We start from the raw sequence: 57,671 nt of genomic DNA, 5'->3' as shown, positions 1-57,671 counted from the left end.
AGGTGCCATTGTCGGTGTCGGATTTGCAACGGGTGAACTATCTTCGCGTGTTCCGGCAAAGCGGGCGTTACTATGTCAATCTTCACCAACCATTTCAGCAGGCGTTGGGGGGCTGGTTCAGTTATTACGCGAGTGACACATTCCTGCCCGAAGAAAGCGTGTTGGGGGAATTGATTGCGATTGACCCCGATGCAAACCGCATTTTGTGGCGCCGGGAAGTTCCGCAACGGTCGATTCTGGAATTACCGTTCTTCCGTTTGCCGTTCTTGGTGATGATTAGCCGGGTCCGCGATCGCCAATCGAATCGTCGTCAGGCGTTGCTGGTCGAGATTCTTGATCGAGAGACCGGTCAAACTTTGGCCATCGCCGACAATATCTTGCCCGACCGCATTGTCCATGCGGAGTACGATCCCGAATCTCGGCAGGTGATTCTGCAAGGATTGAGGACTCAAGTGACGATTGATTTCTCCGATAATCGTCTGTTCAAAGAGGGGGTCCCTCTATAATTTCTGAGAGTCTCCCATTGGTGTGGAGAACATCCATCGCGTGTTGTCAATCGATTTCGGAATGCAAGCCCGAAAAATCGAAGAATTGGGGATTCTGGAAACCCAATGGATTGTGGCAAGTCACTGCTTTTCGTGATTGTCCGCGCGAGTTAAAATTCGGGATCACTGTTGATCCGTTTCCGATTATCAAAACAGCATGGCCGAAACTTCTCTCGAATTTCAAAGTCACGATCATATCCGTGCCCTCTTTGGTCCGCAGGACCGGTTTCTGAAACGTATTCGCGATGCGACTGGCGTTGATATCGTCGTTCATGGCGAAGAGATCCGCATTAGCGGATCGGACGAAGAAGTGAAACGCGCGTTGGAAATTGTGACGGTGCTGCATGCCTATGTGGAGCAGCGTGGACGGTTGCCGGAATCGGAAGTCGATCGCGTTCTCGGTGTGAAACCGGCGACGCCGTCCGAAAGTGCTTCGTCTGATACCGTGATCAATGTGTTCGAAAAAGCGAAACAGATTCGCCCTCGAACTCCCGGACAAGCGGAATACACGCGAACGGTCGAAGAGAACGACCTCACTTTTTGCATTGGTCCGGCGGGGTGTGGGAAAACATACCTCGCGGTGGCGTTGGCGATTAATGCGTTGCGGACGGAGTCCGTCCGGAAAATTGTGTTGGTCCGTCCGGCAGTGGAAGCTGGCGAGAAACTTGGATTTCTCCCGGGCGATTTGCTGGCGAAGGTCAATCCGTATTTGCGTCCGTTGCTCGATGCGTTGCACGATATTCTCGATTTCGAGCAAGTCAAACGCTACATGGAACACGATGTTGTGGAAATTGTGCCGTTGGCGTTCATGCGGGGGCGGACTTTGAATGAGACGTTCATCATTTTGGACGAGGGCCAAAACACGACTGTCACACAAATGAAAATGTTTCTCACGCGAATGGGGGAAGGCTCGAAGATTGTGGTGACGGGGGACATTACGCAACTGGACTTGCCATCCAATGTCAAATCGGGAATGACCGATGCAGTTCATCGCTTGGGGGGGATCAACGGCGTGGGAGTTGTTCGGCTCGGCGGACGCGATATTGTGCGGCATCGCCTGGTTCGGGACATCGTCAATGCTTACGACGAGGGAAAACACGACTCTCGTCAGTCCGCCTCGTTTTCCAAGTCCAAGACACAAAATCCTTGATTGCGGCCGATCGGGCAAATTCACTTCGGTGTGATGTTTGTTCGATCGGTTGAAAGCCGGTTCTTATGCCGCTGTTTGGTCCGAAAAAAACAACTCGCACCTCGCGTGCCGCCACCTTGCGTCCGTCTTCGGGGGTAGGGCGTTGGTTCGGTATGCCGGTTCGAAACCGGGAAACGCTTTGGCAACTCGGTTTGCTCGTTTTGGCGATCCTGTTGTTCTTGCCGGCGGTTGAGGCGTGGCGAACTCCGTTTCCATATCGGTTAGGCGATCGGGTTTCGCATGGCTTGCTGGCCAAAATCGATTTTCGTCGACTCGATATTTATCGAACGTACGTCGCGCGGGACAATGCCGAGTCCAATGTGTTGCCGATCTTTTACCACGACTCCGATGTGCTTGATGCATTGGTGTTGCGGTTGCGGTCGGACCTCTCGGAGTTGGCGAATGCCACCAGTGTCGAGGAATTATCACCGCAATGCCGAGCTGCATTCGGTTTGACGGCACTCGACGCGCCGCAAGCCGGCATGGATATGCACACCGAGTTTTCGACATTGAAAGCGTTGGTCGCTTCCGAAGATGGGGTCGAGGGTAATCGGATCGACACGCTGCTCAAGGAGTTCGAGCAGTTCATCCAGCCGATCCAACGAACCGGTTTGGCCGATCCAGAAGTGTTCGATACTTATCAAATTCCGCCCGAAAGCATGATCGCGGTTGTGCGTGACGACGTCCCGAAATCGCAAGTCGTCGTCTTTCCCAACAACGTGCAATTGGACGAAGTGCTTGGGAAAACCGGTCAGTTGGGTAAGACGTGGCAAAGTTTTCCGGAGCTGAACCGGCTTGAGAGATTTCTTACCCGTTGGCTGACGGCCCGAAACCCAATCACGTTGGAGTACAACGACGAAGCCACCCAGCTCGCCCGACGTGCTGCACGCGAAGCAGCCGATCCGGTCTACGATGAATACCATCGTGGCGATGTACTGGTGGAACCCGGTGGCGTGATCGATCTTGATCGCTTGGAAGTATTGCGGGCCGAGTTCGACGCCATGGAAGAACTCGCAACGCCGATGGAACAGTTGGTTCGTGTGGGCACGATCCTTGTGTTGCTCATCGTGTTGGCGGTACTCAATGGCTACTACGTGGTTCGACGGGAATCGCGTTTACTCGCCAAGCCATCGTCCTTGATCTTATTCCTTGCGACGATGTTGATCGCAGTGTTGATCGGACGCTGGCTTTCTTACGATCCTTGGCGAGCCGAAGTGATTCCGTTGGCGGCGGTCGTCATGATTTTTGCGATCGCCTACGGTCAAGTTCTGGCAACATTGACCGCGTTATCGCTGTGCCTCATTTTGACCGTTTCCACGCGTGCGAATCTGCCGCAGTTCATCGTGTTAATGAGCGTGGCCGCCACATGTATCATGCGACTTTCGCAAGTTCCGTCACGGTCGACACTCATCAAGGTGGGGTTGTGGTCCGGGCTGGTCTATTTCCTGGTGAGTTTGGGCGTTGGAGTTGTCAGTCACCAAACCTACATGCATGCTTGGACGGATTGGGAACTGCTCAAGTCCAGCGCACGCGGTGCCGCTTGGTGTGTGGCGGCGGGGTATTTGGTGGCCGGAAGTTTGCCGTTTGTCGAATATCTTTTTGGTGTGGTCACGGACATCAGCTTGCTGGAAATGAGTGACGTTTCACACCCGTTGTTGCAGGAACTCGTCCGGCGGGCACCGGGGACATACAACCATTCGATGACGGTGGCTTCCATCGGTGAAGGAGCGGCCGACGCCATCGGCGCGAACGGATTGCTGGTCCGGGTCGGTGCGTATTTTCACGACATCGGTAAGATGCTCAAGCCGCAGTACTTCATCGAGAACACCCGCAAAGGCGAGGAAAACAAACACGACAAGCTCGCCCCCGCGATGAGTGCATTAATCATCATTGGACACGTCAAAGATGGCGTGGACTTGGCCAATCAGCACAACTTGCCACAGCAGTTGATCGATTTTATCGAGCAGCATCACGGCACGACGCTGGTAGAATTTTTCTTCCGGCAAGCCCAAGGGAAAGCCAGCGAGCAACCGGATCATCGAACCGACGCAGACGAATCGATGTTCCGCTACCCCGGTCCGAAACCGCAAACCAAGGAAGCCGGTGTGTTGATGCTGGCCGATGCGGTGGAAAGCGCCAGCCGGACACTCAGCGAACCCACGCCAGCGAGCATCGAAAACCTCGTCAACAAAATCGTGATGAAGAAACTCCTCGATGGTCAATTCGAAGAATCCGATTTAACGCTGACGGAAATTCGAATCGTCGAGGAATCGCTCATCAAGTCGTTGACGGGGATCTATCACGGACGGATCAAGTATCCCGATCAACAGCCACCCGCGAAGAAAACCACCGACGATGCTCCCGCAGTCCGAAAACTCGCGGACGATGCGGCCGAGCCAAAGCGGGACGAGAAACCGTCCGACGAAAAGCCGTCCAAAGAAAAATTGCAAGACGCACCATCCCAAGAAACCTCCTCTGAGCAACGGAAAGATTCCGCGTAATGGTCCCTCAGCACGTGATCGATATTGCGGACTCGCAAGATTGTTTGAAAGTCGATGCGGAGGTGCTCGAAGACATCATCCGCACGGTGTTGGTCGAAGAAGAAGTGACCGGTGCCGAAATCAGTGTGGCGATCGTCGATAATCCGACCATCCACGAGTTGAATCGGCAGTATCTCGAACACGACTACGAAACCGATGTGCTCAGTTTCTTGTTGGAATGCGACCCCGAGCCAAGCCCTGATGAGGAAGTACCCAGAGGGCGTGGCAAACGGATCGAAGGGGAAATCATCGTAAGTGCGGAAATGGCCAAGCAATCCGCGGCAGATTTCTCTTGGAGTCCTTGGGAAGAGTTTGTACTCTATGTCGTCCACGGTTTGCTACACTTGGTCGGCTACGACGACCTGACCGAGAGCGAACGTGACATCATGCAATCTCGGGAACAGCAGATGCTCAGTCTGTGTGGGATGCCTCAAATTATTCGTAAGATCCGGTGATGGGGACAATCGTTGAATCTGGTCACTTCGGTGTGATCCAAACCATTCGAACAACGTCCTCACGGGCGGACAACTCGGCTTCCGGTCTTTCGATTTCTTGGAAGAGGAGACAGAGTTGAACCCTTGGGTTTTGTCAACGGCACTTGTTGTGTTGGCGGCTTTGTTCCTGTTCACGAATCTCGTGGCGTACTGTCTGCGAGATTTTTCCCGCAGCCGGCTCGACGAGTATTGCCGATCGCATGGGCTCCCCAAACGATTCGGTGAAATCCTGCGGGAATACGAAACCGCTTTGCTCGCCGTCGAAATTGTCGGCACGGTGACGGCAACTTTGCTGATCGGCTTGTTCACGCTCGAATACCTGATTCATTTCAGCCGGCCCACGGAACTCTGGACCGTGTTGGCGTTGGCCGCCGAGGCAGTCATCGCGTTTTCGCTGTTGATTTGTTTGACCGTGGTTTTGCCCTGGTCGTTAGCTCGCATCGCCGGGGAGCCGATCTTGGCTCGGTTTTGGCGGGGTGTTCAAGTCATTCGGTATTTGGCCAAACCGTTGATTGGTTTCGCGTTGCGGCTCGACACCATTTCCCACCGCTTGGCAGGTGTTCCGGAACCCAATCACGGAATCGACATGCTCACGGAGGAAATCCGGACCGTGGTCGATGAAGGGCAACGCGAAGGTTTGCTCCATCACGAAGCCCGCACGATGATTCATCGGGTGATGGAATTAAAAGACGAAGACGTTGCCGCCGTGATGACACCGCGAACGGACATGCGGACGGTTCACGTCGATGCCTCTGTTCCCGAAGCGCGGGAAGTGTTCTTGGAACATGGTCACTCGCGGTTGCCGGTGGTTGGTGAAACCATCGACGACATCATCGGCATTCTGTACGCCAAGGATTTGCTGCGGCATGTGAGCAACGGAGAGAACACGGAAATTTCTCTCCGCGATTGGGTGCGTGATCCGATCTACATCCCGGAAACCACGCCGATCGACCGTTTATTAGAGATGATGAAAAAGGAACATATCCACATCGCGATTGTGATCGACGAATACAGCGGCGTTGCGGGATTGGTCACGATGGAGGATATTCTCGAAGAAATCGTCGGCGAGATCACCGATGAATACGACCCGGAAGAAGAAGAGGGGTTCCGGCGAATTTCAGCGGATATCGTGGAAGTCGAAGGGCGGGTTCACATCGACGATCTGAACGAGCATTTCCATTTTGGTCTGCCCGAAGATGGCGATTTCGAGACGATTGGTGGCTTCGCGATGAATCATATGGGGCGTGTCCCCAAGATTCGGGAAGACTTCGTTTGGGGGCAACTCCGCGTGACTGTTCTGGAAGCCGATGAACGTCGCGTGCAGAAACTGAGGATCGAACGGGATCTTTCACTCGCTGCAACAACTGCGGATGAAGCGTAACGAACCAAGTTCACCAGCGTTCGACGGGCCCACCTGGAACGGGCACGTGCATATCGGGCAGGGCGTCTCGTGATCCGGTGTGCGGACCGACTTCGTTGATTTCGCGAAGGGCGTCTTCGAGTTCATCGTTGGTCTTGGCTTGATCGAATCGATGACGAAGTGCGGCACGAACTCGCATAGATTTCAGATACCAATGTGCCATTCGGCGGAACTGGCCGATCGCTATGTCAAAACCGAGTTGCTGTTCCAAGAGACGAAATTGTTTCCGAAGCAGCGACAAACGCTCATCGAATCCGCCGGCGGGTTGGTATTGTCCGTTGCAGGTTTCCCATTCCAAGAGTTGCCGAAAAATCCACGGGTTTGCCAGGGCTCCGCGACCGATCGAAATGCCCGCACAGCCGGTTTCTTGAAACATTTGAATGGCATCGGGAATCGTGCGGATATCGCCGTTGCCGATGACGGGAATCGACTCGACCGCTTCCACAACCTGGCGGATGCCCTTGCGATCGACATTCCCGGAGAATCCTTGGCTTCGAGTGCGACCGTGAATCGCAATAGCGACCACACCGACTTCCTCGAACAAACGGGCAAATCGCGGGGCGGTGATGTGGTTCTCATCCCAGCCGAGTCGCATCTTCACCGTCACGGGAAGCGAGACCGCATCGACCACGCTGGCGACCATGCCAACCGTGCGATCGGTGTTTTGCATCAGACTGGCTCCGGCACCGGTCTTGGTGACATGATCGACAGGGCAGCCCATGTTAATGTCGATCGAATCCACACCACGAGCTTCCAATAATCGGGCGGCATCCGCCATCACTTGCGGATCGTTTCCAAAAATCTGGACGGACAACGGCGAATCGTCGTCGGTGGTTTCGATGAGTTGTTGGCTGAGTCGTCCGCCTTCCACCAAACCACGCGCGTTGACCAGGTCGGTCGTGGCTAATCCCAACCCGCCGAGCGGACGAATCACCCGCCGGAACGGTAAATTCGTGTATCCGGCTAGCGGGGAAAGCAAATATCGCGATCCCAGTTCCAAGGAACCGTATCGCAACGGGGTGTCGAAGTTGAGTGGTGGAGAAAACGGCATGATTAACTCGAAATCAAAAGTGCGTACTCCAATTTAACGACTGGGTTGCTACACTGAAACATCCACACGTTGAACATCACCCAGGAGCTCGAATTCCATGTATCAGGCCGCCGATCCCACGTTACTCAACCTCTGCGACGATGTTCGTCAAAAGACGTTGAAACGATTGGATAACGTCACGGAGGAGCAAGCGAAGTTTGCCCCTGCCGGACTGCAGAACAATATCCTTTGGCACGCCGGTCATGCATATGTGGTGACCGAATGGTTGACCATGGGGGCCATCGGTGCGGAGACAACCTGCCCGGACGGTTGGTTTGAGATGTTCAGTTGGATGAGTAACCCCGCCGACATTCCCGCCGATGCCTGGCCATCTTTGCAGGAAGTCGTCGAGCAGCTCCGGCTGCAACATGGGCGTTTACACGGAGCGATTCAAAACATCCCCGCCGAACGACTCGACCAACCCGCAGCCGACGATGCGACCGTCAGCGTGCGGTTTCGGATCATGCATGGTCTTCACGACGAAGCGTGCCATTCAGGGGAAATCTGGCTGCTGCGAAAAATGCAGGAAGCGTAGTTACACCATCGGTTCGGGTTCACCGGTCGTCTTTTTGCCAGGACGACCTTTGAACAAGCGGAAGCCGAGGTCCGTCAAAACGAGCGCTCGCAGACTGATCAGTAGCACGATCAGCACGCCCAAGGCCAACCACCGATTCCGTTCGTCCTGCAGAAAAACGATTCCCTGACCGATGGCCGGTTCCGGTCCTTGGGGAGTTTCGAGACCGTATTCCTGCGCGAGTTGCTCGATCTGCACGAGGTGAATGATCGGTGTGCCACGTCGGGCGAAGCGGCTCATCACGGAATCAACCGCCAACGCGCGGCTTGACGGATTCGTGTTAAGACCCGGGTGGTAAAGTTTCTTCCCGACCGACCGACCCACGGACACCGTTCCGCCACCCACGTTGATGTAGCACTTGTAATCGTTGCCGCGGGAATGTTGATCGTAAATCTTCATCCGCGTGTCGATGGACTCGAGGAAATCATCCGTGTCGATCGGCTTCAAGTTGTTGCGTTTGATCGCGGTGTCGACGATGGTTTGGCCTTCCGGCGGCAAATTCAAACCGGCATCTTCTCGTCCGCCCACAGAGCACGCGACCGAGCGGAAGTGAATCAGTCCGGCATCGTAGAGCTTGGATTCCATGTCGATCCAAAGTAACTCCGGGAAGTTCGCCCCAAACTGCGATGCGCCCGCACTAGAGATGATCACCGGATTGACCTTGAGTTCTTCCATCGCCGCGTACGCAGCCAGATTCAACGCCGGGAACGAACCGGAACAGCCGACTGCGACCAAATCGCCTTCTTCGACCCCGCATTCCAGCAGCATGTCATACAGAACGGCGGCGAAATTCGGATTGGTCGAAAGCTGCTTGGCTGGGAGGTGTCCGGGCACGGTCGTGATCGGCGTCATTTGAGCACCGATCAGTCCGCTTTCAGACAAATCGACTTCCGAATCAATCGACAACCCGTAGGAAATGCGAGTTTCCTTGATGATTTTGGCACTCTCGATGGCCCGTTCGACCGCTCGAATTTTCTGTTCGTAATGCGGTTGTTTGGTCGGTGTGCGGAAGAATTCGACCGCTCCCATGCCGACGATTGCCAAAATCGCGACCAAAGCCACCACCGCCTGAGAAACCGTTCGCGGACGCCAATAAACACGTTTCATAGGGGCGTGACTCCTGTTCCCAGATCTACGCCGAGCACGATCAGAATGAGTCGAACCGTCACGGAAGCCGTAATGAGAATTGAAAGTGTTTCGACCAGCCCTTGCCGGTCGATCCAAATCGCGAGCAAGCCGGGAATGATGAACCCAATCACCCGCAATTCCGTGGGGCGGAAACCTGCCAACGGCAGACCGGTCGAGGGATCGGTGGTTTGGCTGATATCAATGAGCGATTCCATCGGAATCGTTTGGATGATCGTTCCGACGAGGTAGCCCACGAGAATCATCATCACAGTTCGGCGTTTGCCGAAGATGATTACGACCATCGACATCGCGTAGACGATCCAATAGGTCAGCAATGCCGCGGCGAGTGTGAGTGCGACATCGAGCGGACGGTCAAGGAACATCGCAAAGTAGCCGGGAACAACCATCCCACCGGCGGCGAGTCCGAATAATTCGGAGAACAACAAACTGACGACCAGCCCCACGCCGATCGCCGTCGAAAGCGGATCCATTTCTTTGGCTCTTGAAAGATTCTCGGGATGCGTCGTGACGCACCGCAAGTGGCAGACTGCATTCAGATGCGTCACGACGCATCCTACAGAAGACCCGTTAACTTCGTCTTACGTCTTCAGTTCTTTGCCGAAGGCCGTTTCACCGGTTTCGCTACGGTTACGGAAATAACGCAGGAGTTCCAAACCGGGGCCACCGATGTTCGCCATGCCCATCACCAAAGCCGACTTCCCGGCGATGTCGATGACCCGTTCAAAAACTTCTTCCACGCGAGTTTGTTCCGCGATGATGATTTTTCGTTCGTCCACACCCGCGTTGACGGCGTATCGCGCGAAAATGTACGTTCCCGAGCCGATCAACAAGTAGTGATCGGCTTCCTGCCATTGGGGCAACACTTCCGCCAACTGACGGGACCGGTCGGGGCGGTCGGCTCGGCAATTGAAAATCGCGATGCGTCGTTTAACGTCGGGATAGCGTTCCAGAACCATATTCCAAATGCGTTCGGTCGATTCTGGATCGTTCGCGGCGAATCCATTAACGAAGACGATTCGACGACCAAACCAGTCGAGTTCGGCGACCGTCATCATGCCGGGGTCGCGGTTGACTTGCCACATGCCGGGCAGGGCAACATTCTTCGGAACGCCCAAGTCTTCGCAGACTTTCAAAGCGAGTGCCACGTTCTCGGCGTGTTCAATATACGAGAACCCCGCCAGGTCCAGCGGTGTGATCGCGGCGACGTCTTCCTCGGTTGTCGGAATGAGTTGGCAGTTTCGATCAGCACAGACTTTTTTGAAGATATCAAGATGCCGTCGCTCGGCCGTAAACAGCTTTTGAGTCGCGGGCACCATGCCGGCCAATGCCCACGCCACGTCTTGTTCGCCGGGCCCCATCACATCGAGATGGTCTGCCCGCGCGTTGGTAATGACGGCGTGCGTTGCATTGACCAATCGGGCCTGCGAGAGCCATTGTAAATACGGAATCAACGCCATGCACTCGATGACGAGTGCTTCCGCCTCATGCGCTACCGCAGTTCGCACGATTCGGATCTGTTCGATGACGTTTGTTTTACCGGGACGGAAAACCGGATATTCACTGCCGTCGGGAAGAATCATTCGCGGCAGTGTGCCGGTGGTTTTGGCGCAGGTTCGCAACCCGCCCGCCATGATTCCACCTGCAATGAGACGCGTCACACTCGACTTCCCACGCGTGCCGTTGACGTGCACGCGGGTGCCGATTTGATGAAGCGTTCTTCGATGTCGCCAGGATTCCAGTAAACCAAGACCAGCCATCAAACCGGTTGTCCCGGCGATCACCAACCCACCGTCCATCCACGTGTCCGTCGGTTAAATTCCAACTGCGAATGGCGTCGTGCCGCTTGAAACCCCGCTCTCTGAGCGCAGTGCGGGTATTTTATCGTCGCTGCGTCAATTGGCGAGTGCCGGGTGAACAAATTTTTGGAAATTTTTGTCGCGACGGTTTCCGATCGTCTAGGGCACTTCGGAAATGTCGAAACAGGCCATCTCGGCGGCGTTGCGAACCAGGAGTTTTCCTGGGACCACCACCGGATGCCCCCACGTCTTTCCCTCAATTGCTTGGAATTCCACCAGTACCGGTTGTCTCGATCCATTCGGATCGACGAACGAAACTTCGCCTTCCTCACTAAGCACGATCAGGATGCCATCGGCCAGCAACACCTGACCGTAACCGTATCCGCCACGTTTCCGCCAGAGAATTTTGCCTTTCTCGATATCGAATCCGGTGAGGATCGTCTCGCTGAGTCCGTAAACCGTGTTGCCGTCTTGCACGGCATCGCCAAATTTGAGTTTGAATTGGGGGGAGTCTTCCCAGTCGGTTTTCTTAGCAGACCACTTTCCATTGGACTGGGTGACGCGAAGCAACGCGCTTCCCACGCCGTAACTGGTGCTGATCAGGATTGCACCATCTTCTCGAATGATCGGCATGGCGACGTTGACTTCCGGTTGGTTAGTCCATTCGAACTCCCACAGTCGTTTGCCGGATTCGGCATCGTGACCGGCGAGTCCGTAGGCATCGAAGATGAGAATCTGTTGAACGCCGTCGATTGTGGCGAGCATCGGAGCGCTGTAACTGGCACCTCGGGTTCCATCGGACCACAGTTTCTTTCCGGTTTCGGCGTCATATGCAGTCAGGCTGGTGGCGTCTTCGCCATCGCTACCCGGGTTGACGACGACTTTGCCATCGAACACCAATGGCGAACCGGTCATGCCCCATTCGAGGTTGCCCACCCCCGCATCCTTGAGGATGTTCGTCTGCCAAAACTCCTGGCCGGTCTGCGGATCGAGACAATTGAGAACGCCTGTTGCACCGAGCGTGTATAGTCGATTGTTGTCGAACGTCGGTGTGGCCATCGGTCCGGTTCCCGCACGCGGTTCGGAAAACCGAACGCCTTCGTCTCGATGCACCCACAGTTCGTCACCGGTTTCCAAGTCGTAACAGACGACGCATTCGTCTTCGCCGATTTGCATCTGAGTAAAGATGTGGCCGTCGACAACCGTGAATGACGACCACGCCGGACCGACTTTTCGTCGCCAAAGTTCTTTCGGTGGAGTTCCATCCCATTCGCGTGGGACATTGACCGAATCATAAACGCCATTCCGATCGGTCCCACGGAACTGCGGACAGTCGCCCGGTTGAATGGTGAGTGGTTCGACGTCGGTGGCAGTTTCCCCGTCGGTGTTGTTCTGGGGGGCGTCCGATTTCTTGCGAGACGCGAGGAATTCGTCTTCGGCCGACGGTGCACCCCGGCGAGAAAATCGGGGCCGGAAATCGCCCCAAAACCCTTCGAACTTGTAGTATGTCAGCGCTCCCGCGACCGCCGCTCCCGACGTGGATAATCCCACCAACAACGTGATGATCCGGGTCTTCCATGAGAACGGAGCCAGCACCACCCACCACACGAGTGTCCAAAACACCGCCGTCGGGGGCACGATGTAGAACATCATGATTTGGTTCGTGCGATCGTCCTGAAACAGATTGTGCAACACAAGATGCACAGCCACCGCGACGATCCAAATGGCCGCCAGAATCAGAAAACGCGTGGTCAACGACCAACGGGTGGTCATCGGTGATCGGTCCGTATCTTCACTCATGCTTCCCAGCCTTATACGTGATTTCCGTGAGTCTCCCAAAAAATCTAACGGTTTTGGCGATCAGCGCACAGGGACACGAAGGATTCTTCTGGCGAACTGTTTGGAACGACGAGTGTCATTCTTTTTGAGCTTCGTCGGTCCTGGCCCACAGAATTTTTGGAAAAATAGGTCAAGAAAACCGAAAATGAGATACAGTGACGGGTTGGTCGCGCATTCTTTCTCCGACACGGTTGTCCGGGAGCATTTCGCGAGTGTATTTGAGTCGTCTTTCGAGACTGACAACCTGGTTTTCCCGATCGCACATGCCCACGCATGTGTCGCAGAAACTCGGTCCGTCCCGTGAGACGGTCCGCACGCAACGTGCGTGGATGATGGGCGTCTGGATTTCGGCCGGGGTGCATCTGGCGTTGTTCATCATCCTCACGTTGTGGTGGTTTCAAACCGACTCCGACGCATCATTCGATCTGTTGCCACTGACGGTTCTGCCGTCGCGAGTGGAACCGACGCCCGAATTCGCGCAAGTCGTCATTCCAAGCGAAGCGGAACCAAGCCCAACGACGGATTCGCTCACCGGTGGCGGGGAAACGGGCGGTCCGTCATCGCCGGTGCCGATCGAGTCAGCACCGCAACTCCCGGTCGACAAACCACTGATTGCGACGGAACACCCCGGCAGCGAGGAACTTGCAGATCATCTCGCAGAAACGATTGCCACGTCAGTCCAAAGCGAGATCAATCGACTCTTCGAAGCCGGCGGGAGTGGCGTGGGGGGGGGGACCGGTGACGGCAGCGGTTCCGGTCACGGGTTCTTCGGCATGAAACAGCCCGGCAAAAGTTTCGTGTACGTGGTTGATTCCTCGATGAGCATGAATGCTCCGCACGAAAGCGAATGGGGCACTCGTTTCGGGCGAGTGCAGGTCGAGTTGATTCGTTCGATTGCTTCGCTCGATTCGCCGCAACGGTTCTTCGTCGTCTTCTTCAACACGCAAGCCATGCCGATGCCAACACGGGGATTGCTCGACGCAGAACTCTCGAACCGCAAGAAGTCCCTGCGATGGGTGGCAACCATGCGACCGGCTGGTGAAACCGATCCCCGGCAAGCTCTCGCACTGGCTTTGCGACTACAACCGGATGTGATTTACTTTCTGACGGACGGGGATTTTTCGATCGAGATCAAGAAGGAACTCATTCAACTTCGGCAACACCGCACCAGCGTGCACACGTACGCCTTTGGCACCCGCGACGGCTCATCCATCCTCCGTCAAATCGCCCGCCAAAACGGCGGCGAATTCCACTTCGTGCCGTAAGTCTCGGGTGCTGAAAATTGGGGATCACATCAATCCGCGACGTTGCAGCTCCGCGACGACGTTTTGCACGATCGCTCCGACTTCGGCCACGTCGGAGGGATCCTCACTGATCGGGCAGCCGCCGACCGGTTCGTCGGTGAATCCGTGTTCGGCAAGTTTGCATTGCAACGTGCGACTCAGAGTCGCGATGTCGGTGCGTTGTTCGTCGGCGAGTGGTTGCCGACCTTGTCCCATGTCGAAACCGCGAAGTTCGACAGCCGCACGGAAGCCCTCGGGGAACTCGGCGGAGTAGATCATCGTGTCAAACAGTTCGACCAAGTCGTACTGCAGCTCGCGGGCTTCGTCCAAACGACCGGCTTGGGTGAGGTCATAGAGTTTCCGCGTGATCTCCGGCACAACGCCACTGGATGCATTCGTGCCACCATCGCAGCCGACGAGCATCATCGGCATAAGTGCCGCATCCCAACCGGTGAGGAAACTAAAGTCCGGACGGTTCGGACGAACGGCACGAATCATGCGGATCATGTGAGGAATTTCGCCGGACGAATCTTTGATCGCCACGATGCGTTCACACTCTTCGCTCAAACGTTGCACCGTTGGCACATCGATCGGTGAGGCGAACATCGGGATGTTGTAGAGCGTGACATCGATCGGCGTGTTACGACCGATTTCGTGAAAGTACGCGTACACCGAAGCCGGGCTGAGCTTGTAATAAAAAGGTGCCACAATCGCGACGGCTCGTACACCGAGACCGGCGTAGTATTCGCACGCTTTCAACGTTTCTTTGACGTTCGCTTCCGCGGCCCCCGCGAGAATCGGCACGCGACCCGCGGTCTGATCGGCAATGATCGCCACGATCCGCTTGCGTTCTTCAAACGTAAACCGCGTGAACTCCCCGGTCGACCCGTTCGGATACAACCCATGCACGCCGCGTTCGATCAACCAATCCACATACCGCCGCAACTCGCGTTCGTTAATCTCGCCGCGAGAATTGTAGGGCACCAAATTCGGCGTAAAGATGCCGGCTAGTCGTTCGTGAGTCATAGGATTTATTCAGCATGTAGGCTGGGTCATGACCCAGCATTCGATTTTGATTTGGACGCACGAAAAGCTGGGTCGCGACCCAGCCTACTTCTACTGACAATTACTACATCATGATACGGTCAAAAGCGTCGTTGTGGGGATTGGTAGATGCTCCTCGAAGAGCAAGCAAGAGCCACCACCCCGTGGACGACATGACGATTGCAATCGAAACCGCAGCTAATGCTGACTTTGAATAGTCGTCCTCAGTTTCTTGCCTTTTGGAAAACGGCAATAGTAGTAACGCGGGAACGAGGAGTGTCAAGGATATGAATGCGAGACCCGAGAGCCACCTTCCGAGAGAATTCAGAATGACAGGGTCGGGAGTAACACATTGATTGACACCTTCTAGCAACATCAACGCCGCGTAACTAAACGTCAGACTCCAAATCCATCGTCGCATATTTTCTAAACGGTTCAATCTCGTAAACGACATAATACTCCCTTAGGTTCACGAGTGAGAAGAGCTGGGTCGCGACCCAGCCTACGTTTCTGTATTTTGTGTATTCTTTCCAAGTGTACCATCTGAATCGGGCGTTTGTCCGGTGAAGCGGACGATTAGCCAGAGAACGACGGAACCAATCGGCAAAGTCAGCAGCGGCGATACACCGAATGCGATCGGCACATATCCGAAGATCAGTGTGACCACTCCAACCGTGAGTGCGTAGGGCATTTGTGTGCGGACATGGGCGAGGTGATCGCAACCGGCGGCGGCGGATGAGAGCACTGTGGTATCGGAAATCGGAGAACAATGGTCGCCGAAAATCGCGCCTGCGAGAACCGCACCGATAGTCGCAAGCAACAACGGATCCTCAGTCGTCACCGCAGCAGCATCACCGGAGAGCAGTTGCCATTGTACCGCAATCGCAAGTGGCATGAGCAACCCCATCGTGGCGAACGAACTTCCGGTCGAAAACGACACCGCACCGGCGAGTAGAAAAATCACCATGGGCAGCCATTCGGCGGCGAACTCATCTCCAATCTGACTGACAAGATATCCCGCGGTGTTGAGTTGGTTCTCACTGCAAACCTCGGCAATCGCCCACGCCAAGACCAACACGACCACCGCAGCCAACATCGATCGCATTCCCTTGATCGCCGCCGCGACGGACGCTTCCAAATCGAGCGTCCTCGAAATCACCGCCGTCAGCAATCCCGCGACAACCGCCGCGAACGATGCCAGCAACAGCACGCGAGTCGAGTTGTCTGGTTCAATGGCCATACCCCCACCGACCGACGCCAACAACACGAATAACGGTACGATCGCATGACGGAGTTGAAAACGTTCGTTGTTCGCGAGATCGCTGATTTGCGGTAGACCGTCACCGTCTCGCCAAGCCACTTGGTCAACGGTTCGCATGGGGCCGAAGTCTCTGCCGGTCTTCGCAACGATGCCAACGAAAACGAGCAACAAAATCGGATAGAATCGGTACGGGATGGTCGCAAGAAACACGGTGTAGGCTGTGTCCGCCGATTCGCCCACACTTTCCAAACCGGCTCCAATTTGAGCGACTTCAAACCCGACCCAAGTGGAAATCACCGCCAGACCGGCAATCGGAGCGGCCGTGGCATCGACGAGAAACGCTAATTTTTCTCGCGAGAAACGCAGGCGATCGGCGACCGGTCGCATCGTGCTGCCGACGAGCAGGGTGTTCGCGTAGTCGTCAAAGAAGATGACCACACCCAAAATCCACGTCAGCATTTGACCGTGCTCGCGGCGAGTCGTGCGTTGCATGAGTTTCTGAACCAACGCCCGAGTTCCACCAGTGGCAGACATCAACCCAATCATCGCGCCAAGCAGTAATGTGAACAGCACGATTTCCACGTGCAACGAGTCGGTCAACGTGCCAACGAGGAGCGTGTCTACGGCACGAAGTGGCCCTAACCAAGTTGGTGTGGTGAGTAGAGTCATCCCGACAAGAACGGCGACGGCAATGGCCGATACCACTTCCCGCCACCAAACAGCTAGTCCGATCGCGAGCAATGGAGGAAGCAGACTCATCCAACCGTATCGTCGCGGAACGTGAACCGATACTGCCGGGGAATTCGGTGTCGTGCGGATGGTGATGGTTTCGCCGTCGAGATGCAAAGACTGCTTTAGCGTAAGGTCCGTGGACAACGTCAACTGACCATTCTCGAACGGTGGCAAGGGGCTCGATTTGCCCCGTTGAACCCATCGGACGCCCGTGATTTCCGGCGACCCGTTGTAAGTAACGTCCACATCGCCGGTTTCGGTCATGGCCGTGAACGTGACCGAATGGATCGGAACACCGACAAGTTGCACGGGCGGAGCATCGATTTCAAAGCGAACCGGTTCAGCGGCGTGGATGATCGAACCAAGGCAAACGACAATTCCGCTAACCAAGCTGGCCAACCACGTATGCAGACATTCCATCTGCGCGGACTCCTGGGAGTTGCAACACCGAACGCACGAAATCCGCATTGTGCCTTAGTCGGTTGGCGTTGGCCAGTCGACCAAACAACGGCATCCGCCGGACGCGGAATCTTCCATGGCGATTCGTCCGCCGTGTTGCGTCACAATCCGCCATGCCTTGGATAATCCAAACCCCAATCCTCGACCGGCTTGCCGACCGGAATAGAATGGATCGAACAAATGCAGACGATCGGTTTCAGAAAGCCCCGTGCCGGAATCGGTGATTTCGATCCGTGCCAAGGATGGCGTCAGAGGCTCCACCGCGAGTTCCACATTCCCGTCGGGTGGGGTTGCATCCAAAGCATTCTGCAAGAGTCCCGAAATCACAACCGCCAACTGAGTACGGTCGGCCGAGACCATCAGCGACGGAATCGGGTTTTGGGTCAGCGTCACCTTCTTGGCACGATATCGACTCTCGTACGGCGCGACGATTTCCGGTAGCACCGTTTTGAGATCGAGCGTTTGAAGATGTGGTTTCGGCGGACGCGCAAAGAGCATCGCATCGCCGATCATGTCTCGAATTCTCAGCGCTTGGGCACCAATGGTCGCCAATGAAGCGCGGCGGCCGAGGTCGGGTTCTTCAGCAAGCAGCAGATTGGTGCGACCTACGATTGTCGCCACCGGATTGTTGATCTCGTGTCCCGCCCCAGCGGCGAACTCGGCCATGGCCTCCAATTTGGAATGGAGCAGGCGTTCCTCAATCGTCGCCTCACTTTCGAGGCGTTCCAGTAGGCGGTGTGTGGCGGTTTCGAGTTCCTCTGGTAGCTGGGCTTTCGGATCGGAAAGACCTGCAAAGACTCGAAACCGCACGGGCGAATCCATTGCGACTTGGAGTTGCAACGAATCGATCGGCGCACTTGTCGTGTTCGCGGTCCATTCGAGAATGGGCGTGAAATCGTCATCAGCAAGCGGCATGGGATCGGCGAACGCAGAGTTCCCATCGGATGCGGCGAACGCGATCGACGGTGTGGACGGTCGCGATTGCCACCAGATGCAAACCGCCTCGGCGGATGCCAGCGTAAGCCAACCTGTCGCGATATGCCGAAGCGTTCGCTCGATGCTTCCCGGCGTGAGGCTTTCGATCAGCCAGGATGTCAGAGACGCGGGACCGATGCCGTTCACTGCGCTGTCGCTGCTCCCTGTTGAGCGCAATCCGTGGACACCGTTCTCGCGTCGCTCCAAGCCCTCGCAGTTATGCGTGAACCGGTTCGATATCCAGCAGACGACACATTCGACCAATCAAGTGGTCGGTTTCAAACGGTTTCTGTAGGAACTCATCCGCTCCGGCGGCCTTCAGATCGGCGATTTTGTCTTGTTCGACCATCCCGCTGATGCAGATAATGCGAACATCATCCAGCGAGGAGTCGCTTCGCACGCGTTGACACACTTCTTTTCCGTTGATGTCCGGCAGCATCACGTCGAGCACGATAATGTCGGGATGGTATTCCTTGACCATCATTCCGGCATCGAACCCGTTGTTGGCTACACGCACTTCAAATCGGCCGTCGGCGTCGAGGACATCGCGGATCATTTCGACCAAATCCACATCGTCGTCGACAAGCAACGCCTTTCGTTTACCGCTTTCGAGGGCATCGGTCGGGATGCCGTTGTCTTTCATGAAGCGATAGAGAATGTCTCGCGGAATCCGTCGGAACCGTGAGCCGGGCACGCGGAAGCCCTTGAGCTGGCCGGAATCGAAACACCGGATAATGGTTTGCTGGCTGACGTTGCAGATTTTGGCTGCTTCGCCTGTTGTGAAGACGGTCTTCATTCTGATCCATCCTTTGAATCGTGCGCTTGCCTAATGCAAGCGGTAGACGTTTTTACGTCCGGTTCACAAAGCTACGGGCCATCATGCACCGGTATCGCTTTGCGATCCGTCCGGACAACCACCCAGCATGGGAGCCGGCCAAAATTCCTCGAAAATTCTCAAATTGACCCAGTGAAGGGATTCTAGAGGTAACTAAGTTTCCCTGCTACCCCAAACTTTCCAGAATTAACATGATTCCAAATTGTATCTAAACTGCGAAATCGGTCAACAGGCATTTGCCACGTCAGTACACTTAGCCTTCGGATGACCCGCAGTTGCGTCTCGTTCTGTAAACCCCGATCCCACTAGACTTTAGGCAATGTGCGTTTCTTGCCTAGTCCGCCAGGCTTGTGCGGGCATCTGGGAATTTCCGGAAATTCGCGGCTGCGTCAATTTAAGAGGACAGACGGTTCGGCTGGTCCAAATAGATTAAAACGATGGCCAAATCCGCGGGAGTAATCCCACTGATGCGTCCCGCTTGGCCCATGTTCTGGGGGCGGACGCGGCTGAGTTTCTCGCGAGCTTCGACTCGCAAGTTCGGAATGGCGGCGAAATCGAGTGTTTCGGGAATGCGGAGTTTTTCGGTTTTTTGTTGTTTCTGGATGTCGGCGGCTTGGCGACGGATGTAACCGGCGTATTTGGTTTCGATCTGCACTTGCTCGGCTGCGCGACGGGCGACTTTCAGATCCCCAAGCTCCGGTGCCATCTCGACAATGTCATTCCATGCGATTTCACTGCGTCGCAACCATTCTTCGAGCGTTTTTCCCTGGTGACGAAGTTTCTCGATTTGCTCGGTGGCACGACGGATGTCGTCCTCATGCTGCTCGAGTTGTCGCCAGCGTTCGTCATCAACCAGCCCAATTTTGCGGCCGAGCGGTGTGAGCCGACGGTCGGCGTTGTCCTGCCGGAGCAACAATCGGTATTCAGCTCGGGATGTGAACATGCGGTACGGTTCGTCGACGCCTTTGGTGACGAGATCGTCAATTAGCACCCCGAGATACGCCTGGCTGCGATCGAGAATGAACGGCGGTTCGCCCTTCAATTTGAGAGCGGCGTTCACACCGGCGATCAGGCCCTGACCGGCGGCTTCTTCGTATCCCGTCGTGCCGTTGATTTGCCCTGCGAAGTACAAACCATCCACGCGTTTGGTTTCCAAGGTTGGCCGAAGTTGCGTGGGCGGGGCGAAATCGTATTCCACGGCGTACCCGTACCGCATGATTTCGGCGTGTTCCAAACCGGGGATTTCTCGAATCATCGCGTCTTGCACGTCGCGAGGCAGACTCGTGGAGATGCCGTTACAGTAGTATTCCTGAGTGTTGTAGCCCTCGGGTTCGAGGAAAATCTGGTGCTGCGTCTTGTCGGCAAACCTCACGACTTTATCTTCGATCGACGGACAATACCGCGGACCGGTGGATTGAATCTGGCCGCAATACATCGGGGCCCGATGCAAATTCGCCCGGATGAGTTCGTGCACCTTCTCGTTCGTCGTCGTGATGTGACATTCGAGTTGCGGTTGCGTCAGTGATTCCGTGAGGTAGGAAAACGGTTGCGGATCGTCATCACCGGGTTGCCGTTCGCACGCAGCGAAATCAATCGTGCGACCATTGATTCGGGCGGGTGTCCCGGTTTTGAAGCGTTCGAGTTCGAACCCGAGTTCACGGAAGGAGTCGGAAAGCGTGCCGGTCGTGCCTTCACCAGCTCGACCGCCGCTGGCTTTCGCTTCACCCGTGTGCATGACCGCTTGCAGAAATGTGCCGGTCGTGATGACGACCGCTCGCGTGCGATAAACCGCATCACCTCGCACCTTTACACCGGCGATCCTCGTGGTTTCGCCATCGGTCTCCGTGACCAGGCCCTCGACCATTTCTTGCCGCAAGGCGAGGTTATCGGTTTGCTCGACGCGGTTTTTCATCGAGAACTGATAGGCTTTTTTATCCGCCTGGGCTCGTGGCGAATGCATTGCCGGTCCTTTGGAGCGACCGAGCATCCGGAATTGCAGTCCGGTTTCATCGATGACGCGACCCATCTCGCCGCCGAGCGCATCAATCTCACGAACGATCTGCCCCTTCGCGACGCCACCGATCGCGGGGTTACAACTCATTGCACCGACGGTGTCGACGTTCATCGTGAGCAGTGCCGTCTTCGCGCCCATGCGGGCCGCCGCCAAAGCCGCCTCGGTCCCGGCGTGACCGGCTCCGACGACGACGACATCGAAATCATAGGTAGTTGTCATGTGTCTGTTGTTTGTGGTGGTGTGCGGTTGGTGTGTTGACGATTGACACGGCGACTCATCGTCAACACGGCGTTCTCGGGAATTCTGACGAGACAAATGGGAACTTTGCGGCGTCGTTGTCCATCGAACATTTTGCGTCTCGGGTTGCTGATCTCTTGTTACACAGCCGTTACCCGCGAGCGAATCATACTCGGTTAAACTGTCTAGTGTATCGAATTCCTGTGTTGAGGAGAAAGAGTCATGGTGACACGTCGATTGATCGGATTGTTTGCGGTTGCGGTAGGTGTTCTGACGGCGGGGCTGGGCGAGCGAGTTGTCCAGGCGGATGAAGAGGATGTGCCGAAGATTCAGATGGCGATTTTGCTCGACCATTCCGGCAGCATGGGCGGGTTGATCAATCAGGCACGCGAGCATTTGTGGAACGTGGTCAACGAGTTCACGACACTTCGTCGCGATGGAAAACGTCCCCGGTTGGAAGTGGCTCTTTATAAGTACGGTGCTGCCAAGCCGGAACAACTCGTGACGTTCACGGACGATTTGGATGCCGTCTCCGAAGCGTTGTTCGCGATTCAAATTCAGGGCGGTTCGGAGTACTGCGGTCTGGTCATTCAGACGGCCGTCAACGAGTTGAAATGGTCCGACGACGAAGATGACATGAAGTGCATCTTCATTGCCGGGAACGAGCCGTTCACGCAAGGGCCGGTGAATTACGAATTCGCTTGCAAAGAGGCGATCAAAAAGGGCATTACCGTCAGTACGATTCACTGTGGCGACGAAACCCAAGGCATCAACGGTCGTTGGCAACATGCCGCGTCGATTGCGGATGGTAGTTTCCTGACGATCAATCAGAATCGAGCGGTCGCCGTGATTCCGGCACCACAAGACGACAAGATCACAGCTCTCAACGTGAAACTGAATGCGACCTACATTGCCTACGGGGCCGCGGACCAACGGAAGAAATTCTCCGCAAACCAAGCTGCGCAGGATACAAATGCGTTGAAGTTGAACCTCAATGCCAATGCAAGTCGAGCGTTGGCGAAGTCGTCCGCGAACTACTTCTGCCATTGGGATTTGATCGATGGGTGTGCTCGCGGGACGATCAAGATCAAGGACATCAAGAAAGATCAGTTGCCGAAGGATTTGCAGAAGTTGTCCTTGAAGGAGTTGGAAGCCCATATCGAGAAGCAAAAGAAAGCCCGCAAGGAGATTCAGGCTCAGATTCGGGAACTGACGGACGCACGGGCTAAGTTCATCGCCGCCGAACGGAAAAAGAAAGCCGAAGCCGCCGACGCTCCCGATGACACGCTCGACAAAGCCATCATTGAAGCCGTCCAAAAACAAGCCGAGAAGAGCGGCTATCGCGTGGTGAAATAAGATGTAGAGGGTAATGAGTAGAGAGTGGAGGGAAACACAAGCTCTGACTCTCTGCGTTCCACCCACGACTCTCAACGTTTTCCACAAACAGCGGGTGATACTTGCACGGTATCGCTCGCTGTTTCATACTGCCGGGCGTTGGAACCGAAACTTAATCGCCTCGCAGGAGCAAGTCATGGCTGAAGTCCGAAGTGGAGCTGTTACATTCAAAGGAAACCCGGTGGATCTGGCCGGTCCGGAGTTGAAAGTCGGCGATACGGCCCCCGATTTCAAATTGCAAAGCAATGCCCTTGAGGAAGTCACGCTATCAGCGAGTGCCGGAAAACCGCGGATTATTGTCGTCGTGCCTTCACTGGACACTTCGGTGTGCAGCGTGGAAACCAAGAAGTTCAACGACCAGGCCGCCAGCCATTCGGGAGTGGAGATCCTCGTTGCGAGCATGGATTTGCCGTTCGCCCAAAAACGTTGGTGCGGTGCGGAAGGCGTCGAGAACGTGCAAACGCTGTCCGCTCACCGTTGCACCGAGTTCGGTGAATCCTACGGCGTTCTGATTCAGGGCGGAGCGCTCGACCGGATTCTCTGCCGAGCGGTGTTCGTCGTCGATGGTTCGGGCGAGTTGAAGCACGTCGAGTATGTCTCGGAGATCGCCGAGGAACCAAACTACGAAGCCGCCTTCGCCGCCGCGAAATAGTCGGTTGATCGTATTCAGTATGTGCCACGGCTCTGGTGAGCCGTGGCACATTGTGTCTTCTCTTCAGCTGCCCGAATCGCAATGGATGTTTCCGCCCGCCGTCGACCACAGGCCTATCAGATTTTCATGCTGGGGCTGTGTTTTTACGTCTTGGCGGCGCTTGCGGCGGAGGCTTGTTTTGAGCTTGAGCCGGAAACGCGGACGATTTTGCACTACGCGGATAACGTCATCTGCATCGCGTTCCTACTCGACTTCTCCTACAACCTCTACGTGGCTGAGTCGAAGCTGGAATACATGAAGTGGGGCTGGATTGATCTGCTTTCCAGCATTCCGACAATCGATTGGTTGCGTTGGGGGCGAACCGCTCGGATTGTACGAGCGTTACGATTGCTCCGTGCCGTCCGCGGGACACGGTTGATTGCCGTTCACATTCTTAAGCGTCGAGCCGAAGGGGCTTTCAGTGCAGCGGCGTTGGTCTCGATTCTGCTGATCATCTTCTCCAGCATCGCGATTCTCCACGTGGAGACCGTCGAGGGTTCCAATATCGAAACGCCGGAACAAGCGCTGTGGTGGGCGTTTGTCACCATGACCACCGTCGGATACGGAGACTTCTATCCCGTCACGACGGCGGGGCGAATCATTGCGGTTGGTTTGATGGTAGCCGGTGTCGGGCTGTTCGGGACATTCACCGGTTTCGTCGGGTCTTGGTTTATCGTGCCCGAAGCCGAGGAACAGGAACACGAACTCGCCACCCTTCACGCGGAGATCGCGGTCATTCGCGAACAACTCGATCAACTGCTGGCTCGCATGCCGGCCACGCAGCCTCCGTCGGATGGTGACCCGCCGGTCGCCGATCCACCGAGTTGATCGGATGGCATCCAGCCAACGCCTCAATTGCGGCGACAATCACTCACGGCACAGTCTTTGCTTCGGTGGGTTTGCATGTTTTCCCGCAAATTTCGAGGCTGAAGATGATCGATACGGCTTGGAAACTCGTCAAACGCACGGTGTCGGAGTTCTCAGAAGACGATTGCATGAGTAGTGGTGCGGCGATCGCGTATTACACCATTTTTTCGCTGCCACCGTTGCTCGTGATTGTGCTGATGACCGTGACTACCATCGGTATTCCGGCGGAGCGGATCGACGAAATCGTCAAGGAACAACTTGGCATTCCGACCGATTCGCTCGTCGCAGCCGGCTCGCAATCTCAAGATTCTCAAGAGTCGTCGGACGGGGAATCCGAAGAGTCCAGCAGTCAGAAAAAATCCAAAGACGGCGATCAGCTGCTCGGTCTCGACAAAACTCAAGCGGCGATGGACGGGCCATTTGCCAGTCTGGGGGCGTTCTCACGCATCATCGGAATTGGGATTTTGCTGTTCTCAGCGACGGGCGTAATGGCTCAACTGCAGTTTGCGTTGAATAAGGCTTGGAGCGTCGAGCCGGACCCGGAGCAGGGCGGGGTGATGAACTTTCTTCTCAAGCGACTACTGTCGTTGGGAATGGTCGTGGTAATCGCATTTCTGCTGCTGGTCTCATTCGTCTTGACCACTTTCGTCGACGAATTGATGCGAATGGTCGAAGGGGTAACGCCGGATGGCATCGCATGGGTGACAACCATTCTGCTGCACAATGTCGTGACCCTGATCGTCATTACGTTTCTCTTCGCGTCCATGTTCAAGATTCTCCCCGATGCCAAGATGGCCTGGAAAGACTTGTGGTTGGGGGCAGCGGCGACCGCGTTTCTCTTCGTTTTGGGCAAGACCATCATCAGCATGTATCTTCAAAATTCGCAAGTCGCCGGGACCTGGGGCAGCACAGCGGCGTCAATGGTGCTAATCCTGGTTTGGGTTTACTATTCGTCGCTCATTGTGCTGCTTGGGGCGGAGTTTACGCAGAGTTATGCAGAGATCGTGGGGGAAGGTATGCAGCCGGTGCGTGGAGCCGTCCGCACGAACCAGCAAACCACATACTTACGTGGCACGCCTTAGAGTCGCTTGAATGATATGACTTATAAGAAAGCCCCCGAGAATCCTCGGGGGCTTTCTTATTGATAGGCTGCTAACTGCACGACTTGTCCAATTTCCGTAGACACACGCACGTAATTGGCGAATCTAATGGGCACGGAAAATGTGTTCACGGGGACGTCGAGTTGTCGGAGGCTTCTACCCGATTTGTGGTCGTCAATTGAACACGGTTACGCGTCAAATGTCTGAGAAGCCAGATCTTCTCAGACATTTATTTTTGACTTCATACGGTATTCACATTCCTAGTAATGATACCGACGTGGGCCGTGTAAGTACTTGGTCTTCGCGAAGGAGACTTTCGCCAACATCGACATACGGACACAGAAACATCAGTTACCTCACCTGTTCAATACAGTACGAGTTGACACCCACCAGTAACCACCTGCCTGTACATATTGGTTTTGACCGATCAAATAATCCTGCTGGTTTGACTTTCCCGATTACTGAAAACGCAACGGCATAGGTTCTCGACTTATGTCCATTGATAAAAGCGTTTGACTTAAGTTTTGTATTGTGTGCCGCAATTCTCATCGTGGGAATTGGATGCACAACTTCTACTACCACCTCCTTCTTAGCTAATGAGGTCACTGGACTAATGCCACGACTGACGTTGTCAAAGAGACAAGGGTTTACCCTAATCGAATTGCTAGTGGTGATCGCAATCATTGCGATTTTGATTGCCTTGTTGCTGCCCGCTGTTCAGCAGGCTCGCGAAGCCGCACGACGAACACAATGCAAGAACAATTTGAAGCAGATCGGTCTCGCGTTTCACAACTTTCAAGATGTTCACGAGCAACTTCCGAACGGTGCTCGCGATGGAAACGATGGCGATCCACTCACATCTTGCTGCAACTCGTTGACTCGTCGCGGTTGGAGCTGGAGTTACCAAATTCTGCCCTACATGGAACAGCAGAATCTCTTTGATTTGGGCGACGAGAACGACCCCACTGGGACTCAGAACCTTGTTGCACAGCAAGCAGTCAAGGGTTATTACTGTCCAACGCGGCGTGATCCGATCGCTGACGGTAACGGTTTCTACCGGAACGACTATGCCGGTAACGCCGGTGAGCGTGCCCCTGGTGATCTTCGTGGTTCGGACAACAACGGAACCAAAGGTGTCGTGATTCAAACCGATGCTGGAAAAACGACGGTTGAACGAATTCGCGACGGTTCTTCGAACACTTTGATGGTGGCCGAAAAAGCCTTGCATCCGGACAAGCACCTGACGGACGGTGGCGACAACGAACGTTGGAACAATGCTGGTTGGGATGAATGTGTCATTCGCTACGGTGCCGCTCGGACTTCGAGTGGTGTGGAGTATGGTTTGCCACCGCGGCCAGACAACGAAGCTCCGCTGACTGCCGTTCCTGTAGTCGACGAAGGTGGTGTGAGTTGGACAACTTGGCACCCATACTTTGGCTCGTCCCACACCGGCGGAATGAACGCTTGCATGGGTGACGGAGCTGTGCGACTTGTCAGCTACACCATTGACAGCGAAGTGATGCGTCGTCTCAGTCACTCGAAAGACGGACTGACCATCGAAGAATTCTAAACAGCGATTCGGCTCGGGCGACTAGTCTAGTTTGCAAGTCGCCTAGTATCGACATTACAAAACTCCAAGAGAGACTCCACGATGAAATACTTACTCTTTGCGATTCTGGTTGGTATGGGACTCGGCTGCGGTTCGGATTCTTTGCCTGAACCACCGCCAATGGATGAAGAGCGAAAGCAAGCCATCCAAGCCCATGACGACGCTATTGAAGCTGCCGAATCCCAACAGGGGAAATAGTCGTTAATTGACTAAAGTTAAGGACCACTTGAGAGCATTCTCAAGTGGTCCTTTTTGATTTCTTGAGTGTCTAGTTGCGAACGCGTTTCGCTTCTGTGTCGTTGCTAGCGATGCGTCCGCATTAGGAAGCATGAGACGCGAGATGTGGCTCTGTCAATAGACGACCACTAGTTCGCACTGCTAGTTTTTGTGGTTTGATTTTTTGATTGAATCAAGTCGGCGTGCAAGCGACCGACGTGCCACATCCAGTTGGGACCATAACCGGCTGTTCTTGGCCAAGAGATGTTTGTCGCTTTTTGCAAATGGTCTAATGCTTTTTGATCTTGCTTTAAGACGACATGATTGAGGCCGATATACAGATGGGCATAGAATAGCCGCTTCTGTCGTTCGTTTTGCGTGATCTTCGCCTCTTTGATTTGCATCAGAATGTCTTCCGGCGTCATCTTCCCTTCGAATAACTGGTAGACGGCAGGGAAGGGTTCGCGATCGGTTTTGCGGTACTTCAGCAATGTCTCGCGAGCTGCCGGAAGTCCTTTCGCTTTCGCGAGTGAAAGATACCGCCAAATCCCGTTTTCGCGGTCCACATCGTCATAGCTATGGTATGCCTCAAATTGAGCCGCCGCTTGTTGGTACTCTTTGGCGTAGAAGTAAGCGATGCCACGTCGCCAATGCGAGTTTGCCAAATTCGGGTCGAGTTCGACCATTCGTTCGTAATCATCCACCGCTTCGGTGAACTGACCCGAGAAGAAATACGCATCACCGCGTCGGGAGTATGCGTTCAAGTTGTTGGCGTTCGATTGGATTGTTTTCGTGGCATCGACGATCTGTCGATTCCATTGAGATTTCAGTTCGGCCATCTCGGAATTGGACGGCGGGGCGGCCGTTAGGATGTGGGGCACGACGATCAGAATCGCACCGGTCAAAAAGGGGCCGCTCCATCGTTGGGTAGCCGACTTCATCATTGGTGTGTCCTTGGGTTGGGTGTCAAATGGTCACTGCCTTGGTGTTCCTCACTAAACCTTAATGCAAACTGGGTTTGCAGCAACTTGCGGATCTGGGATACACTAACGATAGCGTTTGCGCTACCCGGTTTCTTGCATTCGGGGACGCCAATGACCCCAACCTTTTTGACACAGGCCCAGCCCACTGGTGAATCGTTTTTGATTCTACCAGAAAATCGTTTTGCGTGGACGGCATTGAACCGTCTTGCGAACGAGACCGGTGACGCCGCTCGGATGGTCTTCCTGGAAGGTCCAGCCGGGGTCGGGAAATCATTGGCAATTCGCTCGATTCTTCGTCAGATGCAGGCTGCCGATCCGGAGTTGAGTGTTCAACGGGTGACCGCTGCACAATGGGCCGCCGAGTTTGCGGAAGCCGCTCAGAAGAGATCCATCCCGCAATTTCAGAAGAAGTACCGTGAGCTGAACGTCTTCGTTTGCGAAGATCTCACCGGGCTTTCAGGACGGATGGAAACGCAGCAGCAACTTGTCAGTGTCATCGACGAGTTGGTTCGACTGGATGCTCGGATGATTTTTTCCAGCAAGTCTCCACCAGGCGGGTTGATCGACTTTCTACCCCGATTGATTGATCGTTGGCACGGGGGAATTGTGGCGGGGGTGCGGCGACCGTCGGTGGAAAGCCGCGAACGGTTGCTCAAGCACTTTGCGAAACTGCGAGACCTGTCGCTTTCCGGGGAGGTCATCGAGGAAATTGCTACCCGCTGTGTCGGATCGCCTCGGGAACTCTGGGGATTGCTCACGCAATTGGAGGCCACCGCAAGACTTCATCGTCAGCCAATCACGACGGATTCCGTTCGTCGCGAACTGAGTTCCGACACGCGGCCGCCAGCCACCACGCTTTCCAAAATCGCGAAAGCGGTGGCCAAGCATTTCGGAGTGACACTAGCGGGCATGCGGGACACAGGACGTTCCGCGAAGATCGTTCGTCCTCGGCAATGTGGCATGTTTTTGTCTCGCGAATTGACCGAAGAACCACTGCAATCCATCGCCGAATTCTACGGACGACGCCATCACAGCACTGTGTTGCATGCCGTGAAACGTGTGCAAAACGAACTTGTTGAAGAGCCATCCCTCCGGCAACATTTGGATCGCATCCGTACCAACTTGGGTGTACCGGGAACCGCCTGAGTTTGTCGCAATCCATCCATAATGCGGGATGCGATGATGGCGAAAATTCGCTCGGGCGGTTAAAGTGCTGTTCAACGGTTTTCTTATCGACCCACACTGCCGGTCGGTGCCGGTTCGTCTGATGTCAACTCAAATGGAGTGAACAAGATGCGCAAGCTCTGGTCTGTACTATTTGCTCTCACAATGCTGATCCCGTTGGGATGTGCCGACAAGCAAGAGGGGGATAACCCCGAGACCGCCGAAAACGCTGGTGGCGAAGCTCACGGCGGCGGAGAAACCGGTGGCTCGACGCACGGGGGCGGAGAAGCCGAACCCGCAACACTGATGGTGTCGGTTCCGAAGGCGGTTTCGGAACTCGGATACGTCCCGACCGATGCGGCGTTGTTGATCTCGTTCCAACCGCAAGACATTCTGAATAGTCCGCTGATGGCGGAAATGGATGACCCCTCTCGGATGCAACTCAATATGGGGCTCACCATGTTTGAGGCCCAAAGCGGGATCAAACCGGAAAACATCGAGCGGGTTTCGGTCGCAATGTGGCCTGGCAAATCAGGACTGATGCCGCCAAATGCCGCTCAGATGGGCGTTCCCGAGATGGACGCGGGCGTCATCATTCGATTGAGCCAACCGTTCCAACTTGATGATTTGAAAATCAAGGCCGAACAAATGGGTCAGGCCGTCAAAGAAGCGAAGGTTGGCGATATCAGCTACCTGTCGCTGGAAAGTGGACAGCCACCCGTCGCACTTGCGATGCCGGATGCGAACACCCTGGTCATCGGCACAACCACTGGGATGACGTCGTTGCTTGGTCCCAAGACAAAAGGGGAATTGTTGACGTCCATTGATGGCAGTGCGATGGATCAGACTTTCGCAGTGGTGGCACGATTCAACCCCTTCCGCAAAGAGTTGAAACAGCTTGCGGAAAACGCTCCGCGGATGCCCGATGCTCCCGACGCCACCGAATTGGCGGAAAACCTCGACGGCCTGATCATCGCCGCGGATTATGACAAAGGTTTCAAACTGAGAACCAAAGTCGATGCCAAGAACGCCGAGACCGTGCAAGAACTCAAAAGCCAATTCGATCAGTTGCGTGAACAACTCGGCCAAGCCAAAGACGGCCAAATGGCAACTCTGAAAGAGCAGTACAATGAAGAGTTGGCTGGCGAAATGAAGCAACTTGCCGATCAAGTCTACGAGAGTCTCCAGGCCAACGTCGATGGTGACTCGATGACGATTTCGCTCGCTGTTCCCGAGTCCGCTCAGGAAACGATGCAAAAGGCGAAAGAGTTCATGGTCAAACGGATGCGGAACTCGAACAATGCTAAGCAACTTGCTTTGGGTTTCCACAACTACCATGACACGTTTCAGCAGTCGCCGTTTGTTAGTCCTGATCCAGACAATCAAAGCGAAAAGCTCAGTTGGCGAGTTCGGCTCTTGCCATTCCTTGAGCAAGCGAATTTGTACGATCAGTTCAAACTCGACGAACCATGGGACAGCGAACACAACAAAGCACTGCTTGAGAAGATGCCGGAGTTCTACAAAGTCTCTGATGATGCGAAACCGGGCTACACGCAGTTCGTCGCATCCAAAGGCAAAGGAATGACCATCGAGGAAGGCAAAAAGAATCGCATCCGCGATGTCACCGATGGAACCTCGAATACGTTTCTTTTCGTCACTGTGAAACCAGAACACGCTGTACCGTGGACAGCTCCCGACGACTTGGATGTGGCTATCGATAAGATCGAAGACACCATGAAGAAGCTCGGCGGTGTTCGCGATGGGTTCATTGCCGCATTTTGGGACGGCAGCGTTAGCACCCTCAAGACCGAGAACATCAAGCCAGACACCCTTAAAGCATTGTTTACCATCGGTGGTGGCGAGATTGTCAACTGGGAAGACTACGATCCCGAAGCCGCGGCGGAGTTTGACCTTTCTGATGATGTCGATTTCGATTTCGATGAGCCAGAGAAAACCGGAGCCGACGTCGAGGCGGTTCCAGATACCGAACTGAAACCGATTGAAGAGTAGTTAACCCAATGAGTCTCACGAAGCCGTCGGCGAAAACCGACGGCTTTTTTTACGCATCGTTCATGCTCGATGCGAAGATTTCTGCGACGTGCATCACTTGGATCGGCTTTTTGCGACGGTTGATCAGACCACTCAAATGCATCAAGCAAGACATATCCGCTGCAGTTAACACTTCCGTGCCGGCTTGTTCATGGTCGTGGATACGATCTTCGCCCATCATGCACGAGACCGCTTCCTCACTCACGGCAAACGTGCCGCCAAAGCCGCAACACTCATCGGGCCGCGTCAAATCCGAAAGTGTAATTCCTTCTAGACCTTCTAATAGTTTTCTCACTTTACTGAATGGCTCGGTGACACGTTCGCTATCACTGCCGAGTCTCAGTTCCCGCAGGCCGTGACAACTATTGTGGAGTCCAACTTGGTGAGGAAACTTGCCTTCGATTTGCTCGACTTGCAAGACATCATGCAGGAACTCACAGAGTTCGAAGGTTTTAGACTTCAGTTCCTCGAAACCCGGTTGCCCGGCTAGGTAGTCTTCATAGTGATGCCGCACCATCGCTGTGCAACTTCCCGATGGACACACGACATAGTCGTAGTCTTTGAAGATCTCAAGAAACCGTTTCGCGAGCGGTGCTGTTTCTTGCACACAGCCCACGTTTGCCATTGGCTGTCCACAGCACGTCTGGGCTTCGGGGAAGTCGAACGTAAGATCCGAGAACTTCGCGCGTCCGTAACGCTCTAACACCTCAACGGTGGCCATACCCACGTTTGGGTAAAATTGATCGACATAACAAGGAATGAATAAACCGATTCGCATATTAGACTCATGAGGTGCGTGAATCACACGCAATTCTTTAGGGACGATAATTTCGTTTGTAGGCGGGGACAGATCCCAGCACTGATTTTATATTCGCCGCCCAACACGCGACTAGACCATGTCGATCTATTTGTGTAACGGCTGGCGTTGCGGATTCATTAGGAACGACCTGTTGTGCAATACGATACATACACTAGCTTTGACGAGCATTGTCTAACATCTGTTGGATGTCCGAGTCTTGAGTATAGTCAGCTGGAATCTTACCCGTTTTGTTGGCAATCGAGGGATCGGCTCCGGCGGATAAGAGTTGTTCGACGATTTCTTTCGCTTGCTGCGTTCGACCGGCAGTTCCTGGCGCACCGGTTTGAGTGACGGCACGGTGCAGGGGTGTCGAGCCGTTTCGACGGCAAGCATGATTCACGTCGGCACCGTGTTCGATCAATGCTTGGACCGCCATCGGACTACGAAATCGCACGGCATGATGCAACGCCGTCACGCCATTTTTGTCTGTCGCGTGAATATCGACTCCTCCTTCGATGGCCGCAACGATCCGACTTCGCTGATCGCCGGGATCGGGATTACGTTCGACACAAATATCAAAAAGCTGGTTTTCCATAGTTAACCAAATGGATGCGGCAGCACTTGGGCGCCGATCACAGTGACGATCAGTCCAACCAATCCCATGATGGCGGTCATGGGGGAGATGTATTTTAGCCCCTCGGCTTCGGTCATGCCGCTCATTTTTGTGATGACCCAGAATCCGCTGTCGTTCATCCAGGAAATCGGCTTCGAACCGCAACCGATTGCGAGGGCGAGGTACACGGGATCAACACTGAATTGTGACACCATCCCACCGAGAATTCCGACGGTCGTGATCATGGCAACCGTTGAAGACCCTTGTGCGGAACGGATTGCGGTCGTGATGAAGAACGCCAGGCAAATCACGATGGTTGGGTCGCTTGGGGAAATGGATTCAATCAACCCTGCGACGCCGGTTTGTTGCAACATCGCGCCGAAAGCACCGCCGGCGGAGGTGATTAAAATAATCACGCCGCCACTCGAAAGTGCTTTGCCGACCGCTTCGGCGAGTTCGTCGCGACTGGTCCGTTTGTGCCACATCAAAAGCAACAATGCCAAGGCTGCGGAGATGGTCAACGCGATGTTCTTGTCACCGAGCGTTGCCGCAACGGATTTCCATTCGCCCTCCAGAAATGGTTTGCTGATCGTGTAGCCGCCGATCAAAACCACGGGTAACACGATCGGCAACAGTGAGAACAAAAGTGGTGGCAATTCCGATTCATCCACTTGAGCCGCCCGTTCGGCGTCGGCGAGTGAAAAATCCGCGGATTCCCGCAACGGTAGTTCGCAGAAGCGGTTCATCATCAAGGCGTGAAAAAATCCGTAGGCCACGGTGAAAAAGCCGACGCAGCAACCGGCGATCATCATTCGCCCGATGTCCACACCCAGTTCTTCGGCGACGAACAACGGACCCGGCGTCGGTGGGACCAGCGAATGAGCCATCGTTCCGCCGGCCACAATCGTGAGCACATAGAGCAAATAATTCTTGCCCGATCGCAAACGAGCCGCCTTGCCGAGCGGGATCATCAGATAAAAAACGGTATCGAAAAACACTGGAATCGCCAAGAGAAACCCGCTAAACACAAATGCAAGCGGTGCGAGTCGTTCTCCAAAGAACTTCATGGCAGATCGCACGATTCGGTCGGCGGCACCACTGTCGAGTAGACATTTCCCGATGATCGATGCCATTGCGATCAGGATACCGATCTTCGCCGCCGTGTTGCCGAACGCCTCAGCGACACGGGCACCGATTGTTTGCTTCTGAAGTGACTCAACCGCCCCCGGACTCAAGCCTTTTTGAGCCGCGTACTCGCCGAGCATTTGTGGTGTCGTCATCGCGGCGACGAGCAATCCCGCAAAAATCAAAGCCAGGAAGGCATGAAGCCGCAGCAGCAAAATGCCGCCGAGCACGACGGCCACACCGACCGCAAGGATGACAATATTGTAGGTCGTTGGATCCATGAGCGCAGAACCATTTGAGACGCATTATGAGTTGCCACCATAATTTGGCGGACTCGCCATGCTAACAAAAGTGATTCCGAAAATCGTTTCACTCAGATGATCCCGTGCAGCGGACCGCCGGGAGCGGCGAGTTGGTCAACTCGTTTCGTGACCTCGGGATCTTCGATCAATGGCGCCGCGTGGTGCGGTTTGATGCGGGCATCGATCACGAGCGGACCGCGACACCCCCAATGTTTGTGCTCAATAAATTGATCGAAACCGGAAATATCCGTCGCCGGGTTAGCACGGGTGAAGGTGACCCACAGAAAATTGTTCAACGTGCGAGCGGTGAAGTCGGCATCGTCTACAACAACGATCAATGGAAACGTTTGCAGTTTCTCACCGATTGTGGAATCGGTCGGTGGGCACAGGCAATCGTCGACCGTTTCGACCGCCAACACACCCGGTAGGCACACTCGCACGTTTCGCACGCCGCTGGGCCAATTGATTTCACTCGGCACTTCCGTGCCCAATTCTCGACGTGGTTTCCCAGCGGCAGCAATGACGACCTTCGATCCTTGATTGAATCCCTGACCCGAGTAATCCAGGGTGTCGATCGTGGTTTTCGTCTGAAAGTGCAGATCGCGAGACCAATCGACGCGTTCCAAGACGTGATGGAAATACGCTGCAATGTCGTGAATGTCGAGCTCCGGATTGTCCTCCTTGGCGGCAATGAGCAAGAATTTGGCGAGACTAAGTTGCCCCTGACCGAGAATCGCGTTGGCATTGGTGAGCAACTCTTGGGGCGTGCGATCTTGGGCATAGGGCACGTACCGTTCACTGCCGATCGCGAGCAGCAACGGATGCACACCCGCCGCATCGACGGCATGAACTGCGTGGACGCCAGGAATGACGGACGGAATCGCTGGACCAGTGATTTCGTGAATGATCTCCCCGAATGACGTGTCTTCCTGCGGTGGGCGTCCGACGGTTGTGAACGGCCAGATCGCTCCCTCGCGATGGTAGACGGCATCCACTTCCATCACTGGAAACTCGTGTCGGTTCGAGTAATAACCGAGGTGATCGCCAAATGGTCCTTCGGGCAACGTGGCGTGCGGATCGATGCTGCCGACGATGGTGAAATCAGCTTCGGAGTAGATTGGCAACGGCGAATGACCAACGATCATCCGCATCGCTCGGCCACCGATCGCACCGGCGAACGTAAGTTCCGACAGACCCTCCGGTAACGGCATCACGGCAGAGAGTGGCAATGCGGGTGGTCCGCCGATGAAAATATTCACTGGCAGCCGTTCGCCCCGTTCAATCGCCGCCGCATGATGGACACCGATGCTGCGATGAATTTGATAATGCAGCCCGATTTGCTTGTTCGGCTCGTATTCGTTCCCCGCGATCTGCACGCGATACATACCAAGGTTCGACTGCATCAAACTCCGTTTGGCAGGATGTTCCGTGTAGACCGCCGGGAGGGTGATGAACGGCCCGCCGTCGTTTGGCCAACTCACGAGTTGCGGCAACTGATCGAGTGTGGTTTGGTGCCGAATTGCCGGTCCGCGTCGTGACTTGCGGGGCAGCATGTGTGAGAGCGTGCGGACGAATTTCAAGTTCCGTAGCGGATGTTTCATTGCCGCCGCCGGATCGGTCTTCAGGCGCACCAACGCTTTCACGGATTCCAACGTGTCGCGGAACATCAACCGTGTGCGGTCCGGTGTGCCGAAGAGATTGGACACCATCGGGAACCGGGAGCCCTTCACCTTGGCAAAGTAGACCGCCGGCCCATTGGCCTGGTAGACGCGACGTTGCACTTCGGCGGCTTCGAGATGCGGATCGATTTCGGCCTCGATCCGCACGAGTTCCCCGTGTTTTTCCAAGTCGGCCACGCACGCCGCGAGATTTCGATAGCCCATAATTGGTTGATCTTGTGTCTTTTGCGATGGGATGACGTCCCAGACGTTATAGACACATCGACTGTCGGCGGGGAGTGGTTCGAGGAGGTTTTCCGGAATTCACCAGGCCTCACGCTTCGCGTTTCCACCCGCGTTCAACGAACAACGGCACGAAATGTTCGGGGATGAACAATCGATCTTCCGGGTGTGGGATGGTGTGATAATTTTCGGGGCGGAGCAGGGTGTCGTCGTTGCGAGTGAGATCAATCACCCAGCGATGCGGAGCCGATCGACTCGCGAGCCAACGCAGTTCGAACGGTTCCAACATGACGGGGTTCATTGCATCGAAAATGCCGAGATGGTTGGCTCGGGCTTCACCCACAGATTCCCGTGCTTGGCGGAGTGTGGCGTCGGCATCGGCGAGCGTTTTGGCTTTGCCAGGCGGGATGACGGCATCCGAGATGATGCTCGGTCGGCGATACGGATTGACATTCGGCCAGATGAAATACGGAAACGCCCGTCCAAGTGCCAAAAGCCGCTCGTTGTAGGAAAGCGGTCGTGGTTCGGGACGGTTGCGGTCGGGTTGCTCGCGGTTGATGTAACACAAGAACCGTCCGTAACCGTCCATCACTTCGAATCCAAACGCCAGGAAGAACCGGAACGTGTCCGGCGTGGCTTCCATGACTTCCATGTCGTGTTCGATGAGCGATTCGAACGCATCTTCCGATTCGCGAGCCGCGTCGTAGTGCGTTTCCGCTGCGGTCGGACCAGCACCGGCTTGGATGTGGCGAATCAAACCGTCCGGTAGTTCGCGGTCGAATGGTCCGAATTCCTCAGCGAACGGATCGGTCAGAAAGGTTTTCCATCGCGGGCTGGAAATCATCGGAAACCCCTGACCAGGCGGCAGGCGAAAACTGACTTCCGGGGTGTCGATCCCGAGCAGACGCACGCCGAAATCGCCGTTGGCTTCCACGTTGATCGTATCGCCATCGTGAACGGCTTGCCGAATGGAAGACCGACGATCGCGAATTCGCCCCAACAAGGCCGATCCAATCGTCATGCTGGAATCCCGACGTTCCAACGTTCGTATCGCTTTCATCCGCGGACTTTCCTGGCAAATTAGGGGGCGATTTCTGATCGAACAGCATAACCAAATCGCCCGCACTTTTCAGGATACGCATCGCCAGCTAGATTACGGAGACGAATCACGGCCACCATTGCGGATGGCTTCCAGAAGACGAATGCCGTTTGGACGGATATCATGCTTGTCAGTTGGAATTGGTTGAAAGAATACGTGGCGCTCGAGATGTCGGTCGAGGAGTTGACCGATCGGCTGACGATGTCGGGGTTGAACCTCGAAGGCGTGCATCATCCGCTCGAAAGTGAAGTCGCGATCGATCTGGAAGTCACGAGCAATCGGCCGGATTGTTTGGGGCACATTGGGGTGGCTCGTGAGATCAGTGTGCTGTTCGATCAGGAATTGAGCATCCCCACGCCGCACCTTGTCGAATCGACCACGAAAGCCAGCGACGCGACCAGCGTAAGCATCGAGGATGAATCGCTGTGTCCGCAGTATATTGCCCGCGTGATTCGGGGCGTGAAGATTGGGCCGAGTCCCGATTGGCTGGTGCGACGGCTGCAAACCGCCAGTTTCCGCTACAACAGCGAGAAACAGGAATACGAAACCTACCGCCCGATCAACAATGTCGTGGACATCACTAATTACGTGATGCTCGAATGCGGACAACCGCTGCATGCCTTCGACTTCCACAAATTGCACGGTGAGAAAATCGTCGTGCGTCGAGCGAAGTCGAAAGAGAAACTGACGGCGATCGACCACAAGGATTACGAACTGAGTCCCGAGAACCTTGTGATTGCCGACGCCGACCGGCCGGTGGCGATTGCCGGTGTGATGGGCGGGGCGGATACGGAAGTCACCGAGGGCACAACGGACTTGCTGATTGAAGCGGCGGACTTCGCGGCTCTTTCGGTGCGTTCGACGGCTCGGAAATTGAAACTCCACAGCGATTCGTCCTACCGCTTCGAGCGTGGCGTCGATCCGGAGGGCATTGATTGGACCAGCCGACGGTGTTGCGAGTTAATCCATCAAATCGCCGGTGGCGATGTGTTAGCCGGTTCTGTCGTGGCAGGTCGCACGGAACCACCGACTCGTCCGCCGATTGTGCTACGGTTCTCTCAGTTGAAACGGATTTTGGGTATCGAGATTCCCCGCGAAACGGCGACGAGAATCCTCGTCGAGCTTGGGATGGAAGCAGGAGCGAACCCGGATACCCACACCGAGTTCGTGCCGCCGTCGTGGCGAAGTGACCTAACACGTGAAGCCGACTTGATCGAAGAAGTCGCTCGGATTCACGGTTACGACAAGATCCCCGACGACGCCGATGTGCCGTTGACTGCAAGTGCTCCCACGCTCCGCGAACGCACCGTCAACACGGTTCGCGACATCCTCACCGCCGCCGGTTTCTTCGAAGCGATTACGCCGTCACTAGTCACCGCCGATTCGGGTTCGATGTTCCAGTCACGACCAGACACGCCACCGCTGGCGATTGAGCATAGTGATTTTCGGCGACTCAACACGTTGCGGCAAAGTCTGATTCCCAGCCTCTTGGAAAGTCGCCGTGAGAATGAACGGCAAAGCAACGCGAACGCTCAATTGTTCGAGATTGCCAAGGTGTATCTCGCCGCCAAACCAGGAGCCGCGGAAGAACAGGTCGAACCGACGATGATCGGGCTCGTCACGGGACGGTCGTTCCGGGAACTCAAAGGTGTGCTGGAAACACTCGCGAAGCGGGTGAATCGCACGGTGACGCTCGAAGTGAAACCGTCGGGCATTCCGCAGTTCATCCCCGGTCGCGGTGCGGAAGTGCTGTTGAACGGCGAGATGTGGGGGTGGCTCGGTGAGTTGGACCCGGAGGTCGGCGACCGTCTGAGCTTGCAAGACCCCGTCACCGTGGCTGAAGTGAGTCTGGCCGCATTGGAGCGGTTGACCGATCTCACACCTCAAATGGAGGACTTGCCGAAATATCCCAGTATGCAACGGGATTTCAATTTCGCGCTCGACGAATCCGTCGCGTGGCGGGAGTTGGCGGATACGATTCAGTCGTCCGGTGGTCCGTTGCTGGAGTCTGTGGAGTTCGATAGTCAATTCCGAGGCAAGCAACTCGGTGCGAACAAGAAGTCCTACATCGCTCGGGTGACGTGGCGTTCGCCCGATCGCACGCTGACGTCGGAGGAAGTCGAAACGTTCCAGAAAGCCGTCATCGAGACTGTCGAGAAGAAGCTCGACGCATCGTTGCGGTAAAATCACCTGCGCACCATCGGCGTTTGGCTGCATAAGAACAACAAACCTGTTCTATATGGAGATTGCAAATGTCGATCCGAAGTCGCGGGATTGTTTTTGTCACGTGTGTCGCGTTGACCGTTCTGGCTCCCACGCCGGGACGGTCTCAAGGGGATGTCAGCGAGTTACAGCAGCAGATTCGGAAACTCGAAACACAGTTGCGGTCCGCTCAACAAAAGGAACTCGGCAAACGCCGGTTCACGACGATTGGTTCCGGACGAACGGACGGCAAAGGCCGCGGGATTTCCATTCGCGTGTACGATCTGAGCGATTTATTTACCATCGCTCCGGCGTATCCGGCTCAGTACGAAGATGCGATCTCGACCAACGGCGGGTTTGGCCAAATGTTTTCCGCGGGCGGTACACCCACCGGATCGGGCGGTGGTGGATTCGGTGGTGCCGGCTTTTTCAATGTCCAATCGACTCGCGGACTCGCATCCAAGTCGAGCGTGAAAACATCGCAGCAATTTGGAGCCGTGACCGGTGATCCAAGTTCCATGCAAACCACGATGGACCATCTCACCGCCGCCATTCAGCAGACGATCTCGCCAGAACTTTGGGACGAAGACGGCGTCATCACGCAACTGGGCTCGAATTTGTTGATCTCAGCCGACGATCACACGCATCAGCAAATCAGCGATTTGCTTAACTTGTTCCGCAAACGCTGGGGGACGCTGCGGACCGTGTCCGTTCAAGCCTGGTGGGTATGGCTTGATGAAGGCGAACTGACCGAATTGTTGGCCGATCCGAACCAACCGATCGGCCCGGAAGATCGGCAAGCATTCGGTTTGATCGAACCCGATAACTGGCGGAAGTATCTTGTTGACCACGCTGCTGCGAAGAACGAGAAGAACGCGGAATCCCAGCCTGGTTGGCATGCCGTCATCACATGCTACAACGGCCAAACCGTGCATACCCTGGCGGGAGGACAGCACCGCTTCCTCACCAACATGATGCCGGTGATGGGGCAGGAAGTCATGGGCTATCAACCGCAAATGAACCTGCTGCAAACCGGAGCGGCGTTGCAGCTCACGCCCGTCACAAACACCACCGGCCAAACAGTTTTGTTGGATGTTCGTAGCCGTGTGTGCTTGCTGAACGAATCCAAGGTGATGGAAAAGGTCGAGCAAATTGCCGGTGAGAACAACGAACCCGCACAACTCAAAGCCGTCGTCGATCGTCCACGCGTTGACCTCCAAAAGATTGCGACGACCGTGCGTGTGCCCGTCGATACGCCGATGCTCATTGGTGGGATGACGTTCGCCGATCGTCCGCAGACCGGCGAGAAGAATCTCTATCTCTTCGTCCAAGCCCACGTGCAAGAACTCCGCAACGACGAAGAAGACGTACTTCCTGACGAAGCAGTCGAAGAGGTCGGGACGGCCAAGTAACCACACGAGGATTTGGAATCGAAGAAATTGTCTTCATGACGACAATTCAACGAGCATTGTTTCCATATCGCTGGGGAGCGGAGCGGTGCACGTGATGTCGGCGTGCGTGAGCGGATGGCGGAACTTCACCGTTTCGGCGTGTAATGCGTGACGGTGTTCACGATCGGTCGGGGTGGCGTCAGCTTTGATGACACCCCATTGGCCGTAAAATTCGTCGCCCACAACGGGGTGCCCGAGTGATGCCAGGTGAATCCGAATTTGGTGGACCCGCCCTGTGAGCGGAAACGCTCGCACCAATGTATACCCAGAAAACCGCCGCACGACTTCGTACTGAGTCACGGCGGCTTTCTGTCGGCGGGCATCGGGTTCTGTCGAGACCAGCACCGTCGGCATTCGCACGGACTGCCCGATCGGCAAGTTGATCTCGCCCGCATCGCTAGGCATCTCGCCTTCCACAATGGCTAGGTACGTTTTCCGGACTTGGCCACGCTCAAATTGCAGTGACATTCCGCGGTGTCCGATGTGCTCTTTGACCGTCACAATTGCTCCGCTGGTCATGCGGTCGAGTCGATGCACAATGCCCGGTCGGAGCAACCCCGGCAGCGGCGTTTGTGTATCAAGATAGGCTTGCAAACGGTTGATGAGTGTGCCGGATTGGAATTCGCCGACCGGGTGTGTCACAAGATCTGGTGGCTTATTGAGCACCGTGAGCCATGGGTCTTCGTACAGAATTTCCAACGGCCCCGGTTCCGGTTCCAAAAGTTTGTCTGGCGGTTCGGTGAGATGAATTGTGACCCACTGCCCAGTCCGCACACGGGTGTCGAGTTCCACGGTGACAGCGTCAATGTGGACTAAACGAGCGGTGATCATCCGTTGCAGCCGAAACGGCGTGTAGTTGCGGAGATGACGGGACAGGAACGTGTCGACCCGCACGCCATTGAGCAATTGTTCGACGCGAAATGTCACTGAATGTGGAGACGGCATCTGATCAATCGGCTCACGCGGAGTAGGGGAACGCTGCATGCGTATTTTGAGAAGAGAGTCGCCCGCAAGTAAGTGGGAAATTGGCATTGAAATTGAGATTCAGTCTCATTAGTATCGGTCGAGTGCCGAGGGGAGCGGCGTTGATGTGCGAGGAATAACATTGTCTGTGAGAGAATAATGGTCGAATCTGAACAACCAGATCACTCCAGCGAACCCGGCACTCCCGGTTCTGCCACGCCGAGTGTCGTTCGCTCCGAAGAATTACTGAAAGGCTCCCAAGAACTCCGCATCGTCCACGAAGGCGAAACCTACCGCCTACGCCTCACCCGCAACGGCAAACTGATTCTGCATAAGTGAGGAATTCCAAAGTCATGTTCTATCGCTGGCGAGACGGTCTGATCGGCGCATGCTGGGGGATCCTAATTGGTGGGCTCGGCGGTGTGGGAGTGTGTACGCTATTACTAACCGAAACGCTGTTTTTTACCGGCGATACGGTTCTCATCGGCGCGGCAATCTTCGGCGTGCTCGGCTTTCTCTATGGCGAACCGTTTCTGGACTGGGTCAAGGAAATCTGGTGGAAGTTTCCTTAATGCGATCTGGCGACTCAGTATCGCTGGCCGTATCCGATGACTGTTGATCGAAAAAGCGGAGCCAGAAAATGCTTTCAAGCTCCGCTATCGATTGTTTCTTTGAACCGCGATCTTAAATTCGTCGCGTCATCAGTGCGATTAGCCCTTTGCCAAGTCCCGGAGGACTTTGTGTAGGATGCCGCCGTTGCGGTAGTATTCGACTTCAACGGGGGTGTCGATGCGGCAGAGGGTGGTGAAGTGGATGGTTTCGCCGTCCGCTTTGGTTGCGGTGACGGTAATGGCTTCACCGGGCTTCAAGTTATCGGAGAGTTCGATGGCATACGTTTCGGTGCCGTCGAGTCCGAGAACTTCGCGGTTTTCGGTTTCACGGAATTGTAGTGGCAGCACACCCATGCCGATGAGGTTCGAACGGTGAATTCGTTCGTAGCTCTCGGCGATGACGGCTTTGATGCCCAGCAACAGCGTGCCTTTAGCGGCCCAGTCGCGTGAGGAACCGGTCCCGTACTCCTTGCCCGCCAGGACAACCAACGGCGTGCCGGACTCCTTGTACTTCAGCGAGGCATCGTAAATCGACATTTGCTCGCCGGTGGGCAGGTAAGTGGTCTCACCGCCTTCCGTGCCGGGGGCGAGTTGGTTTCGCAGGCGAATGTTCGCGAAAGTCCCACGAGTCATCACGCGGTCGTTTCCGCGTCGCGAACCGTAGCTGTTGAACTCCAACACGGGAACGCCGTTGTCTTGCAGGTATTTGCCGGCGGGGCTGTCGGGTTTGATGGCACCGGCGGGGCTGATGTGGTCAGTCGTGACGGACTCGCCCACCATCACCAATACGCGAGCATCTTCAATGCTTGTGATCGCCGGCGGATCAACGGGCATGTCGACAAAGAACGGCGGCTCCTGAATGTAGGTACTGCTTTCGTTCCAATCGTATTGGTCGCCGCCACTGGTTTCGAGGGCTTTCCACTGCTCGGGACCTTCGGTGGCGTGATCGTACTCGCTGCGGAACTGCTCTGGTGAGAGTGACGAATTGATCGTCTCCAGAATCTCTTGCTGCGATGGCCAAATGTCTTTGAGGTACACGTCGTTGCCGTCGGCGTCTTGGCCGATCGGTTCGGTGGTCAAGTCGATATCCGTCGTTCCGGCGATGGCGTATGCGACAACCAACGGCGGGCTAGCGAGATAGTTCGCTTTGATGTGCTGGTTGATCCGGCCTTCGAAGTTTCGGTTGCCCGAAAGGACCGAACACACGACGAGATCACCAGCTTCGACGGCACTGCCGATTTCTTCCGGCAGCGGTCCACTGTTGCCGATGCACGTGGTGCAGCCATAACCGACGGTCTGGAAGCCCATGGCGTCGAGGGATTGATCCAAGCCGGAGCGTTTGAGGTAATCCGTCACGACCCGACTTCCGGGAGCCAGACTCGTCTTCACCCATGGTTTTCGATTCAATCCCCGTTCAATGGCATTCCGAGCGAGCAAACCAGCTCCGACCATCACTGATGGGTTGCTGGTGTTTGTGCAACTCGTGATGGCAGCGATCACGACCGCCCCGTGCTTCAGGGGGAACGTTTCGCCGTCGTAGTTGACTTCGACACCATCAAAACCAGGATCAGCCACGGCGGTGGCGGTGGTTTCCGAAGCCATCGGGCCTTCGGCGTTCATGCTATTGATAGTGCTGGTGCTGTCTTCGGAACCTTTGTTGAACGTCAGGCTGAGATCCTGACGCCATTGGCTTTTCATGCCGGTCAGTTCGATGCGGTCTTGCGGACGCTTCGGACCGGCCATCGACGCGACCACGGTCCCGAGGTCGAGTTCGAGTGTATCGGTGAACTCGGGATCGGCGGAATCGGATGTGCGGAACATCCCTTGTTCTTTGCTGTACGCTTCGACGAGGGCGACTTGATCTTCCGTCCGGCCGGTGCGACGCATGTAGTTCAGCGTCTCGTCGTCGACGGGGAAGAAGCCCATCGTGGCACCGTATTCGGGAGCCATGTTCGCGATGGTGGCTCGGTCCGGTAGGCTCATGGTGTCCAAGGCCGGGCCGAAGAACTCGACGAATTTGCCGACCACGCCGTGTTGCCGAAGCATTTGGGTGACGGTCAGAACCATATCGGTTGCGGTGGCGCCTTCGGGGAGTTTTCCGGTGAGTTTGAACCCGACGACTTCCGGCATCAGCATGTAGATCGGTTGGCCGAGCATAACGGCTTCGGCTTCGATCCCGCCGACGCCCCAACCAACGACACCAATCCCGTTGATCATGGTGGTGTGGCTGTCGGTGCCCACGAGGCTATCCGGGAACACAACGCCATCTTTTTCCATAACGACGTTGGCGAGGTATTCCAAGTTCACCTGGTGAACGATACCGGTTGCCGGTGGCACGACGCGGAAGTTGTCGAACGCCTTTTGACCCCATTTCAAGAACTGATAACGTTCCTGATTGCGTTCGAATTCGCGATCGACATTGAACTGAAGTGCCGACAGTGAGGCGAATTTATCGACCTGCACGGAGTGGTCAACGACCAGATCGCAGGGCACGAGCGGGTTGATCTTTTTGGGATCGCCACCCATACGGACCATCGCGCTGCGGAGGGCAGCCAAATCGACGACGGCCGGCACACCGGTGAAGTCTTGCAGCACCACGCGTGCGGGTTTGAAGGGGATTTCCACCTTTTTAACGTTCTTCGCGTCCCAGGTGGCGAGGTTTTTGACGTCTTCCTCATTGACGATGAAGCCATCCACGGTTCGCAGGCAGGCTTCCAGCAACACGCGGATGGAGTACGGGAGTTTGTCGATCTGGCCGATTCCGTCGTCGGCAAGTTTCTGCAAACGGAAGTATTTGAATTCGCGGTCGCCGACGCTGAGTGTTCCCTCGGCTCCAAACGGATTGGCCGATGCCATGTTGTTGCTCCCCTGTCTCTGACTGTTGCTCTGCGGTATGACGCATTGATTACGCCACAATCCTAGCAACTCGATCGATTCAAGAGAAGCAGAGGAAGGGAGATGATGATGCGAGGAAACCTCGTGTGATGATGGAAGGCAGAATAGGTCCGCCGACGATCACTATCGGCATATGTGTCCCATCATCACATGAGACGTGGTCAGATCCTCACCTGTTAAGGGGTCGGCAAGAGTGGTAGCGGGTTGGGAACTTCGTCGATGACGCCGCGTTCGACCAGCATTTGGGCGAGTTCGGGCATGTGGCTGTTGACGAAGGCCAGCAGGTCGACATCTTCGACCGGGTCCCAATCATAGCGAGCCATCTCTGCGACGGCGTCCTTGGGGTCTTCTTTCAGCACCAACACACGGTAACTCGCGACCACGCCACCCGTGCGTTGCGAACCGGCGGCACAGTGAACCAACACCGGCTTTTTTTCCGCTCGACACTTCGCAATGGTCGCGATCGCATCGGCATACCGAGCGATGTCACCGGTTCCGTCGCCACCGAGTTGGAAGCGGTAATGCTCCAAGTTCATTTCCCGAGCGGTTTCGATTTCCGCCGACTGACCAGGCAAATCGGGTTCGATGCCGTTCAGGTCGATGATGGCAGCGATTTTGTTGTCGCGGACTGTCGGTTCGAGCATCGCATCGGAGATTTGTCCGCTGCGGTAGAGTTCGCCAGGGATTACCACGCCGAACCGTTTGGCGACGAATTCATCTTTCAGTACATGTTCCCACACGAGAAACCCCGTGAGGCCGACAACGGCAAGGCCGACCACACCGAGGCCCAGCCAACGGCTTGTCGGTTTGGATGTGGGTGTTGTGGTGTCGGCAGGCGTGAGACTCATTGGGCAATACCCTCAGGTGAAGAAAATCTTCAGAGTGAAAAAGTGATTGTGACAATGGCTATTGAGTGTGAAGTTCGGATGTCGAGGCGACTTGGTCCAGTCGGCGACCAATCACCGTGCGACTTTCCCGCCGCGTCTTGTGACCTTCGCAAGAGATGACCGTGACCGGCTCCCAGGCGAAAGGCAGCGTATGCGTTTTGCTTTCGCGTTCGTGGATGCAGAAGTATTCTGTGTCTGCCGCCTCGTTTGGCTCGGTCGGCCACGGACGTCGCGGCACGAACTCACCGAAGTGGAACAAGAACGCATGGTGCAACGGGCCATAACTGACAAGCGGTGTGTTCGGCGGCAGTTTGGCTTTCAGTTCTGCCATTCGAGCTTCAATGTCCGGCTGATTTCGGCGTTGGGAGTCGACAATCGTGATCGCCGGTCCGAAACTGCAACAGACGGCGACCGTCAACGCCGCGAACTGCAAAGCCCGTGGCGAGATGGCGTCCCGGTACTGCCAAAGCATCACGGCACCAACAAGCAGAATGCCTAATGATATCGAGGTCAAAACGATTGTATTGCGGAGTGCGTCGGCCCATTCGGCTTGAATCTGACCGGAGACAACCCCCGTCAAAACTCCCGCACCGAATAGCATCGCAACGGCAGAACCAACCGCATACCACCGCCAACCGTTCCGCATCCACACGCCTTCGGGGCGGGTCATGAGCCGATCGAGCACGAGACCGAACAGCACCGCAATCACTGGGAACAACGGCATGTAGTACCGGCCCAACGCATACGGAGCAAACCACACCGAAGGGAATGTCACCAACAGACACGTCCACAGGAATGCGGCTTCGGTCTTGCGTTCTCCCAGGCTCTTGTAGAACTTCGGATTCGCGAATTGCAGCAGAAACGGCGACCAAGGCAATGCACAAGCGGCGATCTCAAGCGGATAACTCGCTAAGTGCTTGATAAACACCGAGTTGTAATGCACGAATCGTTGGCTGGCGAGTTTCGTCCAGATGCCGACCACGCAGTCCCAATTCGAGTTCATGTAATACGGCACTTGCCAGGCCGCCAAAATTCCGACGAAGGTCAAGCCGCCAATGAGGTGTCCGCGACTGAAAAGGAATTTCCAGTCTCGCCGCACGAGCAGCAAATACACACCCACAACCGAAACAAAATACACCAACCCCTGCGGACCTTTCGTCAGCCCGGCCAGAGCGGCGAAGGTGTACCCGATGGTCCAGGTTTTCCAACCGGTCCATCCTGAACGATATCCGAGATGCCATAACAGCATCGATGCACCGACGTAGAGAGAAAATTGAGCTTCCGTTTCCGCAGTCCGCCCGAGTTGCAACACGAGCATCATCGACGGATATGAAATCGCTGCCAGAAATGCCGCCGTGGAATTCAAAAACTGCCGCGAGTAGCCGTAGATCAAGAGTGTCGTCAAGCAGATAGCGATTACCGACGGCAAGCGAGCAGCAATGTGATCGACTTCCCCTCGCAACCAACCGATCGCGGCGATCGACCAACTGCCCATCGGCGGGCGACTCAGATAGAACTCGCCTTGCAATCGTGGCACGATCCAATCACCGGACCGCAGGATCTCGACTGCCACTTGTGCCCGCCGCGTTTCCTCACCACGGAACGTCAGCATCGTCATCGGCACGCCATGCAATAGCACGACGAACAGCGTCAAAATCCATACGTGCGGTCCACGCCACCACGGACGCTCCGCATTCGATGATTCTCTGGAATTTTCAGCCGTTTCCATCATGTAGGCTCCATCCCACAACGATCTGACCGCCGTGTTGTACCCAAAGTCCCTGAACAGGGAAACCCGAGATTTGCGTCGTGCCAAATAGCGGGCATGAGCGGGGCGAGATCAACCCCTATGACGGAATGTCGCCGCTGTCGAGAGACCACATGCGAAGTCCTAGCGAAAAAATTCGTGAGCAAGGTTGATGGCTTGTCTACCAGTCTGGCCGCAAAACGCTCATAGGGCCGTGTACGAAAATCGCGGTTTCGGTTTGAATCACCACAGACTTCAGCTGATTTCGAGAAAAATCCCACTATCGAAACAATAGGCACAACCGTTGCATAACACTGTCGTGCAAGAAATTGATGAAGTCGGTCAAGGTGAGCCGGCCTATGAAGTTTGAACGCGAAGAAGGATGGAGATCATGACGCGACCACTGACCACATTAGCCCTGGGCGTTGCTCTATTATGCCCATTATCAAGTTTTGGCCAGGAAAAGAATGCGAAATCTGATAAGGCCAATAACACGAAGAAAGAGAAGTCAGACAACAACAAATCTGACATCAAAAGCAACAACAAATTGGGAACGGTTGATGTTTCCCTGAGTGAGGGCACCACGGTTGCCATTCCGGCCGGCGGCGAATTGCTCGAAATGACCGTGGCAGTTCCAGACGCTGTCCGCTCTGGGCAAAAGTACGTTTATCGTGCTCGCCTGAAGAACGTGTCTGACAACGTCACGCTGACGAACGTGCGTCTGATCCAAGTCGACGGAAAGTCGGTCGACGTGGAAAGCTCCAAGCCCAAGGCGGCTAAGAATTCGAATTCGGATAGCAAAAGCCGAACTTGGAATCTTGGCAAACTCGCCCCTGGCAAATCCCGTGAGTTGATGGTTAACGCCGTCGCTACGAAAACCGGGACCGTCGAGCACTGCTTCGCAGTTCGGTATCAGGAAACGGTTTGCCTAGCGGTTAATGTCACCAATCCTAAGGTGAAAATCGCGAAATCAGGACCTGAACAGGTCGGTGTCTGCGAACTCTTCGAATACCGATACGAACTGAAGAACACCGGAACCGGTACTGCCAAAGATTTCGTTATCACAGACGAACTGCCAGAAGGCATCATGACGGAGAGTGGCAAGAAATCGCTTCAGTTCCGAGTTGAAGAGCTTGGTGCTGGTGAATCGCAGACGTATGTCGCGTCCGTGCACTCGATGAAAGCTGGTGATTACAGTGGCCGCGCGACTGTAAAACAACGCAATGGTGAAACGAATCAATCTGAGTCGGTTACGACAACAGTCGTTGCACCCGAACTCAATGTTGATATCGCTGGACCGCGAATGATCAAAGCTGGTCAAGGTGGCGACTTTGAAGTCACTGTCAAGAACACCTCGGAAACGACTGCATTGAACTCGTACTTGACTCTGTCGTCGGACGGAGACGCGAAGTTCTCGAGCACCGGAAATGGTGACGCTCGCGAAGGTGGAAAATCTTACCGATATGAACTCGGTGACATTGAAGCTGGCAAAGAAAAAACTGTGACTGTCACATTGGATTCCGATTCCGAAGGTGACATCGGTTTGAAAGCGAACGCTGTTTCTTACTGTGCTCGCGATGAAGATGAACAGAAGACCGTTGCAAAAGCATCAAGCAACTTGACGAGCCGCGTGGTGAAAATCACGAGCTTGCGACTTTCAGTCGTCGATACTGATGATGTGATCCCAGCTGGTGACACTGTGACTTACCGAGTCCGCGTGAAAAACCAAGGCGAATATCCGGACGAAGACGTGCAGGTGAAACTCGCACTGCCAGAAGGAATGAGCTACAAATCTTCTGATGGTCCTACCGATGTCAAATCCAAAGGCCAAGACGTGACTTTGGGTGCGGTTGACAAACTTGAAGCTGGCGATACGGTCGAATGGATGATCACTGTCAATACCTCGAAAGGTGGCGAGCATATCGTTGAAGCGACTCTCGATAGTGACGGTTTGGAAAACACTGTGAACGCTGAAGAAGTGACGACTACCTACAATGCTGGCAACAAAAAGTCCGCTGAGTAATTCGTCGGTTGATCTTTAGAGCGACTACGCCATCGTTTTCTGTTGCAGCAACTTGGTCGACCCGCCTCGCGGTGGCCAGGAAGCTGCGACGAACGATGGCTTTTTTATGCAGTTTGCTAGTGCTCTCGTGTCTTAGCGACTGAATGGATAGGCCAAATTCTTAGGCAATTCAAATCGAATCGAAAGACACCTTGTTAGACATAGTTCTATTGCTAGTTTCGGTCCGAAGATACTAGGGAATGACAGTTGTCGTGACGAGTAGTCACGGTGTTTGGTTCAGGTAAGATAAACTCTTGAATTGGAGATTGATTTCATGCTATTCCGCACTCTATTGGCAGCACTGTTCACGTTCTCACTTGTCGGGTTCTCTGGATGCGGCGACTCAGAAGCTGAAAATTCCCAAGCCCCAAGTCAATCAGAAGAAACACCTGCTGATGGCGAGACTGCCCACGGTGAATCGGAACCCGCAGACGAGCCGACAACCGTCGATGAAAATCCTGATGTCAAGCCGGCCGATTAAGGTCTTTAGAGTTTTCGGTCGCAGATAGATTTGGGGTAGTGGCCAGGAACTGTTGTTCTAGAAAACGCAGTCCTAGTCACTACACATCAAACCGATGTGATCGTCTTTCCCAAGAAGCGAACACGTAAACGATTTCGCTAGAATGCCGCCCTGAGTCGTCATTAAGACTTCGGGCGGCATTCGCTTTTTACGTTACGCTCTATTGTCGATGAGCAGTCGGGAAGCGGGGCTTGGATTCAAAAATCTGAGTCTTCGCCGTTACCCCAGCCGACCAAATTGGCGGTCGAGTTCGTCACGGGTGAGAATTAATGCCGTCGGGCGACCATGAGGGCAGTGGTGGGCGTCGTCGATCAGGTGTCGCTGTGCAAGCAAGCTTTCCATTTCTTCCGGCTTCAACCGTTGACCGGCTTTAATCGCCGCCTTGCACGACATCATATGGAGCAAGCTGTCGAGGATGTCCCGCCGTGTGGGGGCTTTCCCCGCCCCATCAAGTTGATCGGCAATGTCCCGCAGCAATCGCCCCGGTTCAGTCCGCGAGAGCATCGCAGGGTAAGCCGTCAGAAGCACAGTGCTCTTGCCAAACTCCTGCACGCCAAACCCGAGTTGCGTGAGAAGTTCCTCGTTGTCGATCACCAACGCCGCCTCACGCGGGCTGAGTTCGATCGGCTGTGGCACTAGCAATTTCTGCGATTCCACCGCTCCATCGAGAACACGTTTTCGCAGCGTTTCATACATGACTCGTTCATGGAGGGCGTGTTGATCGATGACCATCAATCCCGCGTCGGACTCTACAACCAAGTAGCAGTCGAGCACCTGCATCACACGCTGCCGACGTGGCACAGGCGGTAGCTCGGCGTTTTCTGGTTCAACTTGCGGAGAAAGCTGGGAAGCGTGAGGTGCGGATTGATAACCCTGCGGTGCGGCTTCCGTCGATGACGGAAAGGTCGCAACGGATGTCTGCCCCATTTCCGGTCGAACGGCTCCGGTTTCCTGCTCCGCATCCGTGGATGTCTGGCTGTGGTTCTCGATCTGAGTCGCCAATGCCCCCTTTGCCCATTCGGTGAGTTCGGTCTCCATCGCGAATTGACGCTGCGGATCGGGCGGGGGAGGGGTGTCCAATTTCGCGGCTGAGTTCTGCCCGCGACCGCCCGGCAGATGCATCTTGGAATCGAGATCCATCCCCAGGAACTTCGTCCGTAACGTCGAAAGGAGTTGTCGATACTGCTGTTGCGAATCGCTAAAACGGACTTCCGATTTCGTCGGATGCACGTTCACATCGACCACTTCCGGAGGCACTTCCAAAAACAGAAATGCCAAGGGATATCGTCCGACCATCAACAGTCCGCGATATGCCTCGCCCAACGCATGTTGCAGCGAACGGTCCTGAATCCAGCGTCCGTTGAGAAACAGATACTGCCCCTTCCGCGAGCCCTTGCTTTGGCTGGGATGCCCGACATAACCCCAAAGCCGACCGGCAGCCGTCTCCGATTCCACCCAAATGAGCTGTTCCGCAGTGCTTTTGCCGAAGAAAAGCTCGAGTCGATCAATCAAACGATCCGTCGGGGGAAGTTCGTAAACCGTTTTGTCATTGTGTCTTAAGATCGCATGCAGTCGTGGATTCGCGATCGCCACCCGCGTGAACTGTTCGCTGATGTGGCCGAATTCCGTGGCCGTTGTTTTCATGAACTTACGTCGAGCCGGCGTGTTGAAGAACAACTGGCGAACTTCGACCACCGTTCCCGGCGGACACCCACATGGCGAGACCGCTCCCGCCCGCCCGCCGTTGACTTCAATTTCCTGGCCAACGTCTTCATCGGGAATCCGACTGCGGAGGCGGAACTTCGAGACCGCTGCAATCGAGGCAATCGCTTCCCCACGAAAACCCATCGTCCGCACACGCTCCAAATCTTCAGCCGAGCCAATTTTGCTCGTCGCGTGAGAGGCGAACGCCAGTCCAAAGTCGTCCGGATGGATTCCCTCACCATCGTCGGCCACCCGGATCAAATCGGCTCCACCCGCTTGGATATCGACCTCAATCCGTGTGGCGAGTGCATCCAAACTGTTTTCCAGCAGTTCCTTCACAACCGACGCCGGACGCTCAATAACCTCCCCGGCGGCAATCTTGTTGACGACATGCGGATCAAGTTGCTGAATACGAGCCATAAGCCAGCACAAACCCTTCAGATGCGATACCCAAACCATCCATTCTAGCCCATGCAATTCCGGAAAAGAATGCTTCAACGCTGAACTTCGTGTCCGAGATGGAAAATCCGCTTGCAGGCAGGCTCCGAAGACCCTATGATTCCGAGCACATCGGGATAGCCCGAAACAACCCACCGCCGCTGTAGCTCAGCTGGCAGAGCGACGCATTCGTAATGCGTAGGTCGGGAGTTCGAATCTCCCCAGCGGCTTTTGGTCATTCGAGGTTATCGAGTGGCAATTAGCGTCAAACCCTGGTTTTACCGGGGTTTTTTCATGTGCGGTGACTGATCGTTCAGAGTGGTCATTTGGGCGTTTCGGGGGCAATGGATGGCAATCCGTGTCCGTGGTGAGTGTCACCATAGGTGTCACCACGTTTTCGGTCCCGGTGGCTTTCCCGGTTTCCGGCTTCGGTGATGGAAGCTTTGGCATCGATTCCACGGCAGCGGTCAAATCGTGAAGCCGCACGTGGGAGTAGGTCCGCATCGTCAGGTTGATGTCGGAGTGCCGCATCAGTTCTTGGGCAACCCGGGGGTGAACACCGGATCGTGCCAAGTTGGTGCCGAACGTGTGACGGAGCCCGTGGAAGTCGAGGACACGACCGGCCTCGTCGTGATACGAGATTTCCGCCGCTTCCAGGTCACGCCGTAGCATCCGAGCTGCTTTGTCGATCCACGTCCCGGGCCAGAGTGGTTCCGCCGACGTTTCCGCCATTGGCACGGTTGGGGTCCGGATTGCCGACGTTCGAACATCCAAGCCCGCACGATGTCGGCGACGTCCGCCCGCAGGGGGAGTTGATCGTCTTTCCGGTTCTTGGCGTCCCCGGCCCCGATCGTCAGCGTGGCCCCGTCCTCGGTGAAATCGAAACTCCGCTCGGTCAGGCTGGCGAGTTCGGAGACCCGAAGCCCGCTGTTAACCGCGACGAGGTACAACACGACTCGATCCGGCCCCGTCAGCCCGCGGAACGGCTTTCCCTTGGCCGCCGCGGCGAGCAGCCCGGCGAATTCCTCGTCGGTGGCCGCGCGACGAACCCGGCGTCGATCGGTGGCGGCATTCAGCTTTTCGACTCCGGCCATCGGATCGGCGGCGATTCGCTTGCGACTGACCAACCATCGGCAGAACGTCTTCCATGCCGTCACGTGACCGTTGGAACCGGCAATCGACAGCGGGGACCGTCGGCGAAGTGGCTTCCCGCAAGCCGGGCATTCTTGGGATTCGTCCAGATAGAACCGTTGGCAGGCATGGCAATAGAATCGAGGGGAATCCCGATGCTCGGCCAGAATCGACGTGATTTGATCGGCGTCGATGTCACCGAGGAATCGGAACCCGCAGTCGTCGGCAAGGCGAGTCAGATAGCCGATCGTTTTGTTGACGTGCTTGTCGCTGGTGCCTTTGGTTTCCAGATGCCGACGGAAGTCGTCGACGTGATCGCGGAGCGGTCGCTTAGAATGTTCTTCGAACGGATCGAGCAGACCAGCTTGTCCTAGTGCCGCTTTGCGTTCGAGTTCGGCGAGCATCTGTTTGGCCGCCTGTTTGTTCGCCGAAAGCCGAACGGTCTGTTGAATGCCGTCTGCGTCTTTGTAGGTTCCGTACCACTCGCGAAGCTTAGTGGTTGTTTTCACGGCCCCGAGATCGGATTTCCGGCAGCGTTTCCCGTGGGTGTCGTGGTAGCGTGTTTGTGTTCGTCGATGAAGAAAACCCATTTGTTGATCCTTCCGCTAGGATTGCCGAGGCCGCCTTGGCGGCTAGCGGTCCGCTTCCGGCGGCCATCGGCTTAGGATGATGACAGAGTACATGACCCCCGGTGTTTGGCAACCCGGGTTTGTTCAATTCTGACTCGGCGGGATGTTGCCCGGTCGATATCCATGCCGAATCAGCATTTGCCGAGCCCGCTCGCGACGCTCTTCCGCAGATAAGTCGTTGCCAGCCGCGTCGGTCTCCACAACCTTTTGCGGAGCGTCCAAACCCAGCAGCTTGCACCGACGTTCGACGCATTTCAGCACGAGGTCGAGTGATCGCACGTCGCCAGTTTGACCAACCCGCTCCATGTAGCCGGTTCCGAACTCGCCGTTCTCGCCGACCTCTCGCCGAGTCTTCACCGCATCCTCACACGACCGTTCGAACACTTCCCAGGCCCGGCGTTCGGCTTCGTCAATCTTGGCGAGCTGCTCATCACGCAGGGCGTCGAAATCGCGGATGGCGGACTCACGCCAATGGCGGCGAACCATCTTCAAATCGTGGCAGACTTGCAATTGGCTGACACCGACGGCCTCGGCGATTTCCGCCTGCGTTTTGCCTTCGGCATACATCCGAGAAACCTGCACCCGGCGTTCCTCGGTTTTCATTCTTTGGCGTCTTCGTTTTGGTTTCATTATCAACCGTCCTGGAAAATGAATGTTCCGGGTGATCTACCGAGTGTTTATTGGCCTTTGAGCTTCGCCTTCAATTCGGCGTTTTCGGCTTCGATCCGCTCCAATCGTTGGGTCAAATTGCGAAGTCGCCATTCGGGATCTTCGTGTCGTGCGGCTTCGGCTTCCGCACGTGCTCGCCGTTCGCGTTCGGCGTGACTTTTCCCGTTGTCACCAAAGTCGCTAGTGGTTTATTCCAGGTCCAAAGCGGTGATCGCCCTGTGAACCAACTGCCGAGTCCTCGCCAACTCAGTCGCGTCGGCTTCTTCGGCTCTCAGTTCCTCATTGAACGCTTCGGTGTCGATCACAGCGTCGATTGCATCTGCAAGAATCTGCTGAAGATCAGTTGGTTGCAATGCTTCGAGTTCGTAGGCGTTTGGGGTCTGATGCCGTTTGAAGAACTTTTTGTAGTTCGGAGAACTTCGTTTGGCGTCGTTATTTGGAGGCAAGTTTCTTTTCGCAGCTTGCTCGGCTGTGAGTGCAACTTTGACCGGATGGATACTCTCGATTCCGAAGTCGTCTCGCATTGACCTTGCAAACGAGTGTGCGATCTCTTCCCCATCAGGATCGAAGTCGCTGACGATAAGTAAGACAAGTTTCGACTTGCCACTCTTGCGAAATCGTTCCGCCATTTCGAATCGTGGCGGAAGCGAGCAGTATCCGCGTCCGGTTGTCAGCGGAAGCCGATATTTCATCGCGACTTTTTCAAGGATTGGTGCAACTGTGTTTTTCTCGCCGACGATCTCAATGTGATTCGGCTGTGATTGCATTACGTCTCGCCAGTAACGTTTCAGAAATCCGTCGAGCTCCCGACGGACGAATGACCCGATTTCGTTGTCGACTTTCCAGTTGATAACCGGCCTTGTTTCGTCACCGATGGCGTTCATTGGAATTTCACCGGTGAGTCTTGCACGCACGACCAAATCGACAGTCGCCCTGTAACTCGCGTGGTCGTTTTTGTAGACCGAATCGGGCTTGCTGGCGTGCTTGAGCGGCGGATCGTTCAGCAAGTTGGTCGCATTGATCTCAAACAGGATTCTGGCCGGTTTGCCTTGCTTGCGGTTTCCTTCAGACTTCGACAGGCTGAACCGACCATGCATGTAATTTTGTTTGCCATCCTGTTCGTTGGCTGTTCCGAATCCGCATCGGAACCGAAGCCGGATCCGTTGGTCGATCGGGTTTCCAAACTGCCGGAAGTCGCCTCGGTCATGGTCCACGGTAAGAGCCCGAGTACGATCATCCATGCTGCCGATTGGCATTTCGTTTCGAGAAAAACAATGGAGCGGATTTTAATGAAGCGAATCGGCAACGCCCATGTCCTCACAGTCTTTATCGACAATCAAGCTGATCAAAGATCGTCCCAATGTTACGGTACAGTAAATTGAAGCTCCGGAGACGGATGTTCTTCTCGACATCCGATTGCACATCATCTTGACCTCGCCCACTGAAGTACACGTCGAATCCGCTTCCTCCGATGATTGTGTCATCGCCACGGCCACCGAATAATAGATCGTTATCAGAGCCACCGTCGATGTAAGCTTCGATCTTGATTCGCTCATCAATGCGAAGAATGTCGTTGCCGTCGAAGCCATACATTTCGATGCGATTAACGTCGCGCCGGTCGAATGTGCCAATGCGTTTGGAACCCGAGTAAACTATCAAACGCCAACCTTGCCGATCGACGAGCAACTGATCGTCGTCGTTCGTCCCGGTGACTACGAGGGTTCCATCGACAAGAACCGCCTGAGGAGTTTCACCGGGAGTCGGGCCCGATTCGTCCACATCGGTCAGCGTAACGGAAATGACCGCTTCGCCAAAGTCGCCTGCCGCGTCGGTCGCGCGGACCGTGAGTATGTAAACGGACTGAGTTTCGAAATCGAGCAGACTTCCATTGGCCACAATGATGCGACCGGATTCCGCATTGATGGAAAAGGCACCGTTTGGGTCTCCGTCAATGATCGTGAAGCTAAGAACTTCTTGATCGACGTCGTTCGCTGCGACATCACCAACGAACGTCCCATCCGCGCTATTTTCTGCGAGTGTAAATGCATCCCCAGTGACCGTCGGCGCATCGTTCACCGGGACAACTTCGATGGATACGGTTGCAGGACTCGAATCACTCGTACCGTCATTGACCAGATACGTGAAACCGTCGGTTCCGTTGAAGTTTGGGTCCGGGGTATAAGTGAATGATCCGTCAGCATTTAGAGTCAGCGTCCCGTTATGCGTCCCTGAGATCAAGCTAGCTGATATCTCTTCGCCCTCAACGTCTGAGTCGTTGGCGAGGACGCCCAGAGTTGGGATGCCAAGTGTTTCGTCTTCAGCGACCGAATACGCATCGTCGACGGCTGTAGGAGCGTCGTTGACGGCGGTCAC

At 55.3% G+C, this 57,671-nt stretch carries 45 protein-coding genes, 1 tRNA gene and 1 pseudogene (1 of these 47 running past the window's edge); 22 read left to right on the top strand and 25 right to left on the bottom strand.

Going from position 1 to position 57,671, the window contains the following annotated elements:
* The 5 genes from G6R38_RS20810 to G6R38_RS20790 all read left to right on the top strand — a co-directional run.
* Positions 1-506: the end of an outer membrane protein assembly factor BamB family protein gene (locus tag G6R38_RS20810; protein ID WP_206028657.1), read on the top strand. 3,964 nt of this gene lie to the left of the window's left edge; the window shows 506 of its 4,470 coding nt (coding positions 3,965-4,470); its start codon lies off the left edge, out of view; it ends in the stop codon at positions 504-506.
* A 196-nt stretch (positions 507-702) separates the two neighbouring features.
* Positions 703-1,695, top strand: a complete 993-nt coding sequence (locus tag G6R38_RS20805; RefSeq protein WP_166830712.1) for a PhoH family protein — start codon at positions 703-705, stop codon at positions 1,693-1,695.
* 152 nt (positions 1,696-1,847) lie between these two features.
* Positions 1,848-4,235 carry an HD family phosphohydrolase gene (locus G6R38_RS20800; RefSeq protein WP_240928318.1) on the top strand — a complete coding sequence of 796 codons (2,388 nt, stop codon included), beginning with the start codon at positions 1,848-1,850 and terminating at the stop codon, positions 4,233-4,235.
* Positions 4,235-4,729 carry an rRNA maturation RNase YbeY gene (ybeY, locus tag G6R38_RS20795; protein ID WP_166830710.1) on the top strand — a complete coding sequence of 165 codons (495 nt, stop codon included), beginning with the start codon at positions 4,235-4,237 and terminating at the stop codon, positions 4,727-4,729. The genes G6R38_RS20800 and ybeY overlap by 1 nt, the downstream gene beginning before the upstream one ends.
* Before the next feature lie 115 nt (positions 4,730-4,844).
* Positions 4,845-6,149, top strand: coding sequence for a hemolysin family protein (locus G6R38_RS20790; protein ID WP_166830709.1), 1,305 nt, complete (start codon positions 4,845-4,847; stop codon positions 6,147-6,149).
* A gap of 10 nt (positions 6,150-6,159) precedes the next feature.
* On the opposite strand, the gene dusB is transcribed toward G6R38_RS20790, so the two are convergent.
* On the bottom strand, positions 6,160-7,239 hold the full coding sequence (dusB, locus tag G6R38_RS20785) for a tRNA dihydrouridine synthase DusB (RefSeq protein ID WP_166830708.1): 1,080 nt from the start codon (positions 7,237-7,239) through the stop codon (positions 6,160-6,162).
* Positions 7,240-7,336: 97 nt separating this feature from the next.
* Between dusB and G6R38_RS20780 the strand changes: the two genes are divergently transcribed.
* Positions 7,337-7,813, top strand: coding sequence for a DinB family protein (locus G6R38_RS20780; protein WP_166830707.1), 477 nt, complete (start codon positions 7,337-7,339; stop codon positions 7,811-7,813).
* On the opposite strand, the gene pgsW is transcribed toward G6R38_RS20780, so the two are convergent.
* The 4 genes from pgsW to G6R38_RS20760 form a co-directional block, all read right to left on the bottom strand.
* Positions 7,814-8,959, bottom strand: coding sequence for a poly-gamma-glutamate system protein (pgsW, locus tag G6R38_RS20775; RefSeq protein WP_166830706.1), 1,146 nt, complete (start codon positions 8,957-8,959; stop codon positions 7,814-7,816). It abuts the gene before it with no gap.
* Positions 8,956-9,546, bottom strand: a complete 591-nt coding sequence (gene pgsC / locus G6R38_RS20770) for a poly-gamma-glutamate biosynthesis protein PgsC (protein WP_206028656.1) — start codon at positions 9,544-9,546, stop codon at positions 8,956-8,958. Before pgsC ends, pgsW begins: the two co-directional genes overlap by 4 nt.
* A 33-nt stretch (positions 9,547-9,579) precedes the next feature.
* The gene (gene pgsB, locus G6R38_RS20765) at positions 9,580-10,797 is read right to left on the bottom strand and encodes a poly-gamma-glutamate synthase PgsB (RefSeq protein WP_166830705.1); all 1,218 of its coding nucleotides are present in this window, start codon (positions 10,795-10,797) and stop codon (positions 9,580-9,582) included.
* Between the two features lie 159 nt (positions 10,798-10,956).
* A complete protein-coding gene (locus G6R38_RS20760; protein WP_166830704.1) occupies positions 10,957-12,570 on the bottom strand; it encodes a PQQ-binding-like beta-propeller repeat protein in 1,614 nt (537 codons plus the stop codon).
* 329 nt (positions 12,571-12,899) lie between these two features.
* Between G6R38_RS20760 and G6R38_RS20755 the strand changes: the two genes are divergently transcribed.
* A complete protein-coding gene (locus tag G6R38_RS20755) occupies positions 12,900-13,901 on the top strand; it encodes a vWA domain-containing protein (protein WP_166830703.1) in 1,002 nt (333 codons plus the stop codon).
* A 24-nt stretch (positions 13,902-13,925) separates the two neighbouring features.
* Here G6R38_RS20755 and G6R38_RS20750 read toward each other — a convergent pair whose 3' ends face one another.
* The 5 genes from G6R38_RS20750 to mnmG form a co-directional block, all read right to left on the bottom strand.
* Entirely contained in the window at positions 13,926-14,945 is a 1,020-nt protein-coding gene (locus G6R38_RS20750; protein ID WP_166830702.1) for a dihydrodipicolinate synthase family protein, read from the bottom strand.
* A 520-nt stretch (positions 14,946-15,465) separates the two neighbouring features.
* Entirely contained in the window at positions 15,466-17,376 is a 1,911-nt protein-coding gene (locus tag G6R38_RS20745; protein ID WP_166830701.1) for a Na+/H+ antiporter NhaC family protein, read from the bottom strand.
* A 54-nt stretch (positions 17,377-17,430) separates the two neighbouring features.
* Positions 17,431-18,537, bottom strand: a complete 1,107-nt coding sequence (locus G6R38_RS20740; RefSeq protein ID WP_166830700.1) for a sensor histidine kinase — start codon at positions 18,535-18,537, stop codon at positions 17,431-17,433.
* 70 nt (positions 18,538-18,607) lie between these two features.
* Entirely contained in the window at positions 18,608-19,186 is a 579-nt protein-coding gene (locus G6R38_RS20735; RefSeq protein WP_166830699.1) for a response regulator, read from the bottom strand.
* Between the two features lie 433 nt (positions 19,187-19,619).
* On the bottom strand, positions 19,620-21,458 hold the full coding sequence (gene mnmG / locus G6R38_RS20730) for a tRNA uridine-5-carboxymethylaminomethyl(34) synthesis enzyme MnmG (RefSeq protein ID WP_166830698.1): 1,839 nt from the start codon (positions 21,456-21,458) through the stop codon (positions 19,620-19,622).
* 240 nt (positions 21,459-21,698) lie between these two features.
* Here mnmG and G6R38_RS20725 point away from each other — a divergent pair, with 240 nt between their 5' ends.
* From G6R38_RS20725 to G6R38_RS20700, 6 genes are all read left to right on the top strand, one after another.
* A complete protein-coding gene (locus tag G6R38_RS20725; protein WP_166830697.1) occupies positions 21,699-22,832 on the top strand; it encodes a vWA domain-containing protein in 1,134 nt (377 codons plus the stop codon).
* Positions 22,833-23,007: 175 nt separating this feature from the next.
* Positions 23,008-23,523, top strand: a complete 516-nt coding sequence (gene tpx, locus G6R38_RS20720) for a thiol peroxidase (protein ID WP_166830696.1) — start codon at positions 23,008-23,010, stop codon at positions 23,521-23,523.
* Between the two features lie 81 nt (positions 23,524-23,604).
* Positions 23,605-24,390: an ion transporter gene (locus tag G6R38_RS20715; protein ID WP_166830695.1), complete on the top strand. Its 786-nt coding sequence runs from the start codon at positions 23,605-23,607 to the stop codon at positions 24,388-24,390.
* A 104-nt stretch (positions 24,391-24,494) separates the two neighbouring features.
* Positions 24,495-25,511, top strand: a complete 1,017-nt coding sequence (locus tag G6R38_RS20710; protein WP_166830694.1) for a YihY/virulence factor BrkB family protein — start codon at positions 24,495-24,497, stop codon at positions 25,509-25,511.
* 631 nt (positions 25,512-26,142) lie between these two features.
* On the top strand, positions 26,143-27,099 hold the full coding sequence (locus tag G6R38_RS20705) for a DUF1559 domain-containing protein (RefSeq protein WP_166830693.1): 957 nt from the start codon (positions 26,143-26,145) through the stop codon (positions 27,097-27,099).
* An 81-nt stretch (positions 27,100-27,180) separates the two neighbouring features.
* Entirely contained in the window at positions 27,181-27,336 is a 156-nt protein-coding gene (locus tag G6R38_RS20700; protein ID WP_166830692.1) for a hypothetical protein, read from the top strand.
* Between the two features lie 167 nt (positions 27,337-27,503).
* On the opposite strand, the gene G6R38_RS20695 is transcribed toward G6R38_RS20700, so the two are convergent.
* Positions 27,504-28,298, bottom strand: a complete 795-nt coding sequence (locus tag G6R38_RS20695) for a tetratricopeptide repeat protein (RefSeq protein WP_166830691.1) — start codon at positions 28,296-28,298, stop codon at positions 27,504-27,506.
* A gap of 150 nt (positions 28,299-28,448) precedes the next feature.
* Here G6R38_RS20695 and G6R38_RS20690 point away from each other — a divergent pair, with 150 nt between their 5' ends.
* Both G6R38_RS20690 and G6R38_RS20685 read left to right on the top strand, forming a co-directional pair.
* On the top strand, positions 28,449-29,483 hold the full coding sequence (locus G6R38_RS20690) for a DnaA ATPase domain-containing protein (RefSeq protein WP_166830690.1): 1,035 nt from the start codon (positions 28,449-28,451) through the stop codon (positions 29,481-29,483).
* A gap of 147 nt (positions 29,484-29,630) precedes the next feature.
* A complete protein-coding gene (locus G6R38_RS20685; RefSeq protein WP_166830689.1) occupies positions 29,631-31,511 on the top strand; it encodes a DUF1559 family PulG-like putative transporter in 1,881 nt (626 codons plus the stop codon).
* Positions 31,512-31,560: 49 nt separating this feature from the next.
* On the opposite strand, the gene G6R38_RS20680 is transcribed toward G6R38_RS20685, so the two are convergent.
* The 5 genes from G6R38_RS20680 to G6R38_RS20660 form a co-directional block, all read right to left on the bottom strand.
* Positions 31,561-32,328 (bottom strand): (Fe-S)-binding protein, encoded by a 768-nt coding sequence (locus tag G6R38_RS20680; protein ID WP_166830688.1) that lies wholly within the window; start codon positions 32,326-32,328, stop codon positions 31,561-31,563.
* A 193-nt stretch (positions 32,329-32,521) separates the two neighbouring features.
* On the bottom strand, positions 32,522-32,944 hold the full coding sequence (locus G6R38_RS20675; RefSeq protein WP_166830687.1) for an ankyrin repeat domain-containing protein: 423 nt from the start codon (positions 32,942-32,944) through the stop codon (positions 32,522-32,524).
* Between the two features lie 2 nt (positions 32,945-32,946).
* Positions 32,947-34,368 (bottom strand): GntP family permease, encoded by a 1,422-nt coding sequence (locus tag G6R38_RS20670; RefSeq protein WP_166830686.1) that lies wholly within the window; start codon positions 34,366-34,368, stop codon positions 32,947-32,949.
* A 92-nt stretch (positions 34,369-34,460) separates the two neighbouring features.
* Entirely contained in the window at positions 34,461-36,272 is a 1,812-nt protein-coding gene (locus G6R38_RS20665) for a UbiD family decarboxylase (protein ID WP_166830685.1), read from the bottom strand.
* 109 nt (positions 36,273-36,381) lie between these two features.
* Positions 36,382-37,350: a hypothetical protein gene (locus tag G6R38_RS20660; RefSeq protein WP_166830684.1), complete on the bottom strand. Its 969-nt coding sequence runs from the start codon at positions 37,348-37,350 to the stop codon at positions 36,382-36,384.
* Between the two features lie 162 nt (positions 37,351-37,512).
* On the opposite strand from G6R38_RS20660, the gene pheT reads away from it, so the two are divergent.
* Both pheT and G6R38_RS20650 read left to right on the top strand, forming a co-directional pair.
* Entirely contained in the window at positions 37,513-39,573 is a 2,061-nt protein-coding gene (gene pheT / locus G6R38_RS20655; RefSeq protein WP_166830683.1) for a phenylalanine--tRNA ligase subunit beta, read from the top strand.
* A gap of 68 nt (positions 39,574-39,641) precedes the next feature.
* Positions 39,642-41,003, top strand: a complete 1,362-nt coding sequence (locus G6R38_RS20650; RefSeq protein WP_166830682.1) for a hypothetical protein — start codon at positions 39,642-39,644, stop codon at positions 41,001-41,003.
* Positions 41,004-41,036: 33 nt separating this feature from the next.
* Here the strand turns inward: G6R38_RS20650 and G6R38_RS20645 are convergent, their stop codons facing one another.
* Positions 41,037-41,987: an RluA family pseudouridine synthase gene (locus G6R38_RS20645; protein ID WP_166830681.1), complete on the bottom strand. Its 951-nt coding sequence runs from the start codon at positions 41,985-41,987 to the stop codon at positions 41,037-41,039.
* 177 nt (positions 41,988-42,164) lie between these two features.
* Here G6R38_RS20645 and hemP point away from each other — a divergent pair, with 177 nt between their 5' ends.
* Positions 42,165-42,344, top strand: coding sequence for a hemin uptake protein HemP (gene hemP, locus G6R38_RS20640; RefSeq protein WP_166830680.1), 180 nt, complete (start codon positions 42,165-42,167; stop codon positions 42,342-42,344).
* Positions 42,341-42,577, top strand: a complete 237-nt coding sequence (locus G6R38_RS20635) for a hypothetical protein (protein WP_166830679.1) — start codon at positions 42,341-42,343, stop codon at positions 42,575-42,577. The genes hemP and G6R38_RS20635 overlap by 4 nt, the downstream gene beginning before the upstream one ends.
* 138 nt (positions 42,578-42,715) lie before the next feature.
* Here G6R38_RS20635 and acnA read toward each other — a convergent pair whose 3' ends face one another.
* From acnA to G6R38_RS20620, 3 genes are all read right to left on the bottom strand, one after another.
* On the bottom strand, positions 42,716-45,472 hold the full coding sequence (acnA, locus tag G6R38_RS20630; protein WP_166830678.1) for an aconitate hydratase AcnA: 2,757 nt from the start codon (positions 45,470-45,472) through the stop codon (positions 42,716-42,718).
* A 215-nt stretch (positions 45,473-45,687) separates the two neighbouring features.
* Entirely contained in the window at positions 45,688-46,359 is a 672-nt protein-coding gene (locus tag G6R38_RS20625) for a phosphatase domain-containing putative toxin (protein WP_166830677.1), read from the bottom strand.
* Between the two features lie 58 nt (positions 46,360-46,417).
* Entirely contained in the window at positions 46,418-48,130 is a 1,713-nt protein-coding gene (locus G6R38_RS20620; protein ID WP_166830676.1) for an ArnT family glycosyltransferase, read from the bottom strand.
* Positions 48,131-48,536: 406 nt separating this feature from the next.
* Here G6R38_RS20620 and G6R38_RS20615 point away from each other — a divergent pair, with 406 nt between their 5' ends.
* Both G6R38_RS20615 and G6R38_RS20610 read left to right on the top strand, forming a co-directional pair.
* Positions 48,537-50,168 (top strand): COG1361 S-layer family protein, encoded by a 1,632-nt coding sequence (locus tag G6R38_RS20615; protein ID WP_166830675.1) that lies wholly within the window; start codon positions 48,537-48,539, stop codon positions 50,166-50,168.
* A gap of 313 nt (positions 50,169-50,481) precedes the next feature.
* Positions 50,482-50,688 carry a hypothetical protein gene (locus tag G6R38_RS20610; RefSeq protein ID WP_166830674.1) on the top strand — a complete coding sequence of 69 codons (207 nt, stop codon included), beginning with the start codon at positions 50,482-50,484 and terminating at the stop codon, positions 50,686-50,688.
* Between the two features lie 258 nt (positions 50,689-50,946).
* On the opposite strand, the gene mutL is transcribed toward G6R38_RS20610, so the two are convergent.
* The gene (mutL, locus tag G6R38_RS20605; RefSeq protein ID WP_166830673.1) at positions 50,947-52,851 is read right to left on the bottom strand and encodes a DNA mismatch repair endonuclease MutL; all 1,905 of its coding nucleotides are present in this window, start codon (positions 52,849-52,851) and stop codon (positions 50,947-50,949) included.
* Positions 52,852-53,026: 175 nt separating this feature from the next.
* Here mutL and G6R38_RS20600 point away from each other — a divergent pair.
* Positions 53,027-53,099, top strand: a tRNA-Thr gene (locus G6R38_RS20600).
* Between the two features lie 310 nt (positions 53,100-53,409).
* On the opposite strand, the pseudogene G6R38_RS28495 reads toward G6R38_RS20600, so the two are convergent.
* From G6R38_RS28495 to G6R38_RS20580, 4 genes and pseudogenes are all read right to left on the bottom strand, one after another.
* A pseudogene (locus G6R38_RS28495) lies at positions 53,410-53,541 on the bottom strand (tyrosine-type recombinase/integrase); the annotation flags it as partial.
* Positions 53,542-54,713: 1,172 nt separating this feature from the next.
* Positions 54,714-55,232, bottom strand: coding sequence for a helix-turn-helix domain-containing protein (locus G6R38_RS20590; protein ID WP_166830672.1), 519 nt, complete (start codon positions 55,230-55,232; stop codon positions 54,714-54,716).
* 254 nt (positions 55,233-55,486) lie between these two features.
* Complete coding sequence (locus G6R38_RS20585; RefSeq protein WP_166830671.1) at positions 55,487-56,539, bottom strand: hypothetical protein; 1,053 nt, start codon at positions 56,537-56,539, stop codon at positions 55,487-55,489.
* Between the two features lie 85 nt (positions 56,540-56,624).
* On the bottom strand, positions 56,625-57,671 hold a 1,047-nt coding region (locus tag G6R38_RS20580), incomplete at its 5' end, for an Ig-like domain-containing protein (RefSeq protein ID WP_166830670.1).

The organism is Thalassoroseus pseudoceratinae (assembly GCF_011634775.1).
Classification (GTDB): Bacteria; Planctomycetota; Planctomycetia; order Planctomycetales; family Planctomycetaceae; genus Thalassoroseus; species Thalassoroseus pseudoceratinae.
Note: the sequence above shows the minus strand (reverse complement) of the source record. Positions and strands in the feature narration are given on the sequence as shown.

Bases quoted from the DNA above. Each gene is read 5' to 3' on its own strand.
- G6R38_RS20805 (WP_166830712.1), top strand. From the start codon at position 703: ATGGCCGAAACTTCTCTCGAATTTCAAAGTCACGATCATATCCGTGCC.
- G6R38_RS20800 (WP_240928318.1), top strand. From the start codon at position 1,848: ATGCCGGTTCGAAACCGGGAAACGCTTTGGCAACTCGGTTTGCTCGTT.
- ybeY (WP_166830710.1), top strand. From the start codon at position 4,235: ATGGTCCCTCAGCACGTGATCGATATTGCGGACTCGCAAGATTGTTTG.
- dusB (WP_166830708.1), bottom strand. From the start codon at position 7,239: ATGCCGTTTTCTCCACCACTCAACTTCGACACCCCGTTGCGATACGGT.
- G6R38_RS20780 (WP_166830707.1), top strand. From the start codon at position 7,337: ATGTATCAGGCCGCCGATCCCACGTTACTCAACCTCTGCGACGATGTT.
- pgsW (WP_166830706.1), bottom strand. From the start codon at position 8,959: ATGAAACGTGTTTATTGGCGTCCGCGAACGGTTTCTCAGGCGGTGGTG.
- pgsB (WP_166830705.1), bottom strand. From the start codon at position 10,797: ATGGACGGTGGGTTGGTGATCGCCGGGACAACCGGTTTGATGGCTGGT.
- G6R38_RS20760 (WP_166830704.1), bottom strand. From the start codon at position 12,570: ATGACCACCCGTTGGTCGTTGACCACGCGTTTTCTGATTCTGGCGGCC.
- G6R38_RS20755 (WP_166830703.1), top strand. From the start codon at position 12,900: ATGCCCACGCATGTGTCGCAGAAACTCGGTCCGTCCCGTGAGACGGTC.
- G6R38_RS20750 (WP_166830702.1), bottom strand. From the start codon at position 14,945: ATGACTCACGAACGACTAGCCGGCATCTTTACGCCGAATTTGGTGCCC.
- G6R38_RS20745 (WP_166830701.1), bottom strand. From the start codon at position 17,376: ATGGAATGTCTGCATACGTGGTTGGCCAGCTTGGTTAGCGGAATTGTC.
- G6R38_RS20735 (WP_166830699.1), bottom strand. From the start codon at position 19,186: ATGAAGACCGTCTTCACAACAGGCGAAGCAGCCAAAATCTGCAACGTC.
- mnmG (WP_166830698.1), bottom strand. From the start codon at position 21,458: ATGACAACTACCTATGATTTCGATGTCGTCGTCGTCGGAGCCGGTCAC.
- G6R38_RS20725 (WP_166830697.1), top strand. From the start codon at position 21,699: ATGGTGACACGTCGATTGATCGGATTGTTTGCGGTTGCGGTAGGTGTT.
- tpx (WP_166830696.1), top strand. From the start codon at position 23,008: ATGGCTGAAGTCCGAAGTGGAGCTGTTACATTCAAAGGAAACCCGGTG.
- G6R38_RS20715 (WP_166830695.1), top strand. From the start codon at position 23,605: ATGGATGTTTCCGCCCGCCGTCGACCACAGGCCTATCAGATTTTCATG.
- G6R38_RS20710 (WP_166830694.1), top strand. From the start codon at position 24,495: ATGATCGATACGGCTTGGAAACTCGTCAAACGCACGGTGTCGGAGTTC.
- G6R38_RS20705 (WP_166830693.1), top strand. From the start codon at position 26,143: ATGCCACGACTGACGTTGTCAAAGAGACAAGGGTTTACCCTAATCGAA.
- G6R38_RS20700 (WP_166830692.1), top strand. From the start codon at position 27,181: ATGAAATACTTACTCTTTGCGATTCTGGTTGGTATGGGACTCGGCTGC.
- G6R38_RS20695 (WP_166830691.1), bottom strand. From the start codon at position 28,298: ATGATGAAGTCGGCTACCCAACGATGGAGCGGCCCCTTTTTGACCGGT.
- G6R38_RS20690 (WP_166830690.1), top strand. From the start codon at position 28,449: ATGACCCCAACCTTTTTGACACAGGCCCAGCCCACTGGTGAATCGTTT.
- G6R38_RS20685 (WP_166830689.1), top strand. From the start codon at position 29,631: ATGCGCAAGCTCTGGTCTGTACTATTTGCTCTCACAATGCTGATCCCG.
- G6R38_RS20680 (WP_166830688.1), bottom strand. From the start codon at position 32,328: ATGCGAATCGGTTTATTCATTCCTTGTTATGTCGATCAATTTTACCCA.
- G6R38_RS20675 (WP_166830687.1), bottom strand. From the start codon at position 32,944: ATGGAAAACCAGCTTTTTGATATTTGTGTCGAACGTAATCCCGATCCC.
- G6R38_RS20670 (WP_166830686.1), bottom strand. From the start codon at position 34,368: ATGGATCCAACGACCTACAATATTGTCATCCTTGCGGTCGGTGTGGCC.
- G6R38_RS20665 (WP_166830685.1), bottom strand. From the start codon at position 36,272: ATGGGCTATCGAAATCTCGCGGCGTGCGTGGCCGACTTGGAAAAACAC.
- G6R38_RS20660 (WP_166830684.1), bottom strand. From the start codon at position 37,350: ATGAAAGCGATACGAACGTTGGAACGTCGGGATTCCAGCATGACGATT.
- pheT (WP_166830683.1), top strand. From the start codon at position 37,513: ATGCTTGTCAGTTGGAATTGGTTGAAAGAATACGTGGCGCTCGAGATG.
- G6R38_RS20650 (WP_166830682.1), top strand. From the start codon at position 39,642: ATGTCGATCCGAAGTCGCGGGATTGTTTTTGTCACGTGTGTCGCGTTG.
- G6R38_RS20645 (WP_166830681.1), bottom strand. From the start codon at position 41,987: ATGCCGTCTCCACATTCAGTGACATTTCGCGTCGAACAATTGCTCAAT.
- hemP (WP_166830680.1), top strand. From the start codon at position 42,165: ATGGTCGAATCTGAACAACCAGATCACTCCAGCGAACCCGGCACTCCC.
- acnA (WP_166830678.1), bottom strand. From the start codon at position 45,472: ATGGCATCGGCCAATCCGTTTGGAGCCGAGGGAACACTCAGCGTCGGC.
- G6R38_RS20625 (WP_166830677.1), bottom strand. From the start codon at position 46,359: ATGAGTCTCACGCCTGCCGACACCACAACACCCACATCCAAACCGACA.
- G6R38_RS20620 (WP_166830676.1), bottom strand. From the start codon at position 48,130: ATGATGGAAACGGCTGAAAATTCCAGAGAATCATCGAATGCGGAGCGT.
- G6R38_RS20615 (WP_166830675.1), top strand. From the start codon at position 48,537: ATGACGCGACCACTGACCACATTAGCCCTGGGCGTTGCTCTATTATGC.
- G6R38_RS20610 (WP_166830674.1), top strand. From the start codon at position 50,482: ATGCTATTCCGCACTCTATTGGCAGCACTGTTCACGTTCTCACTTGTC.
- mutL (WP_166830673.1), bottom strand. From the start codon at position 52,851: ATGGCTCGTATTCAGCAACTTGATCCGCATGTCGTCAACAAGATTGCC.
- G6R38_RS20590 (WP_166830672.1), bottom strand. From the start codon at position 55,232: ATGAAAACCGAGGAACGCCGGGTGCAGGTTTCTCGGATGTATGCCGAA.
- G6R38_RS20585 (WP_166830671.1), bottom strand. From the start codon at position 56,539: ATGGATGATCGTACTCGGGCTCTTACCGTGGACCATGACCGAGGCGAC.